At 50.0% G+C, this 47,764-nt stretch carries 40 protein-coding genes and 5 tRNA genes; 36 read left to right on the forward strand and 9 right to left on the reverse strand.

Annotated features, from left to right (window positions below; genetic code table 11):
* Positions 1 to 127: 127 nt before the first annotated feature.
* Positions 128 to 307 carry a hypothetical protein gene (locus EIZ37_RS22140; protein ID WP_134686946.1) on the reverse strand — a complete coding sequence of 60 codons (180 nt, stop codon included), beginning with the start codon at positions 305 to 307 and terminating at the stop codon, positions 128 to 130.
* 242 nt (positions 308 to 549) lie between these two features.
* On the opposite strand from EIZ37_RS22140, the gene EIZ37_RS22145 reads away from it, so the two are divergent.
* The 10 genes from EIZ37_RS22145 to EIZ37_RS22190 all read left to right on the forward strand — a co-directional run bounded on the left by EIZ37_RS22145 (position 550) and on the right by EIZ37_RS22190 (position 14,129).
* Positions 550 to 744: a hypothetical protein gene (locus EIZ37_RS22145; RefSeq protein ID WP_134686947.1), complete on the forward strand. Its 195-nt coding sequence runs from the start codon at positions 550 to 552 to the stop codon at positions 742 to 744.
* Between the two features lie 212 nt (positions 745 to 956).
* Entirely contained in the window at positions 957 to 1,826 is an 870-nt protein-coding gene (locus EIZ37_RS22150; protein ID WP_134686948.1) for an alpha/beta fold hydrolase, read from the forward strand.
* A gap of 708 nt (positions 1,827 to 2,534) precedes the next feature.
* The gene (locus EIZ37_RS22155) at positions 2,535 to 3,881 is read left to right on the forward strand and encodes a DJ-1/PfpI family protein (protein WP_134686949.1); all 1,347 of its coding nucleotides are present in this window, start codon (positions 2,535 to 2,537) and stop codon (positions 3,879 to 3,881) included.
* A gap of 256 nt (positions 3,882 to 4,137) precedes the next feature.
* Complete coding sequence (araA, locus tag EIZ37_RS22160; RefSeq protein WP_134686950.1) at positions 4,138 to 5,628, forward strand: L-arabinose isomerase; 1,491 nt, start codon at positions 4,138 to 4,140, stop codon at positions 5,626 to 5,628.
* 113 nt (positions 5,629 to 5,741) lie between these two features.
* Entirely contained in the window at positions 5,742 to 7,358 is a 1,617-nt protein-coding gene (locus tag EIZ37_RS22165) for a ribulokinase (RefSeq protein WP_235828160.1), read from the forward strand.
* A gap of 176 nt (positions 7,359 to 7,534) precedes the next feature.
* Positions 7,535 to 8,620 carry a GntR family transcriptional regulator gene (locus tag EIZ37_RS22170; RefSeq protein WP_134686951.1) on the forward strand — a complete coding sequence of 362 codons (1,086 nt, stop codon included), beginning with the start codon at positions 7,535 to 7,537 and terminating at the stop codon, positions 8,618 to 8,620.
* A 165-nt stretch (positions 8,621 to 8,785) separates the two neighbouring features.
* Positions 8,786 to 9,862 carry a multiple monosaccharide ABC transporter substrate-binding protein gene (gene chvE / locus EIZ37_RS22175; protein ID WP_134686952.1) on the forward strand — a complete coding sequence of 359 codons (1,077 nt, stop codon included), beginning with the start codon at positions 8,786 to 8,788 and terminating at the stop codon, positions 9,860 to 9,862.
* 89 nt (positions 9,863 to 9,951) lie between these two features.
* The gene (mmsA, locus tag EIZ37_RS22180) at positions 9,952 to 11,481 is read left to right on the forward strand and encodes a multiple monosaccharide ABC transporter ATP-binding protein (RefSeq protein WP_134686953.1); all 1,530 of its coding nucleotides are present in this window, start codon (positions 9,952 to 9,954) and stop codon (positions 11,479 to 11,481) included.
* A gap of 5 nt (positions 11,482 to 11,486) precedes the next feature.
* Positions 11,487 to 12,650 carry a multiple monosaccharide ABC transporter permease gene (gene mmsB / locus EIZ37_RS22185; protein ID WP_134686954.1) on the forward strand — a complete coding sequence of 388 codons (1,164 nt, stop codon included), beginning with the start codon at positions 11,487 to 11,489 and terminating at the stop codon, positions 12,648 to 12,650.
* Positions 12,651 to 12,827: 177 nt separating this feature from the next.
* Positions 12,828 to 14,129, forward strand: coding sequence for a phytoene desaturase family protein (locus EIZ37_RS22190; protein WP_134686955.1), 1,302 nt, complete (start codon positions 12,828 to 12,830; stop codon positions 14,127 to 14,129).
* A gap of 49 nt (positions 14,130 to 14,178) precedes the next feature.
* Here the strand turns inward: EIZ37_RS22190 and EIZ37_RS22195 are convergent, their stop codons facing one another.
* The gene (locus tag EIZ37_RS22195) at positions 14,179 to 14,628 is read right to left on the reverse strand and encodes a winged helix-turn-helix transcriptional regulator (RefSeq protein WP_134686956.1); all 450 of its coding nucleotides are present in this window, start codon (positions 14,626 to 14,628) and stop codon (positions 14,179 to 14,181) included.
* 159 nt (positions 14,629 to 14,787) lie between these two features.
* Here EIZ37_RS22195 and EIZ37_RS22200 point away from each other — a divergent pair, with 159 nt between their 5' ends.
* The 6 genes from EIZ37_RS22200 (at position 14,788) to EIZ37_RS22225 (ending at position 22,479) form a co-directional block, all read left to right on the forward strand.
* Entirely contained in the window at positions 14,788 to 15,540 is a 753-nt protein-coding gene (locus EIZ37_RS22200) for an MBL fold metallo-hydrolase (protein ID WP_134686957.1), read from the forward strand.
* A gap of 295 nt (positions 15,541 to 15,835) precedes the next feature.
* On the forward strand, positions 15,836 to 17,179 hold the full coding sequence (locus EIZ37_RS22205; RefSeq protein WP_134686958.1) for a glycoside hydrolase family 68 protein: 1,344 nt from the start codon (positions 15,836 to 15,838) through the stop codon (positions 17,177 to 17,179).
* Positions 17,180 to 17,211: 32 nt separating this feature from the next.
* Positions 17,212 to 18,549, forward strand: coding sequence for a glycoside hydrolase family 68 protein (locus tag EIZ37_RS22210; protein ID WP_134686959.1), 1,338 nt, complete (start codon positions 17,212 to 17,214; stop codon positions 18,547 to 18,549).
* A gap of 116 nt (positions 18,550 to 18,665) precedes the next feature.
* Positions 18,666 to 19,976: a glycoside hydrolase family 68 protein gene (locus EIZ37_RS22215; RefSeq protein WP_134686960.1), complete on the forward strand. Its 1,311-nt coding sequence runs from the start codon at positions 18,666 to 18,668 to the stop codon at positions 19,974 to 19,976.
* A 130-nt stretch (positions 19,977 to 20,106) separates the two neighbouring features.
* The gene (locus EIZ37_RS22220; protein WP_134686981.1) at positions 20,107 to 21,519 is read left to right on the forward strand and encodes a sucrose-specific PTS transporter subunit IIBC; all 1,413 of its coding nucleotides are present in this window, start codon (positions 20,107 to 20,109) and stop codon (positions 21,517 to 21,519) included.
* A 114-nt stretch (positions 21,520 to 21,633) separates the two neighbouring features.
* Positions 21,634 to 22,479 (forward strand): PRD domain-containing protein, encoded by an 846-nt coding sequence (locus tag EIZ37_RS22225; protein ID WP_134686961.1) that lies wholly within the window; start codon positions 21,634 to 21,636, stop codon positions 22,477 to 22,479.
* A 131-nt stretch (positions 22,480 to 22,610) separates the two neighbouring features.
* On the opposite strand, the gene EIZ37_RS22230 is transcribed toward EIZ37_RS22225, so the two are convergent.
* Positions 22,611 to 23,126 carry a FixH family protein gene (locus EIZ37_RS22230; protein ID WP_134686962.1) on the reverse strand — a complete coding sequence of 172 codons (516 nt, stop codon included), beginning with the start codon at positions 23,124 to 23,126 and terminating at the stop codon, positions 22,611 to 22,613.
* 197 nt (positions 23,127 to 23,323) lie between these two features.
* On the opposite strand from EIZ37_RS22230, the gene EIZ37_RS22235 reads away from it, so the two are divergent.
* Entirely contained in the window at positions 23,324 to 23,767 is a 444-nt protein-coding gene (locus EIZ37_RS22235) for a flavodoxin (RefSeq protein ID WP_134686963.1), read from the forward strand.
* 130 nt (positions 23,768 to 23,897) lie between these two features.
* Here the strand turns inward: EIZ37_RS22235 and EIZ37_RS22240 are convergent, their stop codons facing one another.
* Together EIZ37_RS22240 and EIZ37_RS22245 are read right to left on the reverse strand one after the other, a co-directional pair.
* Complete coding sequence (locus EIZ37_RS22240) at positions 23,898 to 24,752, reverse strand: GNAT family N-acetyltransferase (RefSeq protein ID WP_235828161.1); 855 nt, start codon at positions 24,750 to 24,752, stop codon at positions 23,898 to 23,900.
* A gap of 101 nt (positions 24,753 to 24,853) precedes the next feature.
* A complete protein-coding gene (locus EIZ37_RS22245) occupies positions 24,854 to 25,345 on the reverse strand; it encodes a DinB family protein (RefSeq protein ID WP_134686964.1) in 492 nt (163 codons plus the stop codon).
* Positions 25,346 to 25,516: 171 nt separating this feature from the next.
* Between EIZ37_RS22245 and EIZ37_RS22250 the strand changes: the two genes are divergently transcribed.
* The 6 genes from EIZ37_RS22250 (at position 25,517) to EIZ37_RS22275 (ending at position 34,322) form a co-directional block, all read left to right on the forward strand.
* The gene (locus tag EIZ37_RS22250; protein WP_134686965.1) at positions 25,517 to 26,104 is read left to right on the forward strand and encodes a CGNR zinc finger domain-containing protein; all 588 of its coding nucleotides are present in this window, start codon (positions 25,517 to 25,519) and stop codon (positions 26,102 to 26,104) included.
* Positions 26,105 to 26,342: 238 nt separating this feature from the next.
* Complete coding sequence (locus EIZ37_RS22255) at positions 26,343 to 27,218, forward strand: EamA family transporter (protein ID WP_134686966.1); 876 nt, start codon at positions 26,343 to 26,345, stop codon at positions 27,216 to 27,218.
* A gap of 68 nt (positions 27,219 to 27,286) precedes the next feature.
* Entirely contained in the window at positions 27,287 to 27,601 is a 315-nt protein-coding gene (locus tag EIZ37_RS22260; RefSeq protein WP_235828162.1) for a hypothetical protein, read from the forward strand.
* A gap of 32 nt (positions 27,602 to 27,633) precedes the next feature.
* Complete coding sequence (locus EIZ37_RS22265; RefSeq protein ID WP_134686967.1) at positions 27,634 to 29,409, forward strand: M3 family oligoendopeptidase; 1,776 nt, start codon at positions 27,634 to 27,636, stop codon at positions 29,407 to 29,409.
* 167 nt (positions 29,410 to 29,576) lie between these two features.
* Entirely contained in the window at positions 29,577 to 32,603 is a 3,027-nt protein-coding gene (locus EIZ37_RS22270; RefSeq protein ID WP_134686968.1) for a thermonuclease family protein, read from the forward strand.
* 132 nt (positions 32,604 to 32,735) lie between these two features.
* Positions 32,736 to 34,322 carry an ATP-binding protein gene (locus tag EIZ37_RS22275; protein WP_134686969.1) on the forward strand — a complete coding sequence of 529 codons (1,587 nt, stop codon included), beginning with the start codon at positions 32,736 to 32,738 and terminating at the stop codon, positions 34,320 to 34,322.
* 278 nt (positions 34,323 to 34,600) lie between these two features.
* Here the strand turns inward: EIZ37_RS22275 and EIZ37_RS22280 are convergent, their stop codons facing one another.
* Positions 34,601 to 34,975, reverse strand: coding sequence for a DUF423 domain-containing protein (locus EIZ37_RS22280; RefSeq protein WP_134686970.1), 375 nt, complete (start codon positions 34,973 to 34,975; stop codon positions 34,601 to 34,603).
* Between the two features lie 165 nt (positions 34,976 to 35,140).
* Here EIZ37_RS22280 and EIZ37_RS22285 point away from each other — a divergent pair, with 165 nt between their 5' ends.
* From EIZ37_RS22285 to EIZ37_RS22300, 4 genes are all read left to right on the forward strand, one after another.
* Positions 35,141 to 36,556 (forward strand): SpoVR family protein, encoded by a 1,416-nt coding sequence (locus EIZ37_RS22285; RefSeq protein ID WP_134686971.1) that lies wholly within the window; start codon positions 35,141 to 35,143, stop codon positions 36,554 to 36,556.
* A 190-nt stretch (positions 36,557 to 36,746) separates the two neighbouring features.
* Positions 36,747 to 38,756: a methyl-accepting chemotaxis protein gene (locus tag EIZ37_RS22290; RefSeq protein ID WP_167569086.1), complete on the forward strand. Its 2,010-nt coding sequence runs from the start codon at positions 36,747 to 36,749 to the stop codon at positions 38,754 to 38,756.
* Positions 38,757 to 38,937: 181 nt separating this feature from the next.
* Entirely contained in the window at positions 38,938 to 39,384 is a 447-nt protein-coding gene (locus tag EIZ37_RS22295; protein ID WP_134686973.1) for a MarR family winged helix-turn-helix transcriptional regulator, read from the forward strand.
* On the forward strand, positions 39,381 to 39,692 hold the full coding sequence (locus EIZ37_RS22300; RefSeq protein ID WP_134686974.1) for a hypothetical protein: 312 nt from the start codon (positions 39,381 to 39,383) through the stop codon (positions 39,690 to 39,692). Before EIZ37_RS22295 ends, EIZ37_RS22300 begins: the two co-directional genes overlap by 4 nt.
* A 149-nt stretch (positions 39,693 to 39,841) precedes the next feature.
* Here EIZ37_RS22300 and EIZ37_RS22305 read toward each other — a convergent pair whose 3' ends face one another.
* From EIZ37_RS22305 to EIZ37_RS22315, 3 genes are all read right to left on the reverse strand, one after another.
* Positions 39,842 to 41,230, reverse strand: a complete 1,389-nt coding sequence (locus EIZ37_RS22305; RefSeq protein WP_134686975.1) for a metallophosphoesterase family protein — start codon at positions 41,228 to 41,230, stop codon at positions 39,842 to 39,844.
* A gap of 135 nt (positions 41,231 to 41,365) precedes the next feature.
* On the reverse strand, positions 41,366 to 41,773 hold the full coding sequence (locus EIZ37_RS22310) for a YkvA family protein (protein ID WP_134686976.1): 408 nt from the start codon (positions 41,771 to 41,773) through the stop codon (positions 41,366 to 41,368).
* Between the two features lie 190 nt (positions 41,774 to 41,963).
* Positions 41,964 to 42,485 (reverse strand): ECF transporter S component, encoded by a 522-nt coding sequence (locus tag EIZ37_RS22315; protein WP_134686977.1) that lies wholly within the window; start codon positions 42,483 to 42,485, stop codon positions 41,964 to 41,966.
* A 178-nt stretch (positions 42,486 to 42,663) separates the two neighbouring features.
* Between EIZ37_RS22315 and EIZ37_RS22320 the strand changes: the two genes are divergently transcribed.
* The 9 genes from EIZ37_RS22320 (at position 42,664) to EIZ37_RS22355 (ending at position 47,649) form a co-directional block, all read left to right on the forward strand.
* Entirely contained in the window at positions 42,664 to 43,575 is a 912-nt protein-coding gene (locus EIZ37_RS22320) for a DMT family transporter (protein WP_134686978.1), read from the forward strand.
* Positions 43,576 to 43,765: 190 nt separating this feature from the next.
* Complete coding sequence (locus tag EIZ37_RS22325) at positions 43,766 to 44,734, forward strand: NAD(P)-dependent alcohol dehydrogenase (RefSeq protein WP_134686979.1); 969 nt, start codon at positions 43,766 to 43,768, stop codon at positions 44,732 to 44,734.
* A 169-nt stretch (positions 44,735 to 44,903) separates the two neighbouring features.
* Positions 44,904 to 45,053 (forward strand): hypothetical protein, encoded by a 150-nt coding sequence (locus tag EIZ37_RS26125; RefSeq protein WP_167569087.1) that lies wholly within the window; start codon positions 44,904 to 44,906, stop codon positions 45,051 to 45,053.
* 411 nt (positions 45,054 to 45,464) lie between these two features.
* Complete coding sequence (locus EIZ37_RS22330; protein WP_134686980.1) at positions 45,465 to 46,967, forward strand: malate:quinone oxidoreductase; 1,503 nt, start codon at positions 45,465 to 45,467, stop codon at positions 46,965 to 46,967.
* Positions 46,968 to 47,173: 206 nt separating this feature from the next.
* A tRNA-Ile gene (locus EIZ37_RS22335) sits at positions 47,174 to 47,250 on the forward strand.
* Between the two features lie 55 nt (positions 47,251 to 47,305).
* Positions 47,306 to 47,381: transfer RNA gene (locus tag EIZ37_RS22340), tRNA-Ala, on the forward strand.
* Between the two features lie 9 nt (positions 47,382 to 47,390).
* Positions 47,391 to 47,466: transfer RNA gene (locus EIZ37_RS22345), tRNA-Asn, on the forward strand.
* Between the two features lie 6 nt (positions 47,467 to 47,472).
* Positions 47,473 to 47,565 (forward strand) — tRNA-Ser (locus EIZ37_RS22350).
* Positions 47,566 to 47,575: 10 nt separating this feature from the next.
* Positions 47,576 to 47,649, forward strand: a tRNA-Glu gene (locus EIZ37_RS22355).
* Positions 47,650 to 47,764: the final 115 nt, after the last annotated feature.

Raw genomic sequence — 47,764 nt, forward strand, 5'->3', positions numbered from 1 at the left:
TTAATTAAACAAACGTGTCTAACTTTTTGGGGTCACTTCAGTGATGATGGCGACCCTTTTCTTTAGAACGTAACGATACCTGCCACAACACAATGGCATCTCCAATCACTGAGGGAGCCGCATGAGCTTAACCCGACGGATTTTCCGCAAACGGATTGGGTCTCGCCGCCGGGATCGGATACTGTTCGTCCGGTTCGCCAGCGTGGGCTCTGGACTTGTCGACGGAGCCCACCGGAATCGTATTTTCAACCTGGTTTAATACGTCCGGGATCGGTTGATTGGGTGTCGTTTGCTGCTTGTCTGGCATGGAAGCACCTCCTGCTTCTAGCATCTGTTGAAAAAAGCCCGGCTAAACGTCAGGCTTTTGGTTCAGCGATGGGAATTTACACCCCGCTATTTTTCATCATCCGCATTGCCACCGATCAGCGAGAAATTGTATCCTAGGGGTATCCAATTTTTGGTGCGCGATTCATGCTGAATGCACAGGGAGATAAAAATTGTACCGATCATTGGAGGATACGATTTTTACGGAAAAGAGGAGGATCCACGATGGAAAGCGTCGGAGTCGGAGGTATCATGATGATCATTCCGCTATTAATCATGATTGCAATCTATGTGTTCGTGATATATGTCTTGGTCAGTGTATTGCGCTTTATGAAAAAGAAAAGCGAACTGGATCAAGCGCGAAACGAGAAGTTGGACAAGCTGATTCAAGTGCTGGAAGCCAATTCAGGCAAAGAGTAAAGACTGACAAGCTTCTTGTGTTATAATCAAGGGGAGGATCGCTCCTCTCACTTTTCATTAAAGGAGTGTCAGACATGATTATCAAGTTCATTCGTTTGCGTTAATGAAAAGCACTGCCCCAGGAACCCCTGCATTTTTGAAGGATTAAGCAAGGGTTTATTTAGGTATGCCTTTTTCCATTAACCAAAAAACGAATGAAATGGGGAATCATCATGACGGAAAACATCCATCAAATCAATGGCGTTGATATATGTTCAGAAAGCTTCGGCAATCCGAACCACCCGGCCATCCTGCTTATCATGGGAGCAACCTGCTCGATGGTGTATTGGGACGAAGAATTTTGCCAGCAGCTGGCGGACACGGGCCGCTACGTGATTCGCTACGACAACCGGGATGTCGGACGTTCCATTGCCTATGAACCGGGAACATCACATTATACCGTAGAGGACATGGCGGACGATGCCGTAGGAGTATTGGATGCCTATGGGATAGATCGTGCGCATATCGTCGGGATGTCTCTGGGCGGCATGATCGGACAGATCGTGGCTATCAAGCATCCGCAAAGGGTAGCAACCTTGACGCTGATCGCTTCCAGCTTTTACGGCTCGGAGGACAACAAGCGGAACCTGCCTCCGATGGACGAGAGGATCCTTGCGTTTCACGCAAAAGGGGCCACGTTGGACTGGTCCGATGAAAAAGCGGTTGCCGATTACATGGTCAGCGGTTCGCGAATGCTCTGCGGCTCCAAGCATACGTTTGATGAGAAACGGGCGTATAAGCAGGTGACGCAAGAAATGAAGCGGGCGAACAATCTGCTCAGTATGTTCAATCACGCCCTTCTTAGGGGCGATGACTCCTACGAAGGAAAAGAAAAAGAGATCAACGTACCTGTTTTGGTGATTCACGGTACAGAAGATACGATTCTTCCCTATGAGCACGGCTTAGCGCTGGCTCAGGAAATCCCCGGTGCCCGGTTGCTTACGCTGGAAGGGACAGGGCACGAAATCCACGAGGAGGATTGGGGACAGATCATCCGGGCCATATTGACACATACCTCGGTTGATCGCAGAGATATCAAGTAGACATATGTTGAATATAGGGAAAACGAGATGCAAGTGGCTGAATGGCCATTGCATCTTTTTTTCATCTATGGGGGCGGAAAAGTTCCTTTAAAAGGAAAGAAGGATCCTGAAAATTGGAAACTATTGGGTGTATAATGGCTGTATGGTTAACGAAATGGAGGTGTCCCCTTTGCAGCTCTTTCGCTTGCATATTCCTCGGGTATTGCTCGGCTTGATATTCTTATGTGCTGGATATAACGGGTGGCGTTGTCAACATTTTGCTGTTTCATCTGTTTGTGGACCCAGCTCTCCTTTTTCTGGCATTGCTTGTTTTTGTGCTGGAAGCCTATCTATTGTGGATGTTTCGGAATAACTTCAGAAGCCTGTTTACAGTGAAAGCGGAATCGGACATCGAAGGCTGAGGTTTGCGGTAGGTTACTGCCGTGCCATTCGGATCGGAGACATCATGGAAGTGGCAGGTACGACAGCCATGAAAGATGGTAGGTGGTAGGTGTTGGAGACCCTTACTAACAGACGTGGAGATTGAAGCTTATGCGATAGCAAGGTAAATACGAAAGGTAGCGGGTTCCTTTTCAGAGTGACCGGCTACCTTTCCTTTTTAAGCAATGGGCGCTATATTGCGTGTAAAGTCTGTTCCCAATTCATATTCGGTTCACACAATGAGTTTATCCTGAACGTGAAACGACAAATACGGATTGGAGACGAACCATGAGCAGAAATTTTCGGAGGATTATCCTTGCCATCTCTATTATTGTGTTGTTAGTAGGGGGAATAGGCGCATTTGGAGCTGTTCGTTCACGGGCGGATTGGCTTTCCGTTCGCAACACGGCAGAGCATATTGCGCTAGAAAGAAAAGTGCCCATCCATCAACCCAATAAACCGACCGTGGCAGTCGTGTTGGGAAGCCCAATTACCGAGATATTTGATTTTATGGTGCCTTATGAATTGTTTGCGATGACCGATGCCTACAACGTTTACGCGGTTGCACCGAACCATGAGGTTACGTCACTCACGGGGGGATTGGATATCATTCCGCACTATTCTTTTGCGGAAATGGATCGATTGCTGGGGAAGAGCCCGGACCTGATTGTGGTCCCTTATATGCCCATGGTCGATGAAATGAAGTATCAGCCTGTCCGGAAATGGCTGAAAAAACATGCCAACACGGAAATACTCAGCATTTGTTCCGGGGCGATGAACCTTGCAGACGCTGGTTTATTGAATGGGAAATCTTCAACGATACACTGGCGCATTGTTGACCAGGTGAAAAGGAACTATCCCGATACGGACTGGGTAAGAGATCGAAGGTATATTCAAGAGGGGAACATGATGAACTCCGCCGGTCTTACCTCCGGAATTGATGCTGTACTCCGCGTCATCTCTCAACATTTGGGGGAACCTACGGCAGAGAAAATTGCGAATGAAATCAATTACCCTTCATATCACTTTGTTGAAAATGCTGAGGTGGAGCCATTTTACATCGATTGGACCGAGGCCATCTATTATTTGAATCTGGCGTTTCAGTTTGACAAGGAAAAGATAGGCGTGCTGCTTTATGATGGCATGGAGGAAGGGGCACTTGCTTCGGTGTTTGATACGTACGCACCATTGGGAACTACTAAGATGTTTACGCTAACAAACGAGGATAGAACGATTGTTACAAAACATAACCTGAACCTGATTGCCCGGTTTCACGACTCTAATGCCCTTGCATTGGATCGATTTTTTGTAACAGGCACTGAAGCATTTCTCTTATCCCAAAACGTCGAAAGCCAATGGAAGTCATTTTATGCGGGTGTGCCGCTAGAATTCATTCATAGCAAAAAGTCAGACCGATTTGTCTTTGATGCTACGCTTGAAGATTTGGCTAGAAGCGAGGACGTTTTAACTGCTCAATGGGCAACAAAACGGCTAGAGTATCGTGCCAACAATGTAAAGTTTGAAGGAAAACCGTTACCCACTGAAGCCTTGATGACTCTGCTTGTGCTCAGTTTGATTGCTTTCATTATCGCCTTCTATACAGATGGGAAGGTTTTTCGGAAATGGTCGAAATAAAAAAAGAAACCCTCGTCCATCCAAATCTGATCTAAAACGTGAAAATGTCTGATTCCCTATGAAAAATCAGAGGAGAGAATATTCTTGAAATGCGGGGAAGGGAAGTATAGAATAAAATTGAAAGTTGTACGTACAATTCAAAATGTACAGATATGCTGAAGTGATAAGTCAATATATTTTCAGAGAGTTTCATATCTTAACTTATCCGTACAAGTTAGTCGCGTACAACGATTCAGCCAAAAGAGGAGGATGAGCCATGCTACACCAAAAACCGTACGAATTTTGGTTTGTCACGGGAAGTCAGCACTTATACGGCCCGGAAACGATTGAGCAGGTAGAAGCCCATTCGCGACAAATCGCCGCGGGGATTGATCAGGATGACAACCTTGCCTATCCCATCCGCTACAAAGCCGTATGCACCACGCCGGATGAGATCCGTAAAGTATGTCTGGAAGCCAATGCGGACGATACATGCGCGGGCGTGATCACTTGGATGCATACCTTTTCCCCGGCGAAAATGTGGATCGCAGGCTTGACCGAGCTGCGCAAACCGCTGCTCCACCTGCACACTCAATTCAATCGTGACATTCCGTGGGATCAAATCGACATGGACTTTATGAACCTCAACCAGTCCGCCCATGGAGACCGCGAGTATGGCTTCATCGGCACACGGATGGGAGTGGCGCGAAAGGTTGTCGTTGGACACTGGGAAGATGCATCGGTGCGTCAGCGAATCGGCGGCTGGCAGCGCACGGCCGTAGCCTTTACCGCAGGCAAGCAGCTCAAGGTCGCGCGCTTTGGCGACAACATGCGCGAAGTGGCGGTGACCGAGGGTGACAAGGTAGAAGCGCAGATCAAGTTCGGCTGGTCGGTAAATACGTATGGCATCGGGGACTTGGTGCAACGCATGAATGAAATACCGGACGCAGAAGTCGCACAGCTGTTCGACACATATGCCGATTTGTATGAATTGGCACCCGAAGCTCTCCAGCCAGGGCCGATTCGCGATTCGATCCTAGAGCAAGCGCGGATTGAACTCGGACTGCGTGCGTTTTTGCAAGAAGGAAACTTTCAGGCATTTACGACGACTTTCGAAGATTTGCACGGCATGAAGCAGCTGCCGGGACTGGCCGTACAGCGCTTGATGGCGGATGGCTACGGATTTGGCGGTGAAGGAGACTGGAAGACAGCGGCACTGGTCCGGATCATGAAGATCATGGCTGGCGGCGCAGGAACGTCCTTTATGGAGGACTACACCTATCACTTTGAACAAGGGAATGAAATGGTTTTAGGTGCGCATATGCTGGAAATATGTCCGACGATCGCCGCAAACCGGCCAAAAGTGGAAGTGCATCCGCTCTCGATCGGTGGCAAAGCCGACCCCGCACGCCTCATATTTGACGGAAAAGGCGGCAAGGCACTCAATGCATCTTTGATCGATCTGGGCAATCGTTTCCGTCTGTTGATCAACGAAGTAGAGGCCGTCCAACCCGAGCAGGATATGCCGAAGCTTCCTGTAGCACGCGTCCTGTGGAAAACATTGCCTTCTCTATCGGAAGCGGCGGAGGCCTGGATTCTGGCAGGCGGCGCTCATCACACCGGTTTTTCTTATGTGGTTACCACCGAGCAGCTGGCAGATTGGGCGGAAATGGCGGGAGTCGAATGCGTCGTGATCGATGAGGACACGAAATTGCGAAGCTTCCGCAACGAATTGAAATGGAGCGAAATTGCCTGGAAGCTGAGATAGCCGAGGCTGCTTGCAATTGACGAATAACTTGTACGTACATCCAAAAGGAGGGGAGCCCAATGGAAAAGAGGTACTCAATCGGAGTCGACTACGGTACAGAGTAGGCAAGAGCTGTGCTGGTCGATCTCTCTACAGGTGAAGTGGCGGCATCAGCTGTCAAGAGCTACACACACGGAGTTATCGAAGAAGAGCTGCCAGGCTTGGGCGTTCGTCTCGAGAAAGACTGGGCCCTGCAGGATCCAAACGACTATGTGGAGGCATTTATTGAAACCGTTTCCACGGTAGTCAAGGAGGTAGAGGGACAGATCGCGCCGGAGCAGATCATCGGAGTGGGGATCGATTTTACCGCCTGCACCGTGCTGCCCGTGAAGCAGGACGGGACTCCGCTGTGCAATATCCCACAATGGCGTCCGAATCCGCATAGCTGGGTGAAGCTGTGGAAGCATCATGCGGCACAGGATGAGGCCAACCGCTTAAATGAAATCGCTGCCAACATGGAGGATTCTTTTTTATCCCGTTATGGCGGCAAGATTTCGTCCGAGTGGCTGTTTCCAAAAATTTGGCAAATTTTGAATGAAGCGCCGGAAATCTATGACGAGATGGATCGCTTTATCGAAGCGGCGGATTGGATCATCTGGCAGATTACCGGCAAGGAAACGCGAAACTCTTGCACAGCTGGCTACAAGGCGATCTGGCATAAACAAAAGGGGTACCCCGACCCATCCTTTTTCAAAGCACTGGACCCGCGTCTGGAGCATGTCGTCGAAGAGAAGCTGTCCCGTGAGATCATGCCTATAGGCAGCCGGGCTGGTGATTTGACAGAGGAAATGGCGGCGAAAACGGGGCTGCGCGCAGGCACGGCAGTCGCGGTTGGCAACGTGGACGCCCATGTTTCCGCGCCAGCGGCAGCAGTCACAACACCTGGGACAATGCTCATGATCATGGGGACATCGACCTGCGACATCCTGCTGGGGACGGAAGAAAAAATTGTCCCAGGCATGTGTGGCGTGGTGGAGGATGGTGTCATTCCGGGCTTCTTTGGTTATGAGGCAGGACAATCCGGTGTGGGAGACGTGTTTGCGTGGTATGTCGAGCATGGAATTCCGGAGACGTATCAGGCAGAGGCACGCGAACAAGGCATCTCGATCCATCAGCTCTTGGAGGAGAAGGCAGCCCTGCTCAAGCCGGGCCAGAGCGGTCTGTTGGCCCTAGATTGGCTCAACGGCAATCGCTCGGTGCTCGTCGATGCGGATCTGACGGGGATGCTCATCGGCTTGACGTTGGATACGAAGCCGGAAGAGATCTATCGTGCCTTGATCGAGGCGACCGCTTTTGGCAAGCGGGTCATCATCGAGATGTTCACCGAGCATGGCGTACCGATCGAGCGACTGGTGGCATGCGGCGGACTTCCCCACAAAAACAAGATGCTGATGCAGATCTACGCAGACGTGTGCGGGCGGGAAATCTCCATCGCCGCGCATTTGCAGACACCGGCAATCGGCTCGGCGATGTTCGGCGCGGTGGCAGCGGGCAAGGATGCAGGCGGTTTTGGCAACATCCTGGAGGCGGCGGAAAAGATCGCGAAGCTCCAGGAGGGAACCATCGTCCCGATCCCGGAGAACCAGGTCATTTACGACCAGCTGTATCGGGAGTATAAGCGCCTGCACGACTATTTCGGCAGGGGCGAAAACGACGTGATGAAGGTGCTGAAACAGCTAAAACGGATGTAAGCCTAGCCGGTAAGCGGTCACTCAATCCCCTTTGCGTCCATGAACGTCACCTTGAAAAGCATGTTTTTTGTCCAGCGAGTATGATACACTTTTTCCAGTGAGCAGCGCCTGTATGGCAGAAGCGGCATACGCCATTTTGTACGTACAAGTTCAAATATAAAGGTGATAGGACATACATGACGACGAAATATAATCTCGTAAAAGAGACGATCAAATCCTGGATTGTCGAGGGGAAAGTAGCACCGCATCAAAAAATCATGTCAGAAAACGAGCTGGTCGAGCATTTTTCGGTCAGCCGGCATACGGTGCGCCAAGCCATCGGTGAGCTGGTGAATGAAGGCTGGCTGTATCGGGAGCAAGGCCGCGGGACCTTTTGCGCCTATCGCGAGCATCTGCGCAGGAAGCATACGGATAAAATGATCGGGATCGTGACGACCTACATATCGGACTACATTTTCCCCTCGATTATCCGGGGAGCGGAAAGCTTTCTCAGCAGCAAAGGGTACAGCATCATCCTGGCGAGCACCAATAACCAGATCGAAGAAGAGAAAAATTGCCTGCAGACGCTATTGGGCAAAAATATCGATGGCCTGATTATCGAGCCGACCCGCAGCGCGATGTACAACTCCAATTTGGATTACTATCTGCAGCTGGAAGCGAATCAGATCCCCTACGTGATGATCAATGCCACCTATCCGCAGCTGCAGCCGCCAAGCCTCACGATGGATGATGAGCTCGGTGGCTATATCGCGACCAAGCATCTGATTGACTCGGGGCACAAGCAGATCGTCGGGCTGTTTAAAACGGATGACCTGCAAGGGGTGAACCGGATGAAGGGATTTGTCCGCGCACATCGCGAGCATCAGCTGCCGATCACGCCAAGCACGATCATTTCCTTCAATACGGAGGAAAAGGAGTGGAAGCCACAGCAAGAGCTGCGTGAGCTCCTGTCGGCAAAAGGAAGTCGTCCGACCGGCATCGTCTGCTATAACGACCAGATTGCGATCAGTCTGCTCGATGTGACTCGTGAGCTCAAGCTGCGGGTGCCTGAGGATATTTCCATGGTCGGCTACGATGATTCGCTGCTGGCGGAAGCATCCGAAGTAAAGCTGACCTCCATCAAGCATCCGCAAACCATCATGGGGGAAGAAGCCGCGAAAATGCTGCTGGATATCATCGAGGGCAAAGCAGATCGGCAAACGCTGCCGCCTGTGGTCTATAAACCGGAGCTGGTTATCCGCAAGTCTACGCAGAGGGTGTAAGGAGGATGTACATTCTCCTTTTGCCTTCACTTGTACGGTCAAGTTTATTTTACTTATTGCCCAACTTTTTCTAATTGTGTTACTATCAAATAAGAAAACGGTTTCATCAATGCTATTCCAACTTGTACGTACATCCATTTAACAGAAAAGAAAGGGGAGTTTCAAATGAGAAAAAGTCTATCCATCATCATGATGCTCGTTATGGCCGTGATGCTGGCTGCCTGCGGTGCGGCTACAGGAGGATCAGGGGGAGAAAACGGGTTTGTCGGCATCTCCATGCCTACCAAATCGTCCGAGCGTTGGGTGAACGATGGTGCCAATATGGTGAAGGAATTTGAAGCGCTCGGCTACAAAACCGACCTGCAATACGCGGAGGATGTCGTGGAAAACCAGGTCTCGCAAATTGAAAACATGATCACAAAAGGCGTCAAGATCCTCGTGATCGCGCCGATCGACGGCGAAGCATTGACCGACGTGCTGAAAAAAGCGAATGACGCGGGAATCAAGGTCATCGCCTATGACCGTCTGATCAAAAAGAGCGAGCATGTCAGCTACTATGCGACGTTTGACAACTTCAAGGTCGGGGTGCAGCAAGCTTCCTACATTGAAGAGAAATTGGGGCTGAAAGAAGGCAAAGGTCCATTCAATATCGAGCTTTTTGCAGGTTCGCCGGATGACAATAACGCCTACTTCTTCTTTGACGGTGCGATGTCTGTCCTGAAGCCGTACATTGACTCTGGAAAATTGGTTGTCCGCAGCAAGCAAACCGAATTCGAGCAGATCGCGACGCTCCGCTGGGATGGTGCTTTGGCGCAAGCGCGGATGGACAACCTGTTGAGTGCACATTACGCTTCGGAAAACGTTCACGCGGTTCTGTCTCCTTATGATGGCATCAGCATCGGGATCATTTCTTCGCTGAAGGGTGTAGGCTACGGTTCTGGCAGCAAACCGATGCCGATCATTACGGGTCAGGATGCGGAGCTGGCTTCGGTGAAGTCGATCATCGCGGGTGAGCAGACGCAAACCGTATTCAAGGACACGCGCGAACTGGCGAAAAAAGCCGTAGCGATGGCGGACAGCCTGATGAAAGGAAAAGAAGCGGAGGTAAACGACACCAAGACCTATAACAACGGGGCAAAAGTCGTTCCTTCTTATCTTTTGGAACCGGTTTCAGTCGATAAGTCCAATTACGAGAAAGCATTGGTAGAGAGTGGTTACTATACAAAAGACCAGCTTCAATAGAGAGAAAACGGTGTGACCCAAATGATTTAGTGACGGTTGAAAAGTCTGGCTGTCACTAAATCATTTCTATATTGAGGAGGGGTGAGAGCATGGCGGCTTCTCTGTTGGAAATGAGAGGAATCACCAAAACATTCCCGGGGGTAAAAGCGCTGGAAGACGTCAATCTGCAGGTCAAGGAAGGCGAGATCCATGCGCTGATGGGCGAAAACGGTGCGGGCAAATCTACACTGATGAAGGTTCTGAGCGGCGTTTATCCCTATGGGACATATACAGGAGACATCCTTTTTCAAGGAAAAGTCTGCGAATTTCGAGACATCAAGCAGAGCGAGCAGCTGGGTATCGTCATCATCCACCAGGAGCTGGCGCTGATCTCGGAGCTGTCGATCGCGGAGAACATTTTTTTGGGCAATGAGCAGGCGAGTCGAGGCATTGTCGACTGGCAGCAGACGAGGGTGAAAGCGAGGGAGCTCTTGCAAAAGGTAGGGCTGCAGGAATCGCCCGACACGCTCATTTCCCAGATCGGGGTGGGCAAGCAGCAGCTGGTGGAGATCGCCAAAGCATTGTCCAAAAAAGTGAAGCTCCTGATCCTGGATGAACCGACTGCTGCACTCAACGAAGAGGACAGCGATAATCTGCTGAAGCTGCTGCTCGAATTCAAAAAAGAAGGCATTTCCTCCATCCTGATTTCCCATAAGCTCAACGAGGTGTCCCGCGTAGCGGATTCCATCACCATCCTGCGCGACGGCAAGACGATCGAGACGCTGGAGACAAAAACGGGAGAGGTCACAGAGGAACGCATCATCAAAGGGATGGTCGGCCGGGACATGACGCAGCGCTACCCGCAGCGCTTTCCCGTGATCGGTGAGACGATTTTTGAAGTGAAGGACTGGAATGTCTATCATCCTGTCATCCCGGAGCGGAAAGTCATCGATGAGGTGAGCTTGCACATCCGCCGCGGCGAGATCGTCGGGATTGCCGGCTTGATGGGAGCAGGGCGCACGGAGCTGGCGATGAGCATTTTTGGCCGCTCCTACGGTAAGCGAATCAGCGGACAGATGTTCAAGCATGGCAAGGAAATTCGCATCACTGATATTCCCGAGGCGATCGAGCAGGGAATCGCCTATGTGACAGAGGACCGGAAGCATTATGGGCTGAATCTGATGGATGATATCAAGCGAAATATTTCGTTGGCGGCGCTGGGGAAACTGTCGAAACGTTCTGTCGTGAACGAAAACGAGGAGATCAAGGTAGCCGAGGAGTTCCGGCGAAAGCTGAACATCAAGACGCCCAGCATCCTGCAAAAAGCGGTCAATCTGAGCGGCGGCAACCAGCAAAAGGTCGTGCTGAGCAAGTGGATTTTCGCCGAGCCGGATGTCTTGATCCTGGATGAACCGACCCGCGGCATCGATGTCGGAGCCAAGTACGAGATCTACACGATCATTCATCAGCTGGCAGCGGAAGGCAAGGGCATCCTGCTGATTTCCTCGGAGCTGCCCGAATTGTTGGGCATGTGTGACCGCATTTATGTGATGAGCGAAGGAAGAATCACCGGGGAAGTAGAGCGCGCAGAAGCGACACAAGAAAGATTAATGAAAGATATGACGAAGACCAGGGGGTAGGAGAGATGGAGACGATTCAAAAAATGTGGAAAGGCAACATTCGTCAATACGGGATGATCATCACGCTGGTCTTGATCATGCTGCTCTTTCAGGTGCTGACAGACGGGCTGTTACTGAAGCCGTTGAATATAACCAACCTGATCCTGCAAAACAGCTATATCCTCGTGCTGGCGATCGGGATGCTGCTGGTGATCATCACGGGGCATATCGATTTGTCCGTAGGCTCGGTTGCCGCCTTTGTCGGAGCGATTTCCGCCATCCTCATGGTGAAAATGCAGGTTCATCCTGTGGTAGCGGTGATCATCTCGCTTCTGATCGGTGCATTGGTGGGAGCATGGCAAGGGTTTTGGGTAGCGTACGTGAAAATTCCTTCCTTCATTGTGACGCTGGCGGGTATGCTGCTGTTTCGCGGGCTGACGATGATCGTGCTGGATGGACAATCCATCGCGCCGTTTCCCGAGTCGTTCCAATTGATCAGCTCCGGTTTTGTGCCTGACCTGTTCGGGGGCAGCGGCCTTCACCTCTTGACCATTGTCATCGGTGTTCTTTTGTCGGCCATCCTCGTGTGGACGGAATGGAGTCGCCGGCAGACGCAGCGCTCCTATCAGTTTGACGTGGAGCCAACGGGCTTCTTCATCGCCAAATTAATCGGGATGGTCGCGGTTGTCAATTTGTTTACGTTTGTCCTGGCTACTTATGAAGGGATTCCCAACATTCTGATTTTGCTGTTTGCTCTTATCGTCCTGTATTCGTTTGTGATGAAGAAAACCGTGATGGGAAGGCATATTTACGCATTGGGCGGGAATGAGAAGGCAGCTTCTCTCTCCGGTGTACGGACCAAGCAAAAGACATTTTGGGTGTTCGTCAATATGGGCGTCCTGTCTGCACTGGCTGGCCTGATCTTTGCGGCCAGGCTGAATGCGGCAACCCCGAAAGCCGGCGTGAACTTTGAACTGGATGCGATCGCAGCCTGCTTTATTGGCGGAGCATCGGCCACGGGCGGCATTGGCACCGTGATCGGAGCGATGATCGGCGGTCTGGTCATGGGCGTCATGAACAACGGGATGTCGTTGATCGGCCTCGGAATTGACTGGCAGCAGGGCATCAAAGGACTCGTCCTGTTGTTGGCAGTAGCGTTTGATATTTACAACAAAAACAAGGCATCCTAAATCAAGTGAGAAATGGCAAGCTTCTGCGGATTGTGCAGAAGCTTTTTTTGCGTCCACAATCCCTGATATTGCATGGAGAAACCCATTGTCAAAAGCGCGAAAAATCAATATACTAAGTTCATTAATCATTTCATTTCAATATGATAATCAGATCAGAACTGATGAAAGGAAATTATTATGTCTGCTCAACAACATCACTATGATATCGTCATCGTGGGAGGAGGGCTTGCGGGCTTGTCCGCAGCAGCGTACCTGTCCCACAAAGGAAAGAAAGTAGCAGTCCTGGAGCGCGGAGTCTTGGGCGGTCGAGCAGTTACGTTGCCCATCAAAGGCTTTCACTTCAACTTCGGGGCTCATGCCATCTACGGTCGCGACACCTCCATGCTGCGCACGTTTGAAAAAGAACTGGGACTCTCCATTCAATGGCAAGATTTTTCCCCTAGCAAAGCGAAATATGACATGGGGGATGAAGTGACGGATGTCCCTGCGAATATCCTGGGGCTTTTCCGTACGAAGGTAATGGGCGGACTGGATAAGGTCTCCTTCACCTTCAACATTCTCAAGACCATGCTGAAGCTGGAATCCGGCCATCCGCATCTGTCCATTGAAAAATGGCTGGAGCAAAAAAATACGCCGGACGATGTAAGGGAAATGATGCTGACGCTGGCATCCTCCAACTTCTTTACCAAGGAGCCGGAGAAAATCCCTTCGGATGTGTTTTTCCGTTACTACTCCCGCCTTTTCCTTACCAATAAGCCTGTAGCGTATATCGGCGGCGGTTGGCAAGCGTTGATCAACGAATTTGTGCGCGTGCTCGAGAGCAACAACGGAGCGATTTTTACCAAGACCAAAATCGTAGGTGTCACTCACGAGAATGATCGGATCACGAGTGTCCATACCGAGGAAGACAGCTTTACGGCAGATCAGTTCATCATGTGCATTCCGCCAAAAGAGCTGGAGAAAATCATGACAGGCTCCAAAGTGGAAGGGTTGGTCAAGCATTACGCCCAATACGACCCAACGTATGTCATGGTGTATGATATCGGTTTGAAGAAACGGATTGAGAGTCCGTACACGTACATTTACGATAAACAAAACAATATGTTCATCACAGACATTTCCTACTACGATACCAGCTGTACTCCTGAGGGCGGCCAGCTGCTGCAGGCGACCGCCTACCTGCGACAAGCGGATATGGGGAACAAAGAGGTTTTGGAAGCGTACAAAGCCAAAATCGAGCAGATGTACGACAAGCACTTCCCAGGCTGGAGAGAGGAATTGGTCGTGCCGCGTGTCTCCCAGCGGGCAGTCGTACAGGAGATCAAGTGGAATATGCATCAGCAAGCTATGCCAGTGTTCTTCCCTGAATATCGCAACCTTTTCTTCGCCGGTGACTGGTGCCAGGGGCAAGGGCAGCTGTCCGAGCTTTCCTTCTCGAGCTCCCTTACCGTATGCGATATGATTTTAAAACACGATTAGAAAGCAAAAAGCCGTGTCTCACCTTTTGTAGGGTGAAACCGGCTTTTTTTCACACCTCATGCGTCTCATGCTCCTCGTCAAGCATGACAGTGCGAACATCATCCGTATGGCTGTCACAGTGAGGGCAATAAAAGGTGATGCTGACCTCTTCGCCACACGCCTGATGAATGATCTTGGAATAGCGCTGCTCCAGATGCCGTGAGCCCCAGATCGCGATGGCAGCAAGCACGGGGCGCAGCTCGTTCCCCTTCTGCGTCAAGACATACTCGAAGCGGGGAGGATGCTTGCTGTACAGCGAGGAGTGGATGATCCCTGCCTGTTCCAGATGCTGCAAGCGCTCGGAAAGAATATTGGGGGCGATGCCCTCCAGCGATTGCTTCAATTCATTAAATTTGCGTTTTCCACGAAACAGATCCCGGATAATCAAGAGCGTCCAACGATCTCCGATAATGTCCAACGTAGAGGCGATATTGCAGGAATAGTTATATTTTTTGCTCATAGCTCCCTCGATTTCCCCCAATAATGGCTTTCGTCGCTTTTACAGATGATTTTACAACATTTCAGGCACATAAATAAATTATAAAAAGTTAGTTGTTTTTTTATACTTAGTATCATAAAATTACCTCATCCATATCATTCCATTTAGGAGGTACCAATCATGATCCTTCACAAATTGCCATGGGCAGGCGTTTTGCTCGAAACCGAGCATGCGCAGCTATTGATCGATCCCTTGGGAGATGCGGCCCCGAACGTTACCCTGACAGGCACCCCGCTGGAACCACTTGCTGACCTAAGTCAATATCCGGATGTTTCCCTGATACTGGTCACCCATGTCCACCCCGACCATTTCGATCCGACCTCGCTCCAAAAGGCATACGGAGCGGATATTTTGCTCCTGCTGCCGGAAGAATCGGTTGGAGTCGCGCAAAAGGCAGGCTTTACACAGGTGGTGGGCATGCGAGTCGGAGAGCAGTTCCAGCACGGTGAGATAACGGTGACGGCCACGCATTCCGTCGACGGGTTTGGAACACCGCAGGTAGCATGGCTGGTGGAGGCAGATGGGAAAAAAGTCATTCATTGCGGGGACACACTATGGCATGGTTTTTGGTGGGGGATCGCGCGCAAGCATGGCCCGATCGAGATCGCCTGTCTTCCGGTAAACAGCCCCTTGCTCGAGGTCCCGGGCTTGGATCGGCAAAGTGAGGTAGAGGCGGTCCTTTCACCGGAGCAAGCCGTCGATGCGGCTTATTTGCTCGGGGTCAAAGCGATGATTCCGATCCATTTTGGCACGTTTCACAACCCGCCCTTTTATATCGAGACGCAAGACCTTGCACAGCGCTTGCTGGCTGCAGGGGAAAAACGGGCGGTGGAAGTGCGGATGTTGAACAGCGGCGAGTCAATGAGCGTATAAATGCTTGCCCATAGGCTAGGTATATTCTCCTTTACTTGCGTAAGAATGTTTGGGAATTTAATACCATTGAAATTAATAGTCGAAAAAAATAGAATGATGATGAAAACAACATAACGTGGGATTGTAACTGCTAAGCAGGCAAGACCTAAAACGTGTAAAGGGCGAAGTGTGACTATCGCTAGATCCCTTATGCGTTTTAGGTCTTTTTTGTTAGCTTCGACGAGGGTGACATTACCAAGTGGCTCACATGTTGCAGTATCAATCCTGTGGAAAACGAAAAGGGAGGAAGTTCAATATGATTAAAAACAATCGAACAAAGCTTAAGAAACTGGTTCTTTCCGCAGTAGTGGCTGCGAATTGCCTTGCTGCTTTTCCGGTGATGGCAGCAAACGTCGGCGATGATTATACGGCTATCTGGTCTCGCCAGCAAGCGGAGAACGTGGCTCTTACAAAAGAGAATACGGCTCCCCAAGTTAACCTGGACTTTGAACTCGTTGCACCCGACCAATGGGTGTGGGATACATGGCCACTGCAGAACAGAGACGGTTCCCTTGCCAATGTCAAAGGCTACAGAGTCGCATTTGCCCTGGTCGCTCCGCGCTCTCTAGGCTGGGGGGAACGCCATACTCAGGCGAGAATCGGCATGTTCTATTCGAAAAACGGTAAAGATTGGACCTACGCCGGCGTTCCTTATACCTACGAAAAGGCATTGGGCCATATGCAATGGGCAGGCACGTCGATGCTGGACGAGAATGGAAAAGTCCATCTTTTCTATACGGCTACTACCGATATGAATGCGAACGGCGGCAAAGAGTGGAATGAAGAAGGATGGCAGCAACGAGCGGAGCAGCGAATTGCCAAGACCACTTTTGACATCAGTGCGGATAAAAACGGCGTCCACCTGACCAATGAGGGGGAACACCAGATCATTGCTGAACCGGATGGGAACTATTACGAGACTATCGATCAGTTCCAAGGGAAAGGCAATATCATTACTGCGTTCCGCGATCCTTTCTTCTTCCAGGATCCGAACACCGGAAAGGAATACATTATTTTTGAAGGACAGGCCGGGAACGCCAATCCGTTGAAACCGGAAAACATTGGCGATGAGGAGTACCGCAGTACCCATCCGGTTCCGGATCGAGCGGAATTGTACAACGGCAACATCGGGATTGCGGAAGTGCTCGACCACGACATAACCAAGTTGAAACTGCTGCCGCCGCTGCTCGAATCCGTTGGGACCAACCATCAGCTGGAGCGCCCGCATGTCGTGGTAAACGGGGATGATTATTACCTGTTCACCATCAGCCACACCTTCACTTACGCACCGGGCTTGACCGGTCCAGACGGCGTATACGGCTTTGTCGGCGAAGGTCTGCGCAGCGACTACAAACCGATGAACGGCAGCGGTCTGGTCATTGGAAATCCGGAGAAAGATCCTTATCAAGCGTATTCCTGGATGGTGCTTCCAAACCAGCAGGTGATCAGCTTCATTAATGAACCGAAAGATGAAAACGGCCAAACCAAATTCGGCGGAACTTTCTCCACTACGTTGAAAGTGAACCTCGACGGGGACAAATCACAGATCGTCAAAGAGGGAAAAGCAGGCGAAATCAAGCCTTTCGGACCTAACCGCTAAACACGAATTTTCGAACGGAAAGGGGAAAAAACATGATCCGCAAAAACAAGCAAGCATTGACGGCGTTGGTTTTGGCAGCAAGCGTTGTCACTTCTGGCTTCTCTTCTCTCTCAGCATCTGCTGAGGGAGGAGACCAGACTGTTCACTGGACTCGCGAGCAAGCATCGAACATTGTCCTGAACCAAGACAACACCTTGCCTTATACCGACATCGGCAAATTGGAGAAATTGGCGCCTGGATACCACGTATGGGATACCTGGCCGCTGCTTGACCGGGACGGGAACATTGCCTCGTTCAAGGGTTACAAGGTCATTTTTTCTCTCACTGCTCCAAGCGACGTACTTCCGGGCAAGGTTCACGACATCGCCACGATCCGTTATTTTTATTCGAAAAACGGGAAGGACTGGACCTTGGGTGGAGAGCTGTTCCCGAAAGGCACCGCGCTTGGTTCCCGTCAGTGGGCAGGTTCGGCCATGCTGGATGGCGATCAGATTCATGCGTTTTACACCGCTACCGGTCGCGAAGGTGAGAAACAGCTGACCTATGAACAGCGCATCGCTACCGCCACTGGTAAATTGGTGGCCGACAGCAAGGGCGTCCGTTTCGAAAACTGGAGCGAGCATCGTATCATTTTGGAACCGGACGGCAAATACTATCAGACCAAAGAACAAGCGCAGCAAGGGGAAGGCGGCGGTTACGCTTTCCGTGATCCGATGTGGTTCAAAGACCCGAAAACCGGTAAAGAATACTTGCTGTTCGAAGGAAATTCTGGCGGCGCTGTAGGCGAGCGCGCACTGGAGCAGGAGTATGTCGGGAGCCCGGAATACGCACGGCAGCATAGCGTTCCAACTGGAGCCGTCCACGCAAACGGAAACATCGGGATCGCTGAAGTCGAAAATGGCGATCTGACAAAAGTGAAGATGCTTCCCCCGCTTATAGAAGCGAACTACGTGAACGAGGAGCTGGAGCGCCCGCATATCGTGGTGAAGGACAAAAAGTACTATCTCTTTACTGACAGCCACATCAACAAATATGCAGAGGGACTGTCCGGCCCGGAAGGAATGTACGGATTTGTATCCGACTCTCTCATTGGCGGTTACCAACCCCTGAATGGAAGCGGACTGGTTTTGGCGAATCCTCCGGCCAATCCATACCAAGCGTACTCCTGGCTTGTCCTGCCGAATCTGAATGTGGTCGGTTTCGCTCATTTTGGCAATCTGGATGGGATGTCGATCGGGGAAATCGGCAACCAATCACCGGAGTTCCAATTCAGCCGCTTCGGCGGAACTTTGGCGCCTACGGTGAAGCTCTCCATCAAAGACGATCGTACAAAGGTTGAACAACAATACGATCCGGGATGGATTAAATAATCTTTTCCATGACTTGAAAGATTTCTCTTCCTCAGTATTCATGTATGGTCAACCGGCGGCTGTTTGGTTGGCCGTACTGTTTCTTACGCGGAAGATTTGCAACGGGAGGTTAAAGCATGAAACGAAACCATAACAGTATGAAACTACTCCTATCTGCAACATTGCTAGGGTTCTTTACGTTTATAGCAACGGGGATGGACACGAATGTATCAGCGCAGGAGGCTGCTTCCCAATGGACACGTGATGCTGCCAGTCAAGCGACCATGAATGAAGGCAATACAGCGCCTGTCATTCAGATGGACGACCTTCAGAAGATCGCATCGGATTATTATATCTGGGATACGTGGCCGCTGCAGGATCGCAATGGGAACATCGCAGTGGTCAACGGGTATAAGATTATTTTTGCCCTCACCGTACCAAGCGATGTGCTTCCGGGAAAACGACATGACAGCTCGGAAATACGCTATTTTTATTCGAAGGATGGGAAGAGCTGGAAGCTAGGCGGCCTCGTATTCAACGACGGAAAGGCATTAGGCTCCAGACAATGGGCAGGCTCAGCCATCATCGACAAAGGCGGAAAAGTCCATATATTCTACACGGCAACCGGTCGGAAAAATGAGAGCCAGCTGACCTATGAACAGCGCATTGCGACAACGACCGGCAAGATCGTCACTAGCCATACACATGTAGCTTTTACCGATTGGTCCGATCATAAAATCATCCTTCAGCCGGAAGGTCAGTATTACCAAACAAACGAACAGTCCGAACAAGGCGAGGATTCTTACGCATTCCGTGACCCTTACTTTTTCCAAGACCCGAAGACGGATGAGGAGTACATTGTGTTTGAAGCAAACTCTGCTGGAACTCTGGCAGAGCGAACCGACTATCTGGAGCAACACGGGGCGGATGGCCCACAGGAGTTTAATGGAAGCATCGGTATCGCCAAAGCAGTCGATGGCAATCTGACGGAGTTTGAAATGCTCCCTCCTTTATTGGAAGCAAACGGTGTAAATGAAGAGCTTGAACGCCCTACGCTAAGCGTAAAAGGCAACCAATATTATTTGTTCACAAAAACACACCCGGAAAAGTTTGCGCCCGGACTCGATGCACCAGAGGGATTATACGGTTTTACCTCAGACACGATCATGGGAGGATTTCATCCGCTAAATGGAAGCGGATTGGTAATCGCCAACCCGAAAGAGAATCCGTATCAGGCTTATTCGTGGATGGTCATGCAGAACGGCACTGTAATCAGTTTTGTCAACTACGTGAATGTAGAGGGAAAAAACATTTATGAAATTGGTGAACAATCACCGGAGTACCAGCTTGCGCATTTTGGCGGAATGCTTGCACCATCGCTGAAGCTTTCCATCACCGGTGATCAGACGAAAATTGTGCATGAAAAGCAGCAAGGAGTTTTCCATTGATATAACGGCATTGACGTTCAGCTAGTTTCTGAACGTCTTTGTTCTATATAATTCGTCCTTTCTGGCTCATAGTTATCCATTCTGGTGGGATGATAATTGGGAAATGGAGGGGATCGTGACAGGTATGGGAATGCAGCCGAAAGAAATCGTTCGAGAGCTATTGCCTTTAGTTGGGGGGAAGGAAAATATTGTTAGTTCGACCCATTGTGCCTCACGCCTGAGGCTGTTTCTCCATGATGAGGAAAAGGCGGATATGGCAGCGATTGAAAACATAGAAGGGGTAGAAGGGGTAGTTTTCAGGGGCGGTCAAATGCAGATTATCTTTGGATCCGGTAGAGTAAACAGGATCTATAGGGCTCTTGTCGCTGAAGACATGATCTCTCCAACAGTCACACCGGAGATGGAACCGCCGCAAGATTTGGCCCTGCGCCAAGAAGAGAAACCAAGGAAAATGCCTGCATTTGCTCGACTGATTCAAACAATCTCAAACATTTTCGTACCGATTATTCCAGCAATTGTCGCCAGCGGCTTGCTGATGGGTCTGATTGGTATGGTAAAGGCATTTCATTGGATAGCTCCGGGCAGCGCCTGGATGAGTATGCTGCAGATCTTTTCCAGCTCGTCATTTATTATTCTTCCCATATTGATCGGTTACAGTGCAGCTAGAGAATTTGGCGGCAATCCATACTTGGGTGCAGTCGTCGGGGGGATTTTAACCCACCCGTCATTATTAAATCCTACGGAGCTTGGCAGCAGAGTCCCGGATACGATGAATTTGTTTGGATATGTCGTTCCTTTGATCGGATATCAAGGTACGGTGATTCCGATGTTGCTATCCGTATATGTGATGAGCCAGGTGGAGAAAGGCTTACGAAGGTTTGTGCCCACCTCATTAGATCTGTTGGTGATTCCCTTTGTTACGGTGATGTTTACCGCCTGCATCTCGCTGGTCGCGATCGGCCCGGTGGGATTGTATTTTGGCAGCTTAATTACAAGCGGGCTGGAGTATGTCTACCATTATGGAGGATTTTTGGCAGGCTTTCTTTTTGGGGGGTTATATGCGTTGTTTGTGATTACGGGACTCCATCATAGTTTACATGCAATCGAGGCGGAGCTGCTCGCTGATCCGACTGTCGGTGCCAACTTCTTGCTTCCAATCTGGTCGATGGCAAACGTTGCCCAAGGAGGCGCTGCTTTAGCCGTATATTTCAAAACGAAAAGCAAGAGGCTGAGGAAGATAGCAATACCCGCAGCGCTTTCATCTTTTTTGGGGATCATTGAACCAGTCATATTTGGCATTAACCTGAGATTGGTCAGGCCATTTATAGGAGCAGCGATTGGCGGCGGCCTGGGCGGTGCCTATGTAGTGTTTACGCATGTGCTGGCGAATTCGTATGGGTTAACTGGAATCCCGATGATCGCGATTGTAGCGCCATTGGGACTTTTGAATATTACGCATTATCTGACGGGTTTTGCCATCTCCGTCATCGGAGCTTTCCTCGCTACGTGGATGCTGGGCATGAAAGACGAAGAGATCGATTAGACACATCATCCGTGCCGGTGGGTGAAATTGGATACGCACAAAGGGGATAGCTACGGTACACTTTTAGGTAGTGGAACTCCTCACAACTGCAGGGCGCAAGATAGGAGGAATACCATGAAAATCAAAAAAATTCTTAACAATAATGCGGTTGTGGTCTCTGATCAGGGAGAAGAGAAAATCATTCTGGGTTTGGCTATTGCCTTTCAGAAAAGGAAGAATGACCTGATCGATCGGACAAAGATTGAAAAAGTATTTGTCACGACAGGGTGGTCGGAGCACGAAAAATTTGAAGAAATCCTGTCTACTCTCCCGGAAGAGCATATCCAGGTGGCGGAGGAGATTATCTCCTACACGGAGCAAGAATTGGGCGTTACATTAGGGGAGCATATTCATATCGCATTGACAGATCACTTATCTTTTGCCTTGGAACGATTAGCAAAAGGGATGGTGATCAAAAATACATTGCTCAAGGAGATTAAAATCCTGTATACGAAGGAATTCCAGATTGGCTGCTGGGCAAAAGCACTCATCCAGGATAAGCTGGGCGTAGAGATCCCGGAAGACGAGGTCGGCTATATCGCCATGCATATCCATACGGCTAAAATGAACGTCGGGGATATGACAAAAACGATGGATCTGACGACAATGATACATGACATGATTGAAGTCATCGAAGACTGCTTGCATATCAAGATTCCCGAAGAGACGGTTGCCTTTGAACGATTGGTAACCCATTTGCGTTTCTCGATACAACGTTCGGAAGCGGGCGAATCAGCCAATTTGTTAAAACCGGAAATCTCTCAAGTCATCAAAGAAACGTACAAGGAATTTTACTGGTGTGCACAAAAAGCAGGCCAATTTGCAAAAGAAGAATATGATTTTGAAATGTCGGATATGGAACTGGTCTATATCGCCATTCAAATTCAAAAGATATATCATAAACTCAAGATTTCGACATGAATGAGAGTACGTCGTGAGCATCTATTGATCGATAATCCAAACAGAAAGGCAGCCACTCCCAAAAAAGCGGCTGCCTTTTTCACGCAAAAGGCAAAAAAACCGTCACTTAACATAGTGACGGCATTGCAGTCTTATTCGACTTTGAAAGCGGCCTCTTGATGAGTATGAATCTCTTGGCCTTTTTCGACGTGTACTTTCACGGTATAATCTCCCGACTTCGCGATCGTAAGCGCAGCGGCGTATTCACCAGGCTTTGTCTCGGATGCATCGATGAATTCATGCTTTTCCTCGTTAGCCAGCCAATATTCAAACTTTACGGCAGCTCCGGTCAGAGGCTGGCTTTCATTGGTCAGCACTGCGGACAAGGTAGTCTCTTGATTTGCTTTTATGTGATCATTTGGCGTAAAGGCAATGGCAAGTGAATCACTGTGATGGTGGCTTTCTGACTGCCCGGCTGAAGCGTGTTCAGCGTGTTCGTGTGCGGCTCCAGAGGCTTCTGATTGCACCTCCTGAGCTTGCTGCTCTCCGGTTGTTCCATGCGAAGCGTGCTGCGCGTGATCGGTGCCAGTGGTTGAACCGCAAGCGGCAGTAACGAGTAAGGTCATCAGCGCTGCGACTGGTAAAAGGCTATTGCGGAAAAGTTTCATTTGAGTAAACACCTCGAAGAAAATTTAGTACTATTGAAAATATAGAGTATCTATTGAATCGAATCAATAGCCCTAGTGAGTCATTTGATGCATACTCCTAATACTCTAAATAGATAATTGACAATCATTCTCAATGAGATTAACATGTAAATGAGATTGATTTTCATTATCTTTTATGTGGAGAGGGAGAGACTTTCATGTCATCTTTGATCATGATCTATGCGAGCATGACAGGAAACACCGGGGAAATGGCAGAGGCGATCGCGGAAGGCGTGCGCTCATCCGGGCTTGATCTGGTGGAAAAAGAGGTAATGGACGCATCAGCTGCCGATCTGGAAGCTTATGACGGCATTTTGCTTGGCGCTTATACGTGGGGGGACGGAGAGCTGCCTGATGTGTTTTTGGATTTATATGAAGACATGGATCAATTGGACTTGGCCGGCAAAAAAGTAGCCGTATTCGGTTCGTGCGATTCTGCTTACGAGCATGTGGGGGCTGCTGTTGACTTATTGATTGCGAAGGCAGCGGAGCGTGGAGCGGAAGTCGTGCTGGAAGGGTTGAAAGTAGAGCTGGCTCCCACTGCCGCAGAGAAGGAAAAGTGCCGGAGCTTTGGTGAAGCATTCGCGAAACATTTCGGTTAATGGCAGGCCTGCATTCTGATAAAGAAGAGACCGGAGCAGATCGACGCTCCGGTCTTTTTTCGTGATAGGAATATATAAAATTCCCATCGACATTAGAAAAACATGTGCAAGAGAATAGCATGGGATCTGCTTATGGGATCGTTTTTAACAAATACTCGCTTCGTTGGGCAAACCGTTGATAGCCTGCCCGCAAAAATGCATGTTGCATAGGAACATTGCGAATGTCAGTGTCAGCGCGGATGGCATCAACATCGGCATTAAGCAGTGTTTTGGTCCCCTGTGCGAGCAAGCTGTCGATATAACGCTTTCCACGATGCTCGGGTACCACTCCGATATAGGCGATCGTGGCAAAAGCAGGTGCAAATGCCGGCAACACGATTCCCACCAGTTCCCCTTCATGGGTGTATCCGATTTGCCACCAGTCCGGGTGCGCCTGCATGTTTTGCAGATCCGCGTATAGCTCTTTGGCATGCGCATATGCACCAAGCTGTTCTCGCTCATTTTCGATGCGTTTATCCAAGGTATGCATGGAGACGCGCATAATGGCTTCAATCATGTCCTCTTCTCCTACCTGTGACAGAGAGCGGTACTGGAGCGGAGGAGAATGAGGCGGAAGCGTACTACTAGCCGAATTCCACTCAAATCGCATCGTTTCGCGTTCAAGGGTAAAACCCGCTTGCCGTAACAACTGGGCTCGTTTTTCAGGAAACGTTTGAAACTGCGGAGCATGGGGAGGGGTGTCTAGCACATACTCCAATTGCTTCGCCCCCTGCTGCTTTAACAGCGGAAACAAGTCGGCAAAAAAAGCGGCACCCAGTTCGATGAGATTCTCACTTTCCCATGGAAGCTCCCACAGTACCATAGACAGAGGAATATCCAATTTGGGCAGCGTCCAAAGGGCTGCCTGACCAATCGGTGTATTTGCTTCTTCGAGAAAATAGCACCATTGTGGACGCATCGAGCGAGTGGAAAACATGTTTTCCATGTATAGCTGGACAGCGTGGGCAGACGATGCGTGACCACACAAAGAGGAAAAGCGTTCAATCTCGTCAGGCTGAATAACGCGTATGGATAGGCTCTCTGTCATCATTCGAACGATCGGCGTGCAACCCAGGATCCTTGCAGCTTGCGGATCTGGATGATTTGTCCCGTATGATAAGCATCGTGCAGGATGATGTTGAGAACGGCTTCCCCGAGAGAAGGTTGGGGAGAAGGGCGGTCGAAGGCATCGTCTTGGAGGGTGGCCAACACTTCCTGGAGCTCGCGATGGATCGCTTCCGCACGTTTTACAGTAGCTGCCCATGCAGCTTCATCCTCTGGAGCGACGACTTCGTAGGTACCATCATTTGTATCGATGACATGTTCGAGTTCTTTGCCTTGCAATCTTTTTAACAGGCGCTCTTTGTAGTAGAGCAGGTGATTGACCGTCTCCCAGATCGTATTGGCTGCTTCGCCGGTAGGCCGCCAGCTAGCTTGTGCCGCAGTCAGGCCTTCCAGTGCAGGCTGCAGCGGGGGATACCAAGATTCCTCAGCAAAGGTATGATTCAGTTCTTTTCGCAACATTTCGATACGATTCATTGCAAGCAACCTCCTCTATTCGTTTTTGAAAACAATGTTCGCACCAGTCTGTTCACGGTATAATAAAAGTAAGAAGGTAAAGAATGTAACCATCAAAACAATAAACGTTGGTTACAGGAACAATTTACCATATGCCGATGGTGGGGTCAACAGGAAAGCTGGGGGATTGGCATGGATTTTTTGTTTATGGATTTTTTAAATAGCGATTGGCGGGATTGGCGCGGTACAGGACGTTCAGAAGACCGACTGGATCGGCAAGGTTGGCTGGAATCTTTTTGCGCGCGATGGAAGCTAGAGGCGCCGCTTCCCATAGATGCCGAAGCAAGGAAACGATTAGGGGAATTGCGGGAAGCCATGAGACGAATGATCGAGGATTTGGTACATGATGTCGGGTACGAGCCTGCGGATCTTGCCGTCGTCAATCAGGCACTGGCGTTGGCGCCCTCTCATCCACAATTGGTCAAAGGAGAAGCCGTTGGGTTTCATCTTGAGCAGATATCGTCCGTCCCAGGCTGGCCGCTGGTCACGAGTCAGATCGCGGCATCATTTGCCGATTTTTTGGTCCACGAAGATATAAGGCGGCTGAAAATTTGCGACAACCAGGATTGCTGCTGGATTTTTTATGATGAAAGCCGCAACCGCGTACGCCGCTGGTGTGAAGATAAAACGTGCGGGAATCTGATGAAGGTTCGTCGTTTTCGGGAAAGACAAAAAACGCGTGCGGCAGCGGCTGAGGACGAGGGGAAAAAAGGGAAATGAAAGCAAGAGGGCTGTCTCAGGTCGAGATAGCTTTTTTCAGTCGATAAGAATTTATAAAATTCTCATCGACATAATAGCAACTAAGCTCCGCCAAAGACTTGGCGTAGCCAAGTTTTTTCTAATGCTGCTGCAAAATAGAATGGACGGAGGATGACCATGGATAGTTGCGATGTCGATCAGCAGCGTGATAAGATAGGGAACGTTTTGCCGGATGAAAAGAAGATCGGAGAAGGTACAGATGGGTTGGACACTACTAGTATTCATTGGGGCTTGCAGCTACGGCGTGCTCTCCACAATCGTGAAATTTGCCTATGACGCAGGATTTACCGTAGATGAAGTAACCGGATGCCAGCTGTTGATAGCGGCTCTGCTCTCCTGGCTGCTCGTGCTCCTTTTCGGTGGCAGACAGGCAGGGAAGAAAGAATGGCTCTCCTTACTGGCCACCGGCCTATGCACAGGGCTTACCGGTATCTTTTATTATGCGGCGCTACAATACATGGACGCCTCGCTGGCCATCATCATGCTGTTTCAATTCACCTGGATCGGCATGCTCTGGGAGAGTCTGCTCAGCAAAAGCTGGCCTGAGCCTGCCAAGCTGGCCGCACTTGTCCTCCTCTTGGTGGGTACCGTATTGGCCTCAGGGGTCATCGAAGCCGAGCAGCAATTTTCGTTGCTTGGCATGCTGCTGGGTTTGTTGGCAGCGATCTCGTATTCTTTCTTTATCCTGCTGAGTGGTCGTGTGGCGTTGCAGGTCAGCTCCTGGTCGCGCAACGCGATCATGATGACGGGAGCCATGCTGATGACGTTCCTCGTTTATCCGCCACGCTTTCTCTACAATGGCGCATTGGGAGAAGGGCTATGGATGTATGGATCAGGACTGGCTCTTTTCGTCCTGATCTCCATCTTGTGCTTTACGTTCGGCGTCCCGCGGATCGGATCGATGCTCGCCCTCATTCTGGGCTCGGCGGAGCTGCCGACAGCAGTGGTCATGTCCCGCTTTGTCCTGCACGAGCAGGTGACCGGGCTGCAGTGGCTGGGAGTCATCATCATTTTGCTGGGGATCGCCGTGCCGGAGTTAGTCAAGCAGCGCTTGAAGGGATATGTGAATCCGTAAGAAAGGGAATTGGCATCTACTGGGAGAATACATAATCAATCGATCAAAAGAAAGGAACCGAGAAAAAAGTGTCAACCGATCAGAGGATTCATCCTGAATGCGTTTTGGCGATGCGGCGCCTGATGCAGATGCCAAATCCAAAATTTCAGGATTTTGTGGATCTGCGCACCTATGGCACGGATTATTATTCCGGTTTGGGATGGGAAGAGCTGCAGCAATACATCAATGAGAAAACGATCACGATCGTGGAGCAGTTTGAAGAGGAAGCTAACATTTTATCTGCCTTGCGCTGGGTGGCCCGGGGCTTGCCGGTCATGCTGGCCATTCGCAAGGTGAAAGCCGATCACGCCATGTATCGGTATAAGAAGCCCAATCGGGAGTAAGAATGGGATAGCCATAAAGAAGGAGGAGTAACATGGAAAAGCATTTGTCGCAAACCTGGGATCTGGATGTGTTCTTTGCAGGAGGCAGTCAATCGGCGGAGTTTAGCGCCCATCTGGATCAGCTGGAACAGGATATTGCCAAGCTGCAGCAAGCGATCGACAAAGGGGCGCAGACGATCGAGGACCACGCGGCCTTGATTGCTGCCATTCAAAGCATTGCGGTTCGTCTGAAGCAGGCCGGGGCATTTACATCCTGCCTCACCGCGCAGGATGTCAGGGATGAGCATGCAGTGCTCGTCAGCGGGCGGGTAAAATCGATCGGCGCTTCCTACCATGGAGCCCTGACAAAATGGGAGGAGCAACTGCTGAACATTTCCGATGAGCAGTGGCAAGCTTTGCTTGACCATCCGGAGCATGTGCAGATTGCTTTCCCGCTGGAGGAGAGAAGACGCCGGGCGAAGGAAAAGCTTGCTCCTGAGCAGGAAGTGCTGGCCAATGATCTGGCGGTCGACGGCTACCATGGATGGCAGGATCTGTACAATGCAGTCGTAGGGCGGATCAAAATCGAGGTAGAGCATGAAGGGAAGCTGCAGCAGCTCTCGGTCGGGCAGGCTGCCAATCTGATGTCTCATGTCGATCGCGATGTCCGCGAACGCGTCTTCGCCAAGTGGCAGCAAGCTTGGGCAGAGCAGGGCGAGCTGTGCGCACAGGCGCTCAATCATCTGGGCGGCTTCCGCCTGCAGCTGTATCGCCACCGCGGCTGGGACGATATCCTGAAGGAACCGATGGATATCAACCGTATGTCGGAGCGTACCTTGCATGCGATGTGGGAAGCGATCAACAATCGGAAAGACCGGCTCGTCGCATACCTGGAGCGAAAAGCGAAGTTGTTGGGGGTAGAAAAGCTGAGCTGGGCGGATGTCGGCGCACCGCTTGGCAGTGTGAACAAAGTGATCCCTTATGAGGAAGCAGCGGCCTTCATTCAGGAGCATTTTGGTCGTTTCAGTCCGAGGCTGAAGGAAATGGCTGGCATTGCATTTGCGGATCGCTGGATTGAGGCGGAGGATCGGCCTGGCAAGCGTCCCGGTGGCTTTTGCACAAGCTTTCCGCAGAGCGGACAGTCGCGGATCTTTATGACCTATGCGGGGAATACCGGCAATGTGTCTACGCTGGCCCATGAGCTGGGGCACGCTTTTCACCAGCACGTCATGAGCGGAGTGCCGCCGATGGCGCAAAATTATGCGATGAACGTAGCGGAGACGGCCTCCACCTATGCGGAAACCATCGTGGCGGATGCCGCTGTCCGGGAAGCAAGCACCCCGGAAGAAAGAATCGCCCTGTTGGAAGATAAAATCCAGCAAAGCGTCGCTTACTTTATGAACATCCAGGCACGCTTCCTGTTCGAGCAGCGCTTCTACGCGGAGCGCAAAAAAGGGCTTGTCTCGGTCGGCCGCTTGAATCAATTGATGGAGGAAGCGCAGCGGGAGGCGTATGGAGATGCTCTTTCCTCGTACGAACCACATTTCTGGGCATCGAAGCTGCATTTTTACATTACGACTTATCCGTTCTATAACTTTCCGTATACATTCGGCTATTTGTTCAGCCTGAGTCTGTATGCCCGCACCTTGGAAGAAGGACTCGCCTTCGAGGAGAAATACATCAATCTGTTGCGTGACACAGGCAGGCTGCCTGTTGAAGAGCTGGCCAAACGTCATTTGGGTGTAGAGATGGGGGAAGTCGAGTTCTGGCAGCAAGCTGTGGATTTGGCCGTAGCGGATATCGAGGAATTTTTGCGTTTGACAGAGTAATTGCGAGACCAGAAAAAAAGCCTGTTTCCTTCTGCGAAGGAGCGGGCTTTTTTACATTCGCTTTACAAAAAATTGGGAAAAGTGTCGACAAAATAAGCCACAATGCCTAGTGGGCTCCATAGTATCATGGAAGTACAGAATCTCCCAAAAAATTGAAGGAGGAATCTATGAAACGGAAAGCCCCCAAAATAGCGGCTTTGCTGGTCGCAAGCAGCCTGGTTGCCGTACCGGTCTTGCAAGCAACTGCAGCTCCCCAGCATCAAAGCGCGAAGGATGACGTGCAAGCAGCAAAAGAAGGAAAAGTAGCGGTTATCGAGATTGCCAATGAGGCAACCGATGCGATTTTGCAGTTGGGCAGCAAGGACGACGAGACGCTTACCCTCGTAGCGACCGCGAAGGATGAAAATGGAAACGTCATCACGGACAAGAAGATTCAATGGAAATCGTTGGACAAAAAGGTAGCCGTCGTGGATAAGAACGGAAACGTATCGGCCGTTCGTCCCGGTACTGCCGAAATCGAAGCGAAGATGGCCAACGTCAGAGCGGTATTCGAAGTAACGGTTAAGTTTAAAGACAATTCAGACAGAGAGCGCGCAGTGCGGGAAGCAACGGCAGCCATCGACGCGCTCCCATCGCTTGACGATTTGACGTTAGCGGATGCTCCGGCCGTAGCAGCAGCAAGAGAAAAGGTCAATGCGGCGCTGGCGCTGGGAGCACAGGAAAGCGAGATCCGCAATCTGGACGAGCTTGTCGATGCGGAAGAAAAACTGCGCGAGCTGCAGCCGGATCCTGTGCTTGTCCTGAAGGAGCAGACGATCGTCGAAGCGGACGAGAATGACGGAAGCATCGAGCAAGAGCAGATCGTTTCCGTCGAGGACGGCGCTTTTGCTGATGATCTTAGCAAAGATCACGTACTGATTACGAATCTGCCGGAAGGCCTGAACTATGACATCAGACGCATCGATGGACAGAGCTTCTCGATTGCCTTTACCGGAAAAGCGAACCATCATGCGGATGCGGATGATGTCGCGGATGCGCGGGTAATCGTAACGAAGGAGAAAGTGGCAATGGCCACTGATGATCTCAAGAGTGAACCGTTCCGGTTTGATTTCCATGACCCTGACCAGCTGAGCATCGCCAAGGCCCGTACCATGGAAGGAGAAACCGTGACGATCAAAGGGATCGTGACCGCAGACAATGCGGCGATTGGCGGCGGAAAATTGTCAACGTTTATGCAGGACCAAAGCGGCGGTATCAACATCTTTAACCAAAATGCAAGCTTATTTCCAGAGCTGGTGGAGGGTGATAAGGTGGAGGTAACGGGAAAAATCACGGTGTATCGTGGTCTGACGGAAATCGTTCCTGCTGCGGATGGCGTCAAGGTGTTGTCACAGAATAACCCATTGCCGCAGCCTGTCGCGATCGATCTGGCGCAGCTTGAAGAGGCAAGCGCTGCGGAGCCGCTGGAAGGCACATTGGTGGAAGTCACCGGTTTTATCGATAGCATTCCGGGCAGTCCGGCGGGCGGAGGATACAACGTCAACCTGATCGACAGCCAATTCCATGGCGTCACCCTGCGCATCATGCAGGACAGCATGGACATCAGCAGCGTAAAGGCGAAAAAATGGTACAAGATCACCGCGATCGTTGGGCAGTTTGACAGCGGCTACCAATTGCTCCCGCGCAAGGAATCTGATCTGCAATTGCTGACCGAGCAGCCGGATCCGCCGACGCAAGCCGGTTCGTATCCATCCGTCGTTTCGGATGTCGTCGATGGGGATACGGTACATTTGTCGGAGCCAGTGATCGGCATCACCAAGGTCCGTTACGTGAATATCGACACTCCGGAAACGTATCATACCGTCAATAATGAGCTGGATCGCAACCAGAAGGTCCATGGGGAGAAAGCGAAGGCTTATTTGAAAACGCTGCTCCCGGCTGGTGAGGATGTCACGGTAAAGGTGGGCGTAGAAGCTACCGATGATTATGGCCGATTGCTTGCGGAGGTCATACGGGATCGTGATCAGCTGAACACGAATATGGAAATGGTACAGAGCGGATATGCTGCGACCTATTTCATCTGGCCGTTTGATGAAGAGGTCTACGAGCCTTATTCCCGAGCTGTCAAGGAAGCGGTTTTGGATGGGAAAGGCATCTGGAATCCGTATGATCCATTGCTGGAGCTGCCGTTTGAGTTCCGCGGACGCGAGCAAGGCAAAGGCCTGACCCGCTATGTCGGCAACTACTATACCCATGAATATGTAGCGCCTGAGGAGTTTAAGGCGATCCCGGTGGAAGCCCGCGTCTTTTTCGCATCACCCGAGGAAGCCGAGGAGAACGGTTATGACCCAATGCCTGCACAGGAAGTGGCGGATGGTCTGACAGTGGCTGCCGATAAAGCAGCGCTGAAACTCGATTACGACGGCACATCGCCTGTCATTGCGCTGCCGACAGCAGGAGAAGGTGGGTCGACAATTGAATGGAGCCTGCGCAATCCTGTGCAAAGTGATCTGATTCAGCTCTCGACAGGTACAGTCAACCGCGAAGGACTGATGCACGATACAACCGTCACGTTGGTGGCGACCATCAAAAAAGGAGAAGCCGTCGATGTGCAAGGATTCCCCGTCTTGATCAAGGCGGAATCCGGCACGACTCCAGACCCTGTCGTAACGGATCTGTTGATCTCCGAATATGTGGAGGGCACAAGCAACAACAAGGCGATCGAAATCTATAACGGCACGGATCAGGAAATCGACCTCGCGGCTGGGGGTTATGCTTTGGTGCTGTATGCTAACGGGAACACGTCCCCTACCAATACCTTCACCTTTACCGGAAAGCTGGCGGCTGGCAGCACCTATGTGATTGCCAATGCGTCTGCCAATGCAGCGATCTTGGAAAAGGCGCAAGCGACAAGCACGGTCACTTACTTTAATGGGGACGATGCACTGGTGCTCTATAAGAACTTCGACCCCACCACAAAGACCGGAACCGTGATTGATGTCATCGGAGCGGTCGGTGTCGATCCGGGCACTGCCTGGGGAACAGGTGTCAGGACGGTGGATCAGACGTTGGTGCGTAAGAGCAGTGTTCACAAGGGCAATACGAGTGTGAACGGCCCCTTTGATCCTGCAGATGAATGGGAAAGCAAAGGCATTGATGTCATCGATGATTTAGGAAAACACAAAATCGAATAAGGAACGAACCTCCTCCCTTTTCCAAAAGGGAGGTTTTTCTTGGAAAACTACGTAAAATCAGGAAGGTTTTTCGCGAACGGTGCCGAATAGAAAAAGACGATCTTTGTACAGGGAGAGCCGAGGAGATGTGCTTTGTTATTTAGACTGGCGATTACGATCTTTGTCATTCACATATCGTTGTCATCGATTTTGTTGAACACGGTGTGTCATCTCCCTTTTCTGTTCGTGTCCGGCGGCTTGCTGCTGTTCTTGGTCTGGATGGAAAAGATGTATCCGCGGCTCTGGTTGCTGCAGCTGCTGACCTTGGCACTGTTTCAATGGTCCAGTATGGTAAATGGGTTTACTCCGCTTTATTTGTTCTTTGTCGGGAAGGAAGCGTATCGGTTCAAGGAATTGGGAAAATCCATCGCCGCTGCCTTTACCTACATAGTCGTATTTGCGACGATTCGCCTTACTTACGATCCCTTTGATCTCAGCCATGCGCTGGTGATCTTGAGTGATATCATGGCCGCTATGGCCGTTGCGGCCGCCGTGCATTTTATCGTCCGTTTTGAAAGGGAGAAGCACGATCTGGACAGGCGCTACGACTTTTTGGCCAAGCACGATGCCTTGACTGGGCTGGTCAATTTTCAGGAATGTCATATCCGGCTGCAGGAATTGGTCCATAAAGGGGCTTCCTTATGTTTTATCCTGATCGATTGCAATGATTTGAAATCGTTGAACAGTGATTATGGGTATGAAGCGGGCAATCGGATCCTGTTACGCACGAGCCAGCTGCTGCACGATTGGTTTCCGGATGCGTATTTCATCTCGCGCTATGGGGGAGATGAGTTTGTCGTCGTCTCACGAGTAGCGGACAAGACAGCGGAATCCATCAATGATTCGGTGATCCGATTTGCCGGTGAAGCCAAGCAATCCTTTGGAATCGAAGTGACCTACGGCTGTGTCTTTTTCCCGGGCGAGGCGAAAAACAAGGAAGATATCCTGACGATAGCGGAAAAACGCGTGGCCAGCATGAAACGTGAGCTGTGGCTCCGGCTGGAGGAAGATATGCTCCGCTCCGAAAAGCTGCGGGTCGTCGGTGAACTGGCGGCGGGCATGGCACATGAAATCCGTAACCCGATCACTGCGGTCAAAGGATTTTTGCAAATATCCAAGGAGAATGATTACAATATCGAGCGCTGGTACGATATCTTGATGCACGAAATTTCTCGGGTGAGTGAGCTGACTTCCGAGTTGCTGCAGTTCTCCAAGCCGCACATGACCAAATTTCGCGTGGAATTGATAAGCGATTGCATCCAGCGTATTGTCTACCTGACCGAATCGGAAGCATTGTTAAAAGGACATGCGCTGCACGTGGAAATCCTGGCTGACAGTCTCTATGTACGGATCGATCGGGATAAGATGATCCAGGTGCTGTTGAACCTCGTGAAAAATGCCTTTGATGCCATGCAGGAATCGGGGACCGTGACCATCCGCCTCTCACGGCAGAAGGACAACGCGATGATTGAAGTGATCGACACGGGCCGCGGCATTCCTGAGTCTGAGCTGCCTCATATCTTTTTGCCTTTCTATACAACAAAGGAGAATGGAACCGGATTGGGATTGTCCATATGCCACAAAATCGTGGAAGATCAAGGCGGCACGTTGACGGTGACGAGCGAGGAGAAAAAAGGGACGACTTTTCATCTGTCTTTGCCGCTGGTAACAGAAACATAGCCTTGCTTCGTGGCTGCGGTGGGGAGAGCGCGTTTCCGCAACTCCGTAATGCAGGGAAGTGGAGACTGACCGCTCCGTTTCGAAAGAGGCTCTCCAGCGTGGCAGCAGCTTAAGATAAAACGACAAAAAGAGTGAAAGGAAGCAGCATTTATCCTTCACTCTTTTTCTCTTTCCGTTTGACTTTTGGCAACACCCACGTGAGGAAGGGGAGAGAGGGCCCTTCCTTCGTCACCATGTTTGCCCAAACCTTGCTGATGGTAAAACTTCGAATGAACGGATCAGGAAGCGCTTGTCCAAGCGTGATACGCAAGCAGCACCCAGCCTGCCAGGAACAGTACTCCGCCGATCGGTGTGATCGCCCCGAGTACTTTGATGCCGGTGAGGCTTAGCGCAAACAAGCTTCCGGAAAAAATGACGATCCCCAAGAAGAAGCACCACCCAGACCAAGTCAGTGCTGCGCTGGCAGGCGTCAATTTGTACAAAATGGCTACGGCAAGCAAGGCCAAGGCGTGGATCGCCTGGTAATGCACGCCGGTTTGAAAGATGGAAAGCGAGTATTCGGAAAGCTTGCTTTTCAATCCATGGGCTGCAAATGCACCGAGTGCTACAGATAGAAATCCATGCAAGCTGCCTAACAAAAGAAACAATCGCAACGTAGAATACCTCCTCGAACCCGTAATGATATCCTATCTATTGTAACCGATCCGCTTTAGCGATGGCCAATTTGCCACAGAACAGACAAAACTGTCGTCATTTTCGTTTAATCCCATATACATAAGGTAGAAGAGGAATGTGATCTTCGACCGGGGGGATGACGAATGACCAACGAGGAAATGCGTGAACTGGATCGTGCGATAGATGAAATTACGGAGATCGCCAAGGGCTTTGGGCTCGATTTTTATCCGATGCGCTATGAGGTTTGCCCGGCGGATATCATTTATACGTTTGGCGCTTATGGCATGCCTACCCGTTTTTCGCACTGGAGCTTCGGAAAGTCCTTTTATCGGATGAAGCTCAGCTACGATCTGAATTTGAGCAAAATCTACGAGCTGGTGATCAATTCCAATCCATGCTACGCCTTTTTGCTCGATGGCAACAGCCTGATTCAGAACAAGCTGATCGTAGCCCATGTCTTGGGACATTGCGATTTCTTCAAAAATAATGCCCGTTTCTCCAACACCAATCGGGATATGGTGGAGAGCATGGCGGCAAGCTCTGAGCGGATCCGCCAATACGAAATCGCTCATGGAAAAGAAGCAGTGGAGACCTTCCTCGACGCGTGCCTGGCGATTCAGGAGCATATCGATCCGAGCCTGCTGCGTCCGAAGCTCCGCTGGAAAAAAGATGCCGAGGAGAAGCCTGCGAAGCGCGAGAGCCATTCTCCTTACGACGACTTGTGGCGCTTGGATGGCACGAAGAATAACGACGAGAGCGGTCAAAAAGCATCCCGTCGCTTCCCTCCCGAGCCAGAAAAAGATCTGCTGCTGTTTATCCAGGAGCATGCCAGTGGCCTGGAGGAATGGCAGCGGGATATCCTGACCATCATTCGCGATGAAATGCTGTACTTCTGGCCGCAGATGGAGACCAAGATCATGAACGAAGGCTGGGCATCCTACTGGCACAGCCGCATCCTGCGCGAAATGGACCTGACAGAGGATGAGACCATCGAGTTTGCCAAACTGCACGCATCCGTTATCCAGCCATCCCCAACAAGCATCAATCCCTATCATCTGGGGCTGAAAATCTTTGAGGACATTGAAGAGCGCTACAATAACCCGACACGTGAAGAGCAGGAACGCTTCGGACGCAAGCCGGGGGAAGGACGCGCCAAAATATTCGAGGTGCGCGAGCTGGAGTCGGATACCAGCTTCATCCGCAATTATTTGACGGAGGATCTGGTCAACAAGCTGGATTTGTACATGTTCGGCAAGCAGGGCAATGATTGGGTGGTCACCGACAAGGCATGGGAGCAAGTGCGCGACGGTCTGGCCGGCGTGCGGGTAAATGGCTGCTTTCCTTATATTACCGTGTGGGACGGCGACTATTTGCGCATGGGAGAGCTGTATCTCAAGCATCATTTTGAAGGGCTTGAGCTGGATACCAAATACATCGAGAAGACGCTCCCGTACGTGCATACGCTGTGGAGCAAGAGCGTTCATCTGGAGACCGTCATTGAAGATCGCGGTGTGCTGTTTACCTATGATGGAAAAAAGGTGCATCGCCGGTTTTTGTAAAGGAAATAAGAACTGCCCGAAGCTGATGGGCAGTTCTTTTGTTTTGGAAGAAATATACGGGGGTATATCCTTAAAGTATGGAAATATTCATCAGGAGGATCGAATCTACATGAACGCATTTTTTCGACCAGGAATCATACTACTTAATCGCTTTAAGTATCCCCAGAAATTTAGCCTGATTGGAGGGCTGTTGATTATTCCAATCATAATCTTCGTTTGGATGGTAGTGCAGCAAGTCTCCGTAGACTTAACCACTTTGGAAACACGACGAGCGGGTTTGGTTCTAAATGGATTGACGAAGGATTTTTTGCAGGACGTCCAGCAGCATAGAGCCATTGCCAATTCCTTTTTAAGCGGCGATGCAAGCTACCAACAGAAAATGAAAGCGAAGCAGCAAGAAATCGAGCAGGATATACAGAAAATTGAGACGTTGCTGAATGAGAGCGTATCCCTTTCAGGGGTACTGGAGAAATGGACGGACATTAAGCAGGCGTGGATAACAATGGTTCCCGGATTTGAAGGGGTGACAGCGGCCGAGGCTGTTGAGCAGCATACGGCTTATATCGGCAAAGTACTTGATTTTATGGTAGCGGCTTCAGAAAACTCGAATCTGTACCTCGCGAACAATATGGAAAATTACTATGTTATCTCTAGTATCGTAAAAACGCTTCCGGAATTATCGGAAAAACTCGGTCAAGTTAGAGCGAACGGACTCACGGTTCTAAATACAAAGCAATTGACTCCAGAGCTTGAACGGAAACTTATCGATTTATATTCCTCGGTGACCAGTCGAAATCAGACGCTCGAACATGAAATGGAAATGAATACGTCGCCGACTGTTAAGAGCGCCTATGAGAAGATGCAGGAACAAACGGCGGGATTTCTCAATTTGGTGGATAAAGAGTTGTTGAAAAGCTCCTCCATTCAATATAGTCCGGCAGCGTACATGGATGTTGCCACAAAGACAATCGATAGCAGCTTTGTCGTGTTGGACGAACAGCAGAAATATATGGAGGGACTGCTGCAGGATGCTTCTGACCAGTTGAGCAATCAAAGAACGATTACGATTATGCTATCAACGCTTGTCATCTTGCTGGCTATTTACGGGTTCATCGCTTTTTATCTGTCTATCAACCGGAGCATTACACTGCTCAAGGAAGCCACGCTATCACTGGCGGACGGAGACTTGAAAATCCAAGTCGAGCTGGAAACTAGGGATGAAATGAGTCAGGTGAGTACCAGCTTCAATCAAACGGCACACAAATTGCGCCATCTCATTCAGCAGGTTGGAAACAACTCTGAGCAGGTTGCTGCTTCCGCAGAGCAGCTTAATGCGAGCGCGGATCAGACAAGCAAGGCAACAGAGCAGATCGCCAGTACCGCTCAGGAGCTGGCAGCGGGTAGTGAGCAGCAAGTCCAGAATATCACAGACAGCTCTCAATCTGTGAAAGAGATGTCGATGGGAATTCAACGGATTGCATCGAACGCGCAGCATGTTTCCGAAGTAGCGAGTCAAGCAGCTGAAATCGCTCAGAATGGAAATCAATCGATCCATATGGCCATCCAGCAAATGAATGCCATTCAGCAGACGATTTTGGGACTAGCAGACGTAGTCAAAGGCTTAGGTATACGCTCAGGAGAGATTGGCACTATTACCAGTGCGATTACAGGAATTGCGGGCCAGACTAATCTGCTGGCACTTAATGCTGCCATTGAAGCTGCCCGAGCTGGCGAACACGGAAGAGGGTTTGCAGTAGTTGCAGATGAGGTTCGAAAGCTGGCGGAGGACGCATCCGGATCGGCTCGACAAATCACTGCACTGATCCAAGATATCCAGGCAGAAACCAGTAAAGCAGTTGAATCGATGGAACAGGGAACAAAGGAAGTTCAGGAAGGAATCTATGTGGTGAACAATGCGCGACTTTCCTTCACGCAGATCAATCAATTCGTTAATGAAGTTGCCAAACAGATTAAAGAGGTATCCACGGCGACACAAACCCTTTCGGTGCACACGCAAAAGGTGGTAGCTTCTATGGATGAGATCAACGAACTCTCCAGTGCTACAGCGTATGGCACACAAAGTATATCCGCAGGAACAGAGGAGCAATTGGCTTCGATGGAGGAAATATCTGCATCGGCCAATGCGCTCTCCAAAATGGCGGAAGAGCTGCAGGAGCTCATTTCAACATTTAAAGTCTAACTGCATCGATGGCTGAAAAAGACAAGCACCTAGTTCCCTCCCTCGGGATACTAGGTGCTATTTTTTAGAGTAGAGACCACAATGTACTGAGGGAAGAGTGAAAGGATTGACAGGGGAAATGAAGCGATTTATTATTGATGTATAATACAACAGTTGATCGATACATAATAAGGAGGATCTCATGGACCGTAACGAAATCATTACGCTGCGATCAGCAGTGCAGCAATTCATCCGTTTGTTCGGGGTATTGGAGCAGACGGAGACACCCTGCGGCTTTTCGATGTCCCTCTCCCAAGTGTTCGCGATGCAGGAGCTGGAGAAAAGCTCGATGTCGATGAAAGAGCTTGCGGAAAAGCTGCGGCTGGAACGAAGCTCAGTCAGCCGATTGATCGATAGTCTCGTAAAAGGCGGATTCGTTTCCAGAGAGTTGAATGAGCAAAATCGACGGGAAGTCGTTCTACGATTAACGGAAAAAGGGGAAAGATCCATGGAGACGCTGCGTGAACAATCCATCCGTTTCTACGAGTCCATCCTGAGCAACGTGGAAGCAAACGAGCAGCAAAAGGTATTGGAGGGCTTTCAGATCTTTACGGCTGCGTTGAAGCAGACAAGGGGGGAAGCGCAATGAATGCGAAATCTCAGGTAACCACCTCGATCACTTCTGTACTTCTGGCCTTTCTGGCTTCTTCCCATCACTGGCTGCATATGGGCCTCTTATTTTTGTTGGGGAGCCAGACGAGCGTGATGGCGACCATGTCGAGCATGATCTGGGTGCGCAGGTTGATGATCATAGCGACTGCGATCACGATCGGTGTGTCACTTTACCGCATGCTTCGGCATAAGCGTTGTTCAAAGATCATGAAGGTGGTGACCATCCTCTCTGCCATTTTGTCTGCGGGTTTTATCGTGTATACACTTGCTGCATTTGGTTGGTAGATATCTGTCCGATCGATTGGTGTACAATACAACAGTTGATTAGGGCACGATATATCTTGGCAGGAAACGTACGAAAAAGGAGAAGGAATCCGTTTCCTCTCCTTTTTCGTTTTGGCCGTCAAGGTGTGATCATCGTCTCGCCAAGCTGATTATTTGATTTTTCCCGTTTCCAGATCAGTGGTCAGCTTGCCATCTTTCGGGCGAGTATCGTGATAGAGAGAGTCGAGCGCTTCTCCGAGAGTCCGGGTCATATCGTCTTTTGAGTCTATCAGTTGTTCAATCACCATTTCCAGGCTCTTATCCGTTTGTTCGTCACCTCGATAATGGGCAATCATGCCGCCGGCGAGCAGATCCCCGATGGTCAGGTCATTTCCGATTTCTTTCTTGGCCAGCTGCTGTGCCTGTTTAAGAGCTTCTTGCTGCGGCACCCCTTGCTCGATCAGCAGCTCGGCCAGCATGGCTGGAACCAGCTTGTCCAGTCCATCCTCGAGGAACTGCCTGGAATATTCGGGAAAAGACTTTCCGTCTGTATCGTAGTCAATCTCTTTGACCGTCTTGGTGCTGATTTTCATCTCATAGTCATCGGTAATCTCGATGAATCGGTAAGGGGACGGGTACGTGACGAGGGAGCCCGTCTCGATATCAAAAAGGAAACGGTCATTGTTCGTCTCTTTTTTCACGATGTCGTGCGCGTGGAAGTGGCCGGTAAAGACAGCCTTCATCCCCAGATCAGCTAAGCGCTTGGAAACGGTTTGCCAATTTTTTACGACATAGTCGGGAAAAAATTCATCCTGCAAAGAGAAATGCTCGATGATTCCATGATGGGTCATTCCGAGGACCAGCTTACCTTCGCTTCTGGCTTCTTTGATTTGATTTTCGATCCATTTGAAGCGGCTGCTGGAGAAGGCACCGCCCGTTTTGGGATAGTCGTCCTTCAGATTTGTGCTGTAAAGGGCTGAATCCATCACGATCAGACGAATTCCCTCGGAGGGCTCTACTACATAGCTAAGAGAGTTGGGGTCTTTGGCAATCGCTTCACCATACCCGAAATCTTTATAGATCGATTTAAATTCCTTGGGGGATATGTGGTCTACCGGCTTGGTCTTGCTGCCTTCAAAGGATACGGCGTGGGGATTGTAAATGTCGTGATTCCCCTCGATGACGTATACTTTCTTGCCGCTTTTCTCAACTTTTTTGAGCTGCTCGGCGAACTGCTCGTGACTGATTTTTTCACCATCTTTGGTCAAATCGCCGGAAATCAGTACGACATCCGCATCACTTTCCATGATATCGTCGAGCGCCGCTTCGAGAATCGCTTTGCTTTCCGCCAGCAGCTTGCGGTCACCGGCCAGATACTTTTCAAAGGCTTCCCCGGTAATCCCGAGCTCAGGAGCGTAGTAATGCGGATCGGAAAAAATGGCGATTTTCACAGGCTCGATTTCTGCCTGCTGCTCTTTCGCCTGTACAGGCAAGGCCGTATAGCTGCCAAGCAATGTTGCGGTGAGCGTCACCGCTGCGCAGAGTTGCCCCTTTTTCATATGAATCCTCCCTATTATTCAATCAGTCTGCATCTACGATAACGAAGGAAGAATAAGGTGGTATGAGGATTTTGTTAAGGATTTCCAAAGAACTGGTAAACAAGACTTGCAGCGCAGGAGAAAAAGAAAAGCCCCTTACGAGAGGAGCCGTTTGTATAGATACCAACTCAGCCAGGTGCCCAAGAGAATCCAAATCACAATAAATGAGATCCCTGTCACCCAGTTTTTTGGTTTTCCTTTCGCCATCAGCTCCTGCGCCTTTGCCCGACAATCGCTGATCACCTCTTCAGGGATCAGCTTCAGCGCTAACCAAATCCCTAAGGGAACGAGAATGATATCATCCAAATAGCCAAGGATCGGAATAAAGTCAGGGATGAAATCGATTGGACTGAAGGCATAGGCTACCACACAAATCGCAAATAGCTTCGCATGCCAGGGAACACGCTGATCCTTGTAAGCAAAATAAAGGACGAATGCTTCCCGCTTCAATAACTTGGCTTTGCTTTTTATTAGCTGAAATACGGATGTCGTTTGTTCTCCCATCTTATCACCCCAAGAGTTATGGTACTGGAGTGCCCGTACCGAATCAAGAAACATACGATTATGGAAAAACGTTTGAAGTGCGGGATCAGCTGCAGAAAAACTGCAACAGGGGCAGTCGAGGATTTTTCATCCTTGTCTGCCCCTGTTTTCTTTGATCGGTGATCGTTCCTAAAAAGGTGTCACCACTATATTATCCAACGATTTTTTTTAAGCGTCCTGCAATTGGCACGACAATGATACCGGCCACGGCGACTTGAAGAATGTTTCCAGGGACAGAGCCAAATGGCTGTATCCAGTTGCCATAGAGGATCACTTCGGTAAAGTAGTAGCCCACGATTTTAATGATCAGCGCCACGACCACTGCCAGCGCGTATACGAGCACTCTTTTCCCTGGTACCTTTTCGGCGATGAGGCCGGCTACATAACCCATCGTGCCTACGATGATGAATGTAAACGGCGCCCATGCTGTCCAACCAGAGATGATATCGAATAAGCCCATTCCGAAAGCGCCTGCTAACGCTCCCGTTCTTTTGCCGAAAACAAAGGCTGCCAGAAAAAGAGGCACGTTCCCCAGATGGATGAGCCCGCCGTTCCCCATGATGGGAAGCCGTAGGTTAATGAACATTGTCGCTGCTAAGGTAAAAGCGATGAAAAGGGCATTGATGACGATGGTTTTTGTTGTCGTGGTACTTCTCGGCGTGAATGAATCCATATGATAGCCTCTTTCCTTTTTTTTAAGTATTATCATACTCCGAATAGGATACTTAATAAATATACTTCATACGATTTACCTGAACATGGTTTTGGGAGCCAATCTTCATATGGACTTTTCTGTAACACTGATGTACGATAGCGCTAAAAAATCAATTGAGGCTGAAAGAAGGCGCAGCATGATCAGATCATACCTGCTTTTGCTTTTTTGTGTCACATTGTGGGGCAGCAATTTTGTGTTCGGCAGCATTCTGGTCCAGCATTTTCCGCCATTGTTTCTGGCTGATGTCCGCTTGCTTTGCACATCCACATTTTTGGTGGCATACGCATATGCGGCAAAAAAGTTTGTCAAAATCGGGCGTAAAGAATGGGGATTGTTGCTTCTGCTCGGTCTGATCGGCACCTTGGCAAACCAGACCGCTTATTTCAACGGTTTGTTAACGACAGATGCCACCACCGCGTCATTGATTCTTTCTCTCGCCCCCATATTAACCGGGGCATTGGCTTCGCTGTTTTTGAAAGAGAAGTTTACAGGAAAAATGATGATTGGATCTGGGCTGGCTCTCATCGGCACTTTTTTTGTAGTAGGGACTGGAGTGAATTTTGCTTCATCAAAAGGCATCCTGCTGATTATGATTGCGATGATTACATTTTCCTGCTCGATCATCATCACCAGAAAGCTGACAGAAACCATCCAACCGTTCATTGCGACGGTTTATTCCACCGTGGCTGGCACTTTGTTCCTGACGCCTGCTGCGCTGCTGTCCGTTGATTTCTCCACTCATATTCCTCATGAAGTCTGGGTATGGTCGCTCCTGGTGGCCACAGCGGTTCTCATGCAGGGAGTGTGCTCGATTGTATGGAATCAGCAGTTAAAGATCGTGGGTACAGGGCGAGCAGCCATTTTCCTTAATCTGCAGCCTTTCGTGGCCATGCTGGTAGGCTTTCTGCTGCTAGGCTCCACGGTAACGGCTGTCCAGATGACAGGATCTCTGTTGATCGTGGCTGGAGTGATTGTAGCGACGATGCACTGGGGCAAGGCTGGTAAAAATCAATCTGCCGTCCTCGAGAAAAAAGCGGAGTCCATGTAAGTGGTCTTCATCTCTTCCAGAACGGAATAAAATGATTTCACGAGGCTGTCGCGATCCAAGCGGCAGCCTCATTTTGCGAACGAGCAAGGAAGCTTCTGAAAAATAGCGGAATGCCCCCCTCTTCCGGAACCTAATTCGGATGGCACCGTAATACAATGTAAGCATGATGAAGGGAAACGGAGGGGAAGACGTGAAAGCGATCGTATACGAGCGTTATGGGCCGCCGGATGTGCTTCAGCTGCGGGAGGTCGCCAAGCCGGCACCGAAGCACGACGAGATTTTGATACAGGTGCATGCGACTACCGTGACTGCGGGGGATTGCCGCATACGCAGGGCAGATCCTTTCCTGGCGAGGATGTTCAATGGTCTGTGGAGACCGAGGCGAATCAACATTCTCGGCTTTGAACTGGCGGGCGTGGTCGAGTCGACGGGCAGCAGCGTTTCACGATTCAAGCCGGGAGATGCCGTCTATGCCGCCTGCGGATTCGGCTTTGGCGGGTATGCCGAATACAAATGCTTGCCCGAGAACGGTGCAGTCTCGCTCAAGCCCGCGAACATGACATTCGAGGAGGCGGCCGCAGTTCCGATCGGCGCTTATACGGCCCTGCAATTCTTACGGAAGGGCAACATCCAACGCGGCGGTCGCGTGCTTGTATACGGGGCTTCCGGCAGCATCGGGACATATGCGGTGCAGCTCTCCAAGCATTTTGGCGCGGAAGTAACTGCAGTATGCAGTACGTCTAATGTAGAGCTGGTGAGATCGCTGGGAGCCGACCGAGTCATCGATTATACAAGAGAAAAGCTCGGGGATACCGGCACAGCCTACGATATCATTTTCGATACGGTCGGGAAGAGCCCATTCCATGCTTGCCTCAAGCATCTGACCCCGAACGGCTTCTACCTGCGAGCGGTACATATGAACCCTGTGCCGCTCATTTACGGGCTATGGGTAAACCTGACGAGCGGCAAGAAGGTCATTGGCGGAACGGCGAGGGAAAACGCGGAAGACTTGATGTATTTGAAAGAGCTGATCGAGGACGGCAAGCTACGTGCGGTGATCGACCGACGTTACCCGCTGGAGCAAGCACCGGAGGCCCACCGCTATGTGGATCAGGGGCATAAAAAAGGCAATGTAGTGTTAACCATACGGGAAAGCTGAAAGGATCCGCTTTGGCGGGCCGGTTCCGATTATCCGATAGGAAATAGCCAAAATGATGAGCGCTGGCATTCTAGCTAGTGCTTTTTCTTTTTTAATCGACACGCGATCTTATGATAAAATGGGAGTGGCAAAGGTTGTATGCATCTTTCATAGAAGAGCAGGGATGGTCATGATGAAAGTCGTAATCAGGGAATGTGCCACGAATCGAGTAGTCAAGGAAGTGGAATGCAAAGGCAAAGATGAGGCATTGGTCAAGGAAAGAGAAATGAATATTGGTCTTGATCATGAGCAGTATTACACGGAGATTATGACAAATTAAAACAGAAAAACCTGCTTCCGGAAAGCGGAGCGTTGTTCATCTCCAACATACACCAGTTCGTCTCAGCTGATGAGGTCGCGAGGTGTCTATATATTGGAAGCGGCAAGCCAAAGCCACATTCCCTGCAAATAGCCGGGATATGGCCTTGGTTTTTCTATGTTCCCAGCGTTTTTTGGACGGTGTCTGCCTTCTTTCCTGTGTGTAATTCATTACTGAAATTTACCGGTTTTTCAATTGCATTTAACTATCAAATAATAGCAAATATTTTATTCTAGAAATAATAGTGATAAACTAGGATTAGATAGTATTGATTCAGAAAAGATGGGTAACTAGGTTACCCCTTGCTTGCGTGGAGTTAAGCAGGAGTGCCTGCATCTTTTCTTCAAATATTAGCGAGTTAGGACGGTAAAAATGAGTAACAGACAAACCAAAACAGACGTTATCTTAATTGGTGCCGGAATCATGAGTGCGACTTTGGGGACATTGCTGAAAGAATTAGTACCTGACTGGAACATTACCGTGTTTGAAAAGCTGGAAAACGCAGGAGAGGAAAGTTCCAACGAATGGAATAATGCGGGAACGGGGCATGCCGCACTATGCGAGCTGAACTACACCGTCGAAAAATCGGACGGATCCATAGATGTGAGCAAAGCTCTAAGCATTAATGAACAGTTCCAGGTTTCAAAGCAGTTTTGGTCTTATCTTGTAGAGAGCAACCTGATCCGTAATCCCCAAGACTTTATTATGCCATTGCCTCATTTGAGCTTAGTCCAAGGGGAAGACAATGTAACGTTCTTAAAAAAGCGGTTTGAAGCACTGAATCACAACCCACTGTTTGCAGGGATGGAATTTTCCGATGACCCCGGAAAACTGATGGAATGGATTCCGCTTATCATGAAAGACCGCATATCGAATGAACCGATAGCGGCAACGAAAATCGACTCTGGGACTGACGTCAACTTCGGTGCTTTAACACGCATGCTGTTTGACCACTTAAAGCGTAAAAACGTCGATATCAAATACAAGCATAGTGTTGATGATATCAAACGTTCTGGCGACGGATCGTGGGAATTGAAAGTGCGCAATGTTGATAGCGGTGCTGTCGAACGCCATACTGCAAAGTTCGTGTTCATCGGTGGCGGTGGAGGAAGCCTGCTTTTGCTGCAAAAATCCGGTATTCCTGAGGGGAAACATATCGGAGGATTCCCGGTAAGCGGACTGTTTATGGTGTGCAAAAATCCGGAGGTTGTCGCACAGCATCATGCAAAAGTGTACGGTAAGGCTAAGGTTGGCGCTCCGCCAATGTCCGTACCGCATCTTGACACCAGATTTATCGACAATAAAAAGTCGTTGCTCTTTGGACCGTTTGCCGGCTTCTCTCCAAAGTTTTTAAAAACCGGTTCCATGTTTGATTTGTTGGGTTCCGTAAAGCCGGATAATGTCTTGACGATGTTGGCGGCTGGTGCCAAAAATGTTCCGCTAACGAAATATTTGATCCAGCAAGTGATGTTATCGAAAGAAGAACGCATGGAGGAGTTACGCGAGTTTATCCCGAGCGCCAAGAGCGAGGATTGGGATATCGTGGTAGCGGGCCAGCGTGTGCAAGTTATCAAAGATACAGTCAAGGGCGGCAAAGGAACACTCCAATTTGGAACAGAATTGATCAGTGCCGCTGATGGCTCGATTGCTGCATTGCTCGGTGCTTCTCCGGGTGCTTCAACCGCGGTTTCCGTCATGCTTGACTTAATAAAAAAATGCTTCCCGCAGCATATCCAAGAGTGGGAACCGAAATTAAAAGAAATGATTCCATCTTATGGCGTATCACTGCTGGAAAAACCAGAGCTCATCGACGAAATTCAAACTTCGACAGGGCGGACGCTTGGTTTAACCAAGGAACTGGCCCTCGTCAATTAGACTGTACATCAGATAAAAGAGAAAGCGGCCTTCGTCCTGTATACCATGGGACAAAGGCCGTTTCGTTTTGCCAGCAAATGAAAGCAAAATGATTTTCCTAATTTTGGCCGTTGATTTATCTGTATACGATCGGTTATATTATAAATCCGGCCATCAAGTGGTGGCCCAATGGAAAGAAACCTATCAATCTTGCTAGAAACTTTCATGGGCCTATAGCTCAGTTGGTTAGAGCGCACGCCTGATAAGCGTGAGGTCGGCTGTTCGAGTCAGCCTAGGCCCACCATTTTCCATTGATTTGGGGCAACAAGATTTGATAGAATCAAAGTCCAAACGATTATGGGGCTGTAGCTCAGTTGGGAGAGCGCCTGCCTTGCAAGCAGGAGGTCATCGGTTCGATCCCGTTCAGCTCCACCATGATCATATTCCTTGGTAGCTCAGTTGGTAGAGCAATCGGCTGTTAACCGATCGGTCGGGGGTTCGAGTCCCTCCCAAGGAGCCACCATATGGATGGATGTCCGAGCGGCCGAAGGAGCACGATTGGAAATCGTGTAGGCGGTGTCGAACCGTCTCGTGGGTTCAAATCCCACTCCATCCGCCATGAAAGTCTTGGCCCGTTGGTGAAGCGGTTTAACACAGCAGCCTTTCACGCTGTCATACAGGGGTTCGAATCCCCTACGGGTCACTAGAGACCCCACAAAGTGACGGTAAGCTTCGAAGCTGATTCCGAGTACTTTGTGGGGACCCCAAAACAACTTAATCTGGAGGCTTAGCTCAGCTGGGAGAGCATCTGCCTTACA

It is taken from the genome of Brevibacillus migulae (assembly GCF_004521915.1).
GTDB classification, from domain to species: domain Bacteria; phylum Bacillota; class Bacilli; order Brevibacillales; family Brevibacillaceae; genus Brevibacillus_F; species Brevibacillus_F migulae.

Bases quoted from the DNA above. Each gene is read 5' to 3' on its own strand.
- EIZ37_RS22140 (WP_134686946.1), bottom strand. From the start codon at position 307: ATGCCAGACAAGCAGCAAACGACACCCAATCAACCGATCCCGGACGTA.
- EIZ37_RS22145 (WP_134686947.1), top strand. From the start codon at position 550: ATGGAAAGCGTCGGAGTCGGAGGTATCATGATGATCATTCCGCTATTA.
- EIZ37_RS22150 (WP_134686948.1), top strand. From the start codon at position 957: ATGACGGAAAACATCCATCAAATCAATGGCGTTGATATATGTTCAGAA.
- EIZ37_RS22155 (WP_134686949.1), top strand. From the start codon at position 2,535: ATGAGCAGAAATTTTCGGAGGATTATCCTTGCCATCTCTATTATTGTG.
- araA (WP_134686950.1), top strand. From the start codon at position 4,138: ATGCTACACCAAAAACCGTACGAATTTTGGTTTGTCACGGGAAGTCAG.
- EIZ37_RS22170 (WP_134686951.1), top strand. From the start codon at position 7,535: ATGACGACGAAATATAATCTCGTAAAAGAGACGATCAAATCCTGGATT.
- chvE (WP_134686952.1), top strand. From the start codon at position 8,786: ATGAGAAAAAGTCTATCCATCATCATGATGCTCGTTATGGCCGTGATG.
- mmsA (WP_134686953.1), top strand. From the start codon at position 9,952: ATGGCGGCTTCTCTGTTGGAAATGAGAGGAATCACCAAAACATTCCCG.
- mmsB (WP_134686954.1), top strand. From the start codon at position 11,487: ATGGAGACGATTCAAAAAATGTGGAAAGGCAACATTCGTCAATACGGG.
- EIZ37_RS22190 (WP_134686955.1), top strand. From the start codon at position 12,828: ATGTCTGCTCAACAACATCACTATGATATCGTCATCGTGGGAGGAGGG.
- EIZ37_RS22195 (WP_134686956.1), bottom strand. From the start codon at position 14,628: ATGAGCAAAAAATATAACTATTCCTGCAATATCGCCTCTACGTTGGAC.
- EIZ37_RS22200 (WP_134686957.1), top strand. From the start codon at position 14,788: ATGATCCTTCACAAATTGCCATGGGCAGGCGTTTTGCTCGAAACCGAG.
- EIZ37_RS22205 (WP_134686958.1), top strand. From the start codon at position 15,836: ATGATTAAAAACAATCGAACAAAGCTTAAGAAACTGGTTCTTTCCGCA.
- EIZ37_RS22210 (WP_134686959.1), top strand. From the start codon at position 17,212: ATGATCCGCAAAAACAAGCAAGCATTGACGGCGTTGGTTTTGGCAGCA.
- EIZ37_RS22215 (WP_134686960.1), top strand. From the start codon at position 18,666: ATGAAACGAAACCATAACAGTATGAAACTACTCCTATCTGCAACATTG.
- EIZ37_RS22220 (WP_134686981.1), top strand. From the start codon at position 20,107: ATGCAGCCGAAAGAAATCGTTCGAGAGCTATTGCCTTTAGTTGGGGGG.
- EIZ37_RS22225 (WP_134686961.1), top strand. From the start codon at position 21,634: ATGAAAATCAAAAAAATTCTTAACAATAATGCGGTTGTGGTCTCTGAT.
- EIZ37_RS22230 (WP_134686962.1), bottom strand. From the start codon at position 23,126: ATGAAACTTTTCCGCAATAGCCTTTTACCAGTCGCAGCGCTGATGACC.
- EIZ37_RS22235 (WP_134686963.1), top strand. From the start codon at position 23,324: ATGTCATCTTTGATCATGATCTATGCGAGCATGACAGGAAACACCGGG.
- EIZ37_RS22240 (WP_235828161.1), bottom strand. From the start codon at position 24,752: ATGGAAAACATGTTTTCCACTCGCTCGATGCGTCCACAATGGTGCTAT.
- EIZ37_RS22245 (WP_134686964.1), bottom strand. From the start codon at position 25,345: ATGAATCGTATCGAAATGTTGCGAAAAGAACTGAATCATACCTTTGCT.
- EIZ37_RS22250 (WP_134686965.1), top strand. From the start codon at position 25,517: ATGGATTTTTTGTTTATGGATTTTTTAAATAGCGATTGGCGGGATTGG.
- EIZ37_RS22255 (WP_134686966.1), top strand. From the start codon at position 26,343: ATGGGTTGGACACTACTAGTATTCATTGGGGCTTGCAGCTACGGCGTG.
- EIZ37_RS22265 (WP_134686967.1), top strand. From the start codon at position 27,634: ATGGAAAAGCATTTGTCGCAAACCTGGGATCTGGATGTGTTCTTTGCA.
- EIZ37_RS22270 (WP_134686968.1), top strand. From the start codon at position 29,577: ATGAAACGGAAAGCCCCCAAAATAGCGGCTTTGCTGGTCGCAAGCAGC.
- EIZ37_RS22285 (WP_134686971.1), top strand. From the start codon at position 35,141: ATGACCAACGAGGAAATGCGTGAACTGGATCGTGCGATAGATGAAATT.
- EIZ37_RS22295 (WP_134686973.1), top strand. From the start codon at position 38,938: ATGGACCGTAACGAAATCATTACGCTGCGATCAGCAGTGCAGCAATTC.
- EIZ37_RS22300 (WP_134686974.1), top strand. From the start codon at position 39,381: ATGAATGCGAAATCTCAGGTAACCACCTCGATCACTTCTGTACTTCTG.
- EIZ37_RS22305 (WP_134686975.1), bottom strand. From the start codon at position 41,230: ATGAAAAAGGGGCAACTCTGCGCAGCGGTGACGCTCACCGCAACATTG.
- EIZ37_RS22310 (WP_134686976.1), bottom strand. From the start codon at position 41,773: ATGGGAGAACAAACGACATCCGTATTTCAGCTAATAAAAAGCAAAGCC.
- EIZ37_RS22315 (WP_134686977.1), bottom strand. From the start codon at position 42,485: ATGGATTCATTCACGCCGAGAAGTACCACGACAACAAAAACCATCGTC.
- EIZ37_RS22320 (WP_134686978.1), top strand. From the start codon at position 42,664: ATGATCAGATCATACCTGCTTTTGCTTTTTTGTGTCACATTGTGGGGC.
- EIZ37_RS26125 (WP_167569087.1), top strand. From the start codon at position 44,904: ATGATGAAAGTCGTAATCAGGGAATGTGCCACGAATCGAGTAGTCAAG.
- EIZ37_RS22330 (WP_134686980.1), top strand. From the start codon at position 45,465: ATGAGTAACAGACAAACCAAAACAGACGTTATCTTAATTGGTGCCGGA.